The organism is Micrococcus sp. H39-S4 (genome assembly GCF_027158145.1).
GTDB lineage: Bacteria > Actinomycetota > Actinomycetes > Actinomycetales > Micrococcaceae > Micrococcus > Micrococcus luteus.
In genome coordinates this window covers 57,672-113,822 of record NZ_JAPVLT010000007.1, presented here as the reverse complement: position 1 = coordinate 113,822, position 56,151 = coordinate 57,672, and the positions used below count along the sequence as shown (strand labels likewise).

At 73.7% G+C, this 56,151-nt stretch carries 51 protein-coding genes and 1 tRNA gene (2 of these 52 running past the window's edge); 21 read left to right on the top strand and 31 right to left on the bottom strand.

Features of this window, described 5'->3' with window-relative positions; genetic code table 11:
• Positions 1-298, top strand: the final stretch of a protein-coding gene (locus O3T09_RS08595) for a proteasome assembly chaperone family protein (RefSeq protein ID WP_036315178.1). Its footprint begins 653 nt before the window's first position; only the last 298 of its 951 coding nucleotides appear in the window; the start codon falls outside the window, past its left edge; the stop codon is at positions 296-298.
• A gap of 22 nt (positions 299-320) precedes the next feature.
• On the opposite strand, the gene mshC is transcribed toward O3T09_RS08595, so the two are convergent.
• The 3 genes from mshC to O3T09_RS08580 all read right to left on the bottom strand — a co-directional run bounded on the left by mshC (position 321) and on the right by O3T09_RS08580 (position 2,775).
• A complete protein-coding gene (gene mshC, locus O3T09_RS08590; RefSeq protein ID WP_036315180.1) occupies positions 321-1,589 on the bottom strand; it encodes a cysteine--1-D-myo-inosityl 2-amino-2-deoxy-alpha-D-glucopyranoside ligase in 1,269 nt (422 codons plus the stop codon).
• A 64-nt stretch (positions 1,590-1,653) separates the two neighbouring features.
• Complete coding sequence (locus O3T09_RS08585; RefSeq protein WP_269295496.1) at positions 1,654-2,487, bottom strand: undecaprenyl-diphosphate phosphatase; 834 nt, start codon at positions 2,485-2,487, stop codon at positions 1,654-1,656.
• A 69-nt stretch (positions 2,488-2,556) separates the two neighbouring features.
• Positions 2,557-2,775, bottom strand: coding sequence for a hypothetical protein (locus O3T09_RS08580; protein ID WP_036315190.1), 219 nt, complete (start codon positions 2,773-2,775; stop codon positions 2,557-2,559).
• Between the two features lie 93 nt (positions 2,776-2,868).
• On the opposite strand from O3T09_RS08580, the gene O3T09_RS08575 reads away from it, so the two are divergent.
• On the top strand, positions 2,869-3,108 hold the full coding sequence (locus O3T09_RS08575) for a DUF5703 family protein (protein ID WP_010078677.1): 240 nt from the start codon (positions 2,869-2,871) through the stop codon (positions 3,106-3,108).
• 52 nt (positions 3,109-3,160) lie between these two features.
• On the opposite strand, the gene O3T09_RS08570 is transcribed toward O3T09_RS08575, so the two are convergent.
• Positions 3,161-4,486, bottom strand: a complete 1,326-nt coding sequence (locus tag O3T09_RS08570) for a M20/M25/M40 family metallo-hydrolase (RefSeq protein WP_095695723.1) — start codon at positions 4,484-4,486, stop codon at positions 3,161-3,163.
• 116 nt (positions 4,487-4,602) lie between these two features.
• On the opposite strand from O3T09_RS08570, the gene O3T09_RS08565 reads away from it, so the two are divergent.
• Positions 4,603-4,686: transfer RNA gene (locus O3T09_RS08565), tRNA-Leu, on the top strand.
• 85 nt (positions 4,687-4,771) lie between these two features.
• On the top strand, positions 4,772-8,281 hold the full coding sequence (gene malQ / locus O3T09_RS08560; protein ID WP_101965456.1) for a 4-alpha-glucanotransferase: 3,510 nt from the start codon (positions 4,772-4,774) through the stop codon (positions 8,279-8,281).
• A 67-nt stretch (positions 8,282-8,348) separates the two neighbouring features.
• On the opposite strand, the gene O3T09_RS08555 is transcribed toward malQ, so the two are convergent.
• From O3T09_RS08555 to O3T09_RS08545, 3 genes are read right to left on the bottom strand one after another with little or no spacing between them, the layout of a single operon-like run.
• Positions 8,349-9,242 carry a MaoC family dehydratase gene (locus tag O3T09_RS08555; RefSeq protein WP_269295495.1) on the bottom strand — a complete coding sequence of 298 codons (894 nt, stop codon included), beginning with the start codon at positions 9,240-9,242 and terminating at the stop codon, positions 8,349-8,351.
• A 2-nt stretch (positions 9,243-9,244) separates the two neighbouring features.
• A complete protein-coding gene (locus O3T09_RS08550) occupies positions 9,245-10,594 on the bottom strand; it encodes a 3-oxoacyl-ACP reductase (protein ID WP_036336858.1) in 1,350 nt (449 codons plus the stop codon).
• Positions 10,595-10,626: 32 nt separating this feature from the next.
• Positions 10,627-11,970, bottom strand: a complete 1,344-nt coding sequence (locus O3T09_RS08545; RefSeq protein ID WP_036336857.1) for an acetyl-CoA C-acetyltransferase — start codon at positions 11,968-11,970, stop codon at positions 10,627-10,629.
• 127 nt (positions 11,971-12,097) lie between these two features.
• On the opposite strand from O3T09_RS08545, the gene O3T09_RS08540 reads away from it, so the two are divergent.
• The gene (locus O3T09_RS08540; protein ID WP_041103822.1) at positions 12,098-12,811 is read left to right on the top strand and encodes a TetR/AcrR family transcriptional regulator; all 714 of its coding nucleotides are present in this window, start codon (positions 12,098-12,100) and stop codon (positions 12,809-12,811) included.
• Positions 12,808-14,931, top strand: coding sequence for an acyl-CoA dehydrogenase family protein (locus O3T09_RS08535; RefSeq protein ID WP_269295494.1), 2,124 nt, complete (start codon positions 12,808-12,810; stop codon positions 14,929-14,931). Before O3T09_RS08540 ends, O3T09_RS08535 begins: the two co-directional genes overlap by 4 nt.
• Positions 14,932-15,007: 76 nt before the next feature.
• Here O3T09_RS08535 and glgA read toward each other — a convergent pair whose 3' ends face one another.
• Positions 15,008-16,204 carry a glycogen synthase gene (gene glgA, locus O3T09_RS08530; RefSeq protein WP_060974150.1) on the bottom strand — a complete coding sequence of 399 codons (1,197 nt, stop codon included), beginning with the start codon at positions 16,202-16,204 and terminating at the stop codon, positions 15,008-15,010.
• A gap of 113 nt (positions 16,205-16,317) precedes the next feature.
• Here glgA and glgC point away from each other — a divergent pair, with 113 nt between their 5' ends.
• Both glgC and pepN read left to right on the top strand, forming a co-directional pair.
• Positions 16,318-17,562: a glucose-1-phosphate adenylyltransferase gene (gene glgC, locus O3T09_RS08525; protein ID WP_060974149.1), complete on the top strand. Its 1,245-nt coding sequence runs from the start codon at positions 16,318-16,320 to the stop codon at positions 17,560-17,562.
• A gap of 103 nt (positions 17,563-17,665) precedes the next feature.
• The gene (gene pepN / locus O3T09_RS08520; protein ID WP_269295493.1) at positions 17,666-20,314 is read left to right on the top strand and encodes an aminopeptidase N; all 2,649 of its coding nucleotides are present in this window, start codon (positions 17,666-17,668) and stop codon (positions 20,312-20,314) included.
• Positions 20,315-20,393: 79 nt separating this feature from the next.
• Here pepN and O3T09_RS08515 read toward each other — a convergent pair whose 3' ends face one another.
• From O3T09_RS08515 to O3T09_RS08490, 6 genes are all read right to left on the bottom strand, one after another.
• Complete coding sequence (locus tag O3T09_RS08515; protein ID WP_223247538.1) at positions 20,394-21,038, bottom strand: hypothetical protein; 645 nt, start codon at positions 21,036-21,038, stop codon at positions 20,394-20,396.
• 373 nt (positions 21,039-21,411) lie between these two features.
• Entirely contained in the window at positions 21,412-22,470 is a 1,059-nt protein-coding gene (locus tag O3T09_RS08510; RefSeq protein ID WP_269295492.1) for a lipoate--protein ligase family protein, read from the bottom strand.
• Between the two features lie 103 nt (positions 22,471-22,573).
• Entirely contained in the window at positions 22,574-22,831 is a 258-nt protein-coding gene (locus O3T09_RS08505; RefSeq protein ID WP_002855042.1) for a type B 50S ribosomal protein L31, read from the bottom strand.
• 109 nt (positions 22,832-22,940) lie between these two features.
• Positions 22,941-23,783, bottom strand: a complete 843-nt coding sequence (locus O3T09_RS08500; protein ID WP_269295491.1) for a TrmH family RNA methyltransferase — start codon at positions 23,781-23,783, stop codon at positions 22,941-22,943.
• Positions 23,776-24,621 carry a sulfite exporter TauE/SafE family protein gene (locus O3T09_RS08495; RefSeq protein ID WP_036315227.1) on the bottom strand — a complete coding sequence of 282 codons (846 nt, stop codon included), beginning with the start codon at positions 24,619-24,621 and terminating at the stop codon, positions 23,776-23,778. The genes O3T09_RS08500 and O3T09_RS08495 overlap by 8 nt, the downstream gene beginning before the upstream one ends.
• The gene (locus O3T09_RS08490) at positions 24,618-25,442 is read right to left on the bottom strand and encodes an ABC transporter ATP-binding protein (protein WP_051995263.1); all 825 of its coding nucleotides are present in this window, start codon (positions 25,440-25,442) and stop codon (positions 24,618-24,620) included. The genes O3T09_RS08495 and O3T09_RS08490 overlap by 4 nt, the downstream gene beginning before the upstream one ends.
• A gap of 86 nt (positions 25,443-25,528) precedes the next feature.
• Here O3T09_RS08490 and serB point away from each other — a divergent pair, with 86 nt between their 5' ends.
• A complete protein-coding gene (gene serB, locus O3T09_RS08485) occupies positions 25,529-26,365 on the top strand; it encodes a phosphoserine phosphatase SerB (protein ID WP_036315229.1) in 837 nt (278 codons plus the stop codon).
• Between the two features lie 73 nt (positions 26,366-26,438).
• Here the strand turns inward: serB and O3T09_RS08480 are convergent, their stop codons facing one another.
• Both O3T09_RS08480 and O3T09_RS08475 read right to left on the bottom strand, forming a co-directional pair.
• Positions 26,439-27,197 carry an SDR family oxidoreductase gene (locus O3T09_RS08480; RefSeq protein ID WP_036315231.1) on the bottom strand — a complete coding sequence of 253 codons (759 nt, stop codon included), beginning with the start codon at positions 27,195-27,197 and terminating at the stop codon, positions 26,439-26,441.
• Between the two features lie 37 nt (positions 27,198-27,234).
• Positions 27,235-27,981 carry a beta-ketoacyl-ACP reductase gene (locus O3T09_RS08475; protein WP_036315234.1) on the bottom strand — a complete coding sequence of 249 codons (747 nt, stop codon included), beginning with the start codon at positions 27,979-27,981 and terminating at the stop codon, positions 27,235-27,237.
• Positions 27,982-28,152: 171 nt separating this feature from the next.
• Here O3T09_RS08475 and O3T09_RS08470 point away from each other — a divergent pair, with 171 nt between their 5' ends.
• The 3 genes from O3T09_RS08470 to O3T09_RS08460 are packed head-to-tail and all read left to right on the top strand — an operon-like array spanning position 28,153 to position 29,902.
• The gene (locus tag O3T09_RS08470; protein WP_044658935.1) at positions 28,153-28,620 is read left to right on the top strand and encodes a DUF3099 domain-containing protein; all 468 of its coding nucleotides are present in this window, start codon (positions 28,153-28,155) and stop codon (positions 28,618-28,620) included.
• A 26-nt stretch (positions 28,621-28,646) separates the two neighbouring features.
• Complete coding sequence (locus O3T09_RS08465; RefSeq protein WP_152743496.1) at positions 28,647-28,988, top strand: hypothetical protein; 342 nt, start codon at positions 28,647-28,649, stop codon at positions 28,986-28,988.
• Complete coding sequence (locus O3T09_RS08460; RefSeq protein ID WP_036315243.1) at positions 28,985-29,902, top strand: SURF1 family cytochrome oxidase biogenesis protein; 918 nt, start codon at positions 28,985-28,987, stop codon at positions 29,900-29,902. The genes O3T09_RS08465 and O3T09_RS08460 overlap by 4 nt, the downstream gene beginning before the upstream one ends.
• Positions 29,903-29,932: 30 nt before the next feature.
• Here O3T09_RS08460 and abc-f read toward each other — a convergent pair whose 3' ends face one another.
• Positions 29,933-31,531 (bottom strand): ribosomal protection-like ABC-F family protein, encoded by a 1,599-nt coding sequence (gene abc-f, locus O3T09_RS08455; RefSeq protein WP_269295490.1) that lies wholly within the window; start codon positions 31,529-31,531, stop codon positions 29,933-29,935.
• Positions 31,532-31,652: 121 nt separating this feature from the next.
• Here abc-f and ypfJ point away from each other — a divergent pair, with 121 nt between their 5' ends.
• Positions 31,653-32,600, top strand: coding sequence for a KPN_02809 family neutral zinc metallopeptidase (gene ypfJ / locus O3T09_RS08450; RefSeq protein WP_069941298.1), 948 nt, complete (start codon positions 31,653-31,655; stop codon positions 32,598-32,600).
• Positions 32,601-32,708: 108 nt separating this feature from the next.
• Here ypfJ and O3T09_RS08445 read toward each other — a convergent pair whose 3' ends face one another.
• The 5 genes from O3T09_RS08445 to O3T09_RS08425 form a co-directional block, all read right to left on the bottom strand.
• Positions 32,709-33,035: a metal-sulfur cluster assembly factor gene (locus O3T09_RS08445; RefSeq protein ID WP_002855327.1), complete on the bottom strand. Its 327-nt coding sequence runs from the start codon at positions 33,033-33,035 to the stop codon at positions 32,709-32,711.
• Between the two features lies 1 nt (position 33,036).
• Positions 33,037-33,801, bottom strand: coding sequence for a Fe-S cluster assembly ATPase SufC (sufC, locus tag O3T09_RS08440; protein ID WP_036315253.1), 765 nt, complete (start codon positions 33,799-33,801; stop codon positions 33,037-33,039).
• A gap of 46 nt (positions 33,802-33,847) precedes the next feature.
• Positions 33,848-35,086: a Fe-S cluster assembly protein SufD gene (gene sufD / locus O3T09_RS08435; protein WP_036315255.1), complete on the bottom strand. Its 1,239-nt coding sequence runs from the start codon at positions 35,084-35,086 to the stop codon at positions 33,848-33,850.
• Position 35,087: 1 nt separating this feature from the next.
• Positions 35,088-36,560 (bottom strand): Fe-S cluster assembly protein SufB, encoded by a 1,473-nt coding sequence (gene sufB, locus O3T09_RS08430; protein ID WP_063189240.1) that lies wholly within the window; start codon positions 36,558-36,560, stop codon positions 35,088-35,090.
• Between the two features lie 76 nt (positions 36,561-36,636).
• The gene (locus O3T09_RS08425) at positions 36,637-37,329 is read right to left on the bottom strand and encodes a helix-turn-helix transcriptional regulator (protein WP_223247562.1); all 693 of its coding nucleotides are present in this window, start codon (positions 37,327-37,329) and stop codon (positions 36,637-36,639) included.
• A gap of 143 nt (positions 37,330-37,472) precedes the next feature.
• On the opposite strand from O3T09_RS08425, the gene O3T09_RS08420 reads away from it, so the two are divergent.
• From O3T09_RS08420 to O3T09_RS08410, 3 genes are read left to right on the top strand one after another with little or no spacing between them, the layout of a single operon-like run.
• Positions 37,473-38,438: an ABC transporter ATP-binding protein gene (locus O3T09_RS08420; RefSeq protein ID WP_223247537.1), complete on the top strand. Its 966-nt coding sequence runs from the start codon at positions 37,473-37,475 to the stop codon at positions 38,436-38,438.
• Positions 38,435-39,211 (top strand): ABC transporter permease, encoded by a 777-nt coding sequence (locus O3T09_RS08415; RefSeq protein ID WP_036315265.1) that lies wholly within the window; start codon positions 38,435-38,437, stop codon positions 39,209-39,211. The genes O3T09_RS08420 and O3T09_RS08415 overlap by 4 nt, the downstream gene beginning before the upstream one ends.
• Before the next feature lie 42 nt (positions 39,212-39,253).
• Positions 39,254-40,270, top strand: a complete 1,017-nt coding sequence (locus O3T09_RS08410; protein WP_069941296.1) for a COX15/CtaA family protein — start codon at positions 39,254-39,256, stop codon at positions 40,268-40,270.
• Positions 40,271-40,357: 87 nt separating this feature from the next.
• On the opposite strand, the gene O3T09_RS08405 is transcribed toward O3T09_RS08410, so the two are convergent.
• The gene (locus O3T09_RS08405; RefSeq protein ID WP_036315269.1) at positions 40,358-41,341 is read right to left on the bottom strand and encodes a heme o synthase; all 984 of its coding nucleotides are present in this window, start codon (positions 41,339-41,341) and stop codon (positions 40,358-40,360) included.
• Positions 41,342-41,603: 262 nt separating this feature from the next.
• Between O3T09_RS08405 and tkt the strand changes: the two genes are divergently transcribed.
• Genes tkt through O3T09_RS08380 form a run of 5 tightly spaced genes read left to right on the top strand, consistent with a single transcriptional unit; the run spans position 41,604 to position 49,104 of the window.
• Positions 41,604-43,778, top strand: a complete 2,175-nt coding sequence (tkt, locus tag O3T09_RS08400; RefSeq protein WP_036315272.1) for a transketolase — start codon at positions 41,604-41,606, stop codon at positions 43,776-43,778.
• Positions 43,779-43,837: 59 nt separating this feature from the next.
• Complete coding sequence (gene tal, locus O3T09_RS08395) at positions 43,838-44,956, top strand: transaldolase (RefSeq protein WP_063189246.1); 1,119 nt, start codon at positions 43,838-43,840, stop codon at positions 44,954-44,956.
• A 56-nt stretch (positions 44,957-45,012) separates the two neighbouring features.
• Complete coding sequence (locus O3T09_RS08390; RefSeq protein ID WP_069941295.1) at positions 45,013-46,614, top strand: glucose-6-phosphate isomerase; 1,602 nt, start codon at positions 45,013-45,015, stop codon at positions 46,612-46,614.
• Entirely contained in the window at positions 46,604-48,166 is a 1,563-nt protein-coding gene (zwf, locus tag O3T09_RS08385) for a glucose-6-phosphate dehydrogenase (RefSeq protein WP_036315281.1), read from the top strand. The genes O3T09_RS08390 and zwf overlap by 11 nt, the downstream gene beginning before the upstream one ends.
• Complete coding sequence (locus O3T09_RS08380) at positions 48,163-49,104, top strand: glucose-6-phosphate dehydrogenase assembly protein OpcA (protein WP_269295489.1); 942 nt, start codon at positions 48,163-48,165, stop codon at positions 49,102-49,104. The genes zwf and O3T09_RS08380 overlap by 4 nt, the downstream gene beginning before the upstream one ends.
• A gap of 93 nt (positions 49,105-49,197) precedes the next feature.
• Here O3T09_RS08380 and secG read toward each other — a convergent pair whose 3' ends face one another.
• The 8 genes from secG to rapZ all read right to left on the bottom strand — a co-directional run.
• Complete coding sequence (secG, locus tag O3T09_RS08375; protein WP_036315286.1) at positions 49,198-49,449, bottom strand: preprotein translocase subunit SecG; 252 nt, start codon at positions 49,447-49,449, stop codon at positions 49,198-49,200.
• 81 nt (positions 49,450-49,530) lie between these two features.
• The gene (tpiA, locus tag O3T09_RS08370; RefSeq protein ID WP_010078716.1) at positions 49,531-50,322 is read right to left on the bottom strand and encodes a triose-phosphate isomerase; all 792 of its coding nucleotides are present in this window, start codon (positions 50,320-50,322) and stop codon (positions 49,531-49,533) included.
• 2 nt (positions 50,323-50,324) lie between these two features.
• Positions 50,325-51,572: a phosphoglycerate kinase gene (locus O3T09_RS08365; RefSeq protein WP_225348479.1), complete on the bottom strand. Its 1,248-nt coding sequence runs from the start codon at positions 51,570-51,572 to the stop codon at positions 50,325-50,327.
• A 107-nt stretch (positions 51,573-51,679) separates the two neighbouring features.
• Positions 51,680-52,690: a type I glyceraldehyde-3-phosphate dehydrogenase gene (gene gap / locus O3T09_RS08360; protein WP_041105191.1), complete on the bottom strand. Its 1,011-nt coding sequence runs from the start codon at positions 52,688-52,690 to the stop codon at positions 51,680-51,682.
• Between the two features lie 147 nt (positions 52,691-52,837).
• Positions 52,838-53,464 (bottom strand): superoxide dismutase, encoded by a 627-nt coding sequence (locus O3T09_RS08355; RefSeq protein WP_036315296.1) that lies wholly within the window; start codon positions 53,462-53,464, stop codon positions 52,838-52,840.
• A 149-nt stretch (positions 53,465-53,613) separates the two neighbouring features.
• Positions 53,614-54,579, bottom strand: coding sequence for a DNA-binding protein WhiA (whiA, locus tag O3T09_RS08350; RefSeq protein WP_036315298.1), 966 nt, complete (start codon positions 54,577-54,579; stop codon positions 53,614-53,616).
• Between the two features lie 31 nt (positions 54,580-54,610).
• Entirely contained in the window at positions 54,611-55,657 is a 1,047-nt protein-coding gene (locus O3T09_RS08345; RefSeq protein WP_036315301.1) for a gluconeogenesis factor YvcK family protein, read from the bottom strand.
• On the bottom strand, positions 55,654-56,151 hold the 3' portion of the coding sequence (gene rapZ / locus O3T09_RS08340) for an RNase adapter RapZ (RefSeq protein ID WP_036315303.1). It continues 399 nt past the right edge of the window; the window shows 498 of its 897 coding nt (coding positions 400-897); the start codon falls outside the window, past its right edge; the stop codon is at positions 55,654-55,656. The genes O3T09_RS08345 and rapZ overlap by 4 nt, the downstream gene beginning before the upstream one ends.

Sequence of the window (56,151 nt, the reverse complement as noted above, 5' to 3'; positions counted from 1 at the left end):
CTCGCTGTGGGGGACGGTGCCCCACTACGTGGCCCAGGCGCCCTCCCCCAAGACGCTGCTCGGGCTGGTCGAGGCGGTCGAGGACCTGCTGCACGTGAGCGTGTCCACGCGCGGGCTCGAGGACGACGCGAGGGCCTGGCAGCGCGGCGTGGACGAGCTGGCCGCCGAGGACCCCGACGTCGCCGCCTACGTCCGGCAGCTCGAGGAGGCCCAGGACACCCAGCAGCTGCCGGAGGCCTCGGGCGAGTCGATCGCGCGGGAGTTCGAGCGCTATCTGCGCGGGCGCGGCGGACGCTGACGCCCGGCCGCGCCCGGCGGGGTCAGCGCAGGCGCAGACCCAGCAGCGCCGCCACGACGTCGACCACCGGCAGCGGGTCGGCGGCGGCCTCGGCCAGGCCCGGCAGGGTGCCGGCCGCCCATGCGTCGAGGGCCTCCAGCGCGCGGGGGGCGTCGAGGTCGTCCGAGAGCGCCGCGTGCACCGCGTCCAGCACGGCGACGCCGGCGGCGGCATGCGGTCCGTCCAGGGCGGCGCGCCAACGGGCCACCCGCGCCTGGGCGTCGGCCAGCACCTGCTCGGACCACTCCCAGTCCGACCGGTAGTGGTGCGCGAGGATCGCCGCGCGGACGGCCACCGGCTCGACGCCCCGCGCCCGCAGGCGGGAGACGAGTTCGAGGTTGCCGAGGGACTTGGACATCTTCTCGCCGTCCAGGGCCACCATGCCGGTGTGCGCGTAGGTGTGCGCGAGCGGCAGGCCGTCGACGGCGGTGGCGTGCGCGGCGGAGAACTCGTGGTGCGGGAACCGCAGGTCGGAGCCGCCGCCTTGCACCGTGAACGGCGCCGGCAGGTGGGCCCGGGAGATCACGGAGCACTCGATGTGCCAGCCGGGCCGGCCGGAGCCGAGCGACCGACCGTCCCAGGCCGGCTCGCCCTCGCGGTGCACGCGCCACAGCAGCGGGTCCAGCGGGTCGCGCTTGCCGGGGCGGTCGGGATCGCCTCCCCGCTCCGGGAACACCGCGGCCATCTCGTCCAGGCCCATCGCGGAGACCTGCCCGAGGCGCCAGTCGGTCGCGGACTGGGCCGCGCGGACGTCGAAGTAGACGTCCCCGTCGGGCTCGCCGTCGCCGCCCGGCACGCGGTAGGCCCGGCCCGCCGCCAGCATCGTCTCGACGGCGTCCACCACCAGGCCCACCGCCTCGGTCGCGCCGACGTAGTGGTCCGGGGCGAGCACCTCGAGGGCGGCCATGTCCGCACGGAACAGGTCGGTCTGCTCCTCGGCGAGCGCGCGCCAGTCGACGCCGGTCGCCTCGGCCCGCTCGAGCAGGGGGTCGTCCACGTCGGTCACGTTCTGGACGTAGGCGACCTCGAGACCGGCCGCGCGCCAGTAGCGGTGCAGCAGGTCGAAGGCCACATAGGTGCTCGCGTGGCCGAGATGCGTCGCGTCGTACGGGGTGATCCCGCAGACGTACAGCGAGGCGCGCTGCGCGTCGTTGCCCGGATGCCGAGTCCGTCCCGTGGCGGTGTCGTGCAGCCGCAGCCGGTCGGGGCGGCTCGGCACGGCGGGCGGGGCGGGGGTGCTCCAGGACTTCACGGGACTCCTCAGATCGGGGTGGTTCGGCGGTGCCGGGCCGCCATGCCCGGCGGCGGGAGCGGGCTCAGGCGCTGATGACGCCCGCGCCCAGCAGGGCGAACAGGACGCCGCCCAGGAGGATGCGGTACCAGACGAACGGCAGGTACGAGTTGGTGCTGATGAAGCGCATGAGCCAGGCGATGACCGCGTAGGCCACCACGAAGGCGATCGCGGTCGCGACTAGCGTCTCCCCCATGCCGTACGGGCCCTGCGTGCCGGGATCGGTGAGCGAGGTGTACAGCTTGTACAGGCCGGAGGCGAACACGGCGGGCACCGCCAGCAGGAACGCGTAGCGGGTGGCGGCGGGCCGGGTGTAGCCCATGGCCAGGCCGGCCGCGATGGTGCCGCCGGAGCGCGAGACGCCCGGGATCAGCGCGAGGGCCTGGGCCAGGCCGTAGAGGACGCCGTCCCGCACGGTGAGCTTCTCGAGCGGCGTGGTCTGACGGCCGAGCCGGTCCGCCAGGGCGAGCAGGACGCCGAACACGATGAGCATGGTCGCCGTGATCCACAGCGACCGGAACTCCGTGTCGATCCAGTCCTCCAGCAGCAGGCCCAGGACCGCGATCGGGATCGAGCCCACGATGATCAGCCAGCCCATGCGCGCATCGGGGTCCGAGTGCGGGATCCGCCCCGTGACCGCGGCGCACCACCGGCCGATGATGCGGGTGATGTCGCGCCAGAAGTAGATGAGGACCGCCAGCTCCGTGCCGAGCTGCGTGATGGCCGTGAAGGCCGCCCCCGGGTCGGTCGCGGAGGGCAGGAACTCGCCCACGATGCGGATGTGGGCGGAGGAGGAAATGGGCAGGAACTCCGTGAGGCCCTGCACCAGGCCCAGGATGATGGCTTCGATCCACGTCACGGAGGGTCACTGTACGCCACGGCCCCGGGTGGGAACCCGGGGCCGTGCGATCCGTCACGAGCAGGACGGTCAGTCGTCGTCGTCCTCGTCGTCGAAGAGGTCGAGCGGGGTGACCTCCTCGGTGTCCGCGTACAGGGCGTCCTCGTAGGCCTCGAAGGCGTCGGCCACGGCGAAGAAGGCGGCTTCGACGGCGGGGTCGTCCTCGCCCCGCTTGTTCTGCGCGGCCACGAGGTGTTCGTTCAGGGCGGTGGTGAGGGCCTCGAGGGCCATGCGGGCGTCAGAGCTCATGGGTGAACGGTAACCCGGTGGCCGGTGACGCGGCCAGGGGTGGGCCGTACGGGACCGGCCGCCGGACCCGACGCCGTCTGCCAGGATGGGCGGGTGCGTGAACAGCTGATGTCCTCGACCCTCGACGCGATCTCTCGCGGACAGAAGTGGGAGTACCTGGTGATGACGGTCGCCCCCCACGAGTCCCTCGCCGACGCCCGGCGGCGCCTCGTGGAGCACGCGGAGTACGGCCAATGGGAGCTGCAGCGCTCCGTGCACTACCGTGACGGGGCGCGCCGCTACTGGATGCGCCGCCGCGTGATGCGCGTGGCCTCGACCCTGCAGACCCTCTGAGGCGCGGGCGCGACGACGCCGCCCCGGCCGTCGTCGCCGCCCGCGGCCCGGATCAGCGCGGCTCCAGCATCCGCTCGAGCACCCGGCAGCCGAACTCGAGCGCGTCCACGGGCACCCGCTCGTCGATGCCGTGGAACAGGGACGTGAAGGCCAGGTCGGCGGGCAGGCGCATGGGCGCAAAGCCGTAGCCGGTGATGCCCAGCCGGGAGAGGGACTTGTTGTCCGTGCCCCCGCCGAGCATGAACGGCAGCACCTGGGCCTCGGGGTCCTCCGCCTGCAGCGCGGCGATCATCAGCTCCACCAGGTCCCCGGAGAAGGGGGTCTCCAGGGCGACGTCCCGGTGCTCGGGCGCGATGGTCACCTCGGGGCCGGCGAGCTCGGCGATCGTGGCGAGGGCGGACTCCTCCTCCCCGGGGATCAGGCGGACGTCCACGGTGCCGGTGGCCGAGGACGGGATGACGTTGTGCTTGTAGCCGGCGGTCAGCCCCGTCGGGTTGGACGAGGTGCGCAGGGTGCCGGCCACCCAGGAACGGGCCTGCCCGAGCGCGTCGAGCTGCGGCGTCGGGTCCGTCTCATCGAAGTCCACGCCCATGATCTCGGCCACCTGTTCGAGCAGCGCGCGCGTGGTCTTGGTGTACACGAGCGGCCACTCGTGCCCGCCGATGCGGGTCATGGCGCCGGCCAGCCGGGTGACCGCGTTGTCCGGGTGCGGGGCCGAGCCGTGCCCGGGGGCGCCCTCCGCGGTGAGGTTCAGCCAGGCGAGCCCCTTCTCCGCGGTCTGCACGAGGTAGGCGCGCGAGCCGTGCACCTCGGTGGAGAAGCCGCCCACCTCGGAGATCGCCTCGGTGCACCCGTCGAACACCTCGGGGTGGTGGTCCACGACCCAGCGTGCGCCGTAGACGCCGCCGGCCTCCTCGTCGGCGAAGAACGCGACCGTCAGGGGGCGCCGCGGCCGGCGGCCCGTGCGGGCCAGGTGCAGCAGCACCGCGAGCACCATGGCGTCCATGCCCTTCATGTCCACGGCGCCGCGCCCCCAGATCATGCCGTCCTTGAGCTCGGCGCCGAACGGGTCCACGCTCCACTCGTCCGCCTCGGCGGGGACCACGTCCGTGTGCCCGTGGATGACGAGCCCCGGCGCCTCCGGATCCCAGCCCGGCAGGTGTCCGACGACGGAGACCCGGCCCGGCGCCGACTCGAAGAAGCGGGGGGTCATCCCCGCCTCGGTCATGAGCCGGGCGCAGTACTCCGCGGCCTCAGGCTCACCGACGGAGACGTTGCCCCCGCGGTTGGTCGTGTCGATCCGGATGAGGTCGCGGCAGATCTCCACGACGCGGTCCTCGGGGCGCGAGCGGGCGGGGTTCACGATGTTCTCGACCATGGTTTTGAGCCTAGCCCGAACCCGTGCTATCTTTCTCGAGTTGCCCGGAGCGGGACGGACCGGACAGGACCGGAACGCGGCGGGCGACGGAGCCTCTCCCAGGGCTCCACCGATGAGCGCGAGTGGCGGAATTGGTAGACGCGCAGCGTTGAGGTCGCTGTGTCCGCAAGGACGTGGGGGTTCAAGTCCCCCCTCGCGCACCGCTCGTCGAGCAGCAGGGCCCCGGTCGTCACGACCGGGGCCCTGCGTGTTCCCCGGACCGGCGTCCCCTCTAGAGTGGTGTCTGTGCGACGGCAGGCGCCGTCGGTGGAACCGCACGACGGCATGGAGGACCTGATGGCCCTGGAAGCCCCCGCACTGCTGCACCGGCTCGCGCGAGCCCACGGGGTGCAGCCCGAGTACGTCGGGCAGGACGGCTCGGCCCAGACCGTGCCGGACGAGGCCCTCGTGAAGGTGCTCGCCGCCCTCGGGGTGTCGGTCCGTCCGGACGGGGTCGCCGCTCTGGCCGAGGCGCTGGAGGAGGCGGAGACGGCCCCCTGGCGGGACGTGCTCCCGCCCACCGTGGCCGCCCGGTCCGGCCACCGCCTGTCCGTGCCGTGCCACGTGGCCGCGGGCGAGCCGGTCGTGGCCCGCGTGCGCACGGAGGACGGGCGGACCCTCGAGGTGAGCGTGAGCGAGCCGGTGTCCGAGGTCCGCCTCGTGGACGGCGTCGAACGCGAGCGCGTCCACGTTCAGATCCCCGCCGACCTCGCCCCGGGCTGGCACCGGCTGGAGGTGACCAGCGGCTCCGGCTCCACCGCCTCCGCGGTCCTGGTCTGCGCCCCGACCCGGCTGAGCACGGCGCGTCCCTTCCTCGAGCGCCGCGGCTGGGGCGCGGCCGCGCAGGGCTACTCGGTGACCTCGGCGGACTCGTGGGGCATCGGCGACGCGGCGGACATGGCGTCCCTGGCCGAGATCGTCGCCCGGCACGGTGCCGACTTCCTGCTGCTGCACCCCCTGCACGCGATCGAGCCCGGCCCCCATCCGGCGGACTCCCCCTACTCCCCCGTCTCCCGTCGGTTCCTCTCGGCGCTGGTCGTGCACGTGCCCTCGATCCCCGAGTTCGCCGACCTGCCCGCCGCGGAGCAGGCGGAGCTGCGGTCGGCCGGCGCCCGCGTCCAGGCGGAGCTGGAGCGCACCGGCCGGATCGATCGGGCCGCCGTCGCCGCCGTCCTGTGGCCCGCGCTGCGCCGCGTGCACGAGGTGCCCCGCTCCCCCGAGCGCGAGGCCGCCTACGCACGGTTCCGCGCCGAGGCCGGCCCGGGCCTGGACGACTTCGCCCTCTGGTCCGTCCTGCGGCTGGACGGCGACGGCACCGGACCCGATCTCGCCGACCCGGCCTGGGCGCCGGGCGGGGTCGAGGCGGAGCGGGTCCGCGTCGAACGCGCGACCGACGTCGACCTGCACCGCTGGGTGCAGTGGATCGCCGCCGAGCAGCTCGCCGGCGTGCAGGAGCGGGCCCGGGCGGCCGGCATGCGCATGGGCGTCATGGTGGACCTGGCGGTCGGGGCGACCCGCGAGACCGCGGACGCGTGGATGCTCGGGGACGTGCTGGTGCCGACCATGTCCGTCGGCGCGCCGCCCGAGCTGTTCAACCAGCTGGGCCAGGACTGGTCGCAGCACCCCTGGCATCCGCGCCGCCTGGCCGAGACCGGCTACGCCGCGTTCCGGGACATGCTGCGCACCGTGCTGCGCGGCGCGGGCGGCATCCGGATGGACCACGTCCTGGGGCTGTTCCGCCTGTGGTGGATCCCGGAGGGCGCCGGTGCCACCCAGGGCGCGTACGTCGAATACGACCACGAGGCGATGCTCGCCGTGCTCACGCTCGAGGCCGAGCGGGCCGGCGTCGTCGTGGTGGGCGAGGACCTCGGCACGTTCGAGCCGTGGGTGCAGCGCCGCCTGGCCGAGGCCGGCGTGCTCGGCACGTCGATCCTGTGGTTCGAACAGGAGGACGGCGAGCCCACCCCGCCGGAGCGCTACCGGCGGCTGGCCATGGCGGCGGTGAACACGCACGACCTGCCGCCCACGGCCGGTTACCTCGAGGGCGTCCAGGTGGACCTGCGCGAACGGCTGGGCCTCTACACCGTGGACGTCGCCCAGGAACGCCGCCGGTCGGCGGAGGAGGTGCGCGCGTTCCTCGCCGCCGCGGCCCGGCGCGGGCTGCTCGCCGAGGCGGACGTGGACGTCCCCGACGCCGGCCCCGAGGTGCGCGAACGCCAGATCGTGGCCCTGCACCGCCTGCTCGCGCAGGCGCCCTCGGCCCTGCACAGCGTGGCGCTCGTGGACGCCGTGGGCGAGCGGCGCATCCAGAACCAGCCCGGCACCCTCCAGGACCAGTACCCGAACTGGACTGTGCCGCTCGGCGACGGCGCCGGACGGATGGTCTCCGTCGAGGACCTGGCGGACTCGGCGTCGGCGGCCCGGCTGTTCGACGCCGTGGACGCCGAACTGCGGGCGTCCGTGCCGGTGGGGATCGGGGTCAGCCTGCACACCTCCCCCCTGGCCCAGCCCGGCCGCGGCGACGCCGGCGGCATGAACGTCTACGTGCGGCAGGCCGCCGTGGCCCTGGCCCGCCGGGGCGTGCGGATGATCCTGCTGACCCGGGCGGAGGAGCCGGTGGGAGCGGATGGCGCACGGGTCCGGATGCTGGACGCCGGCGGGCAGGCCCCGCCGGTCACGGTCGTGGACCTCGCCGCCGGGCCGTCCGCTCCCGTGCCCAAGGAGGAGCTGGCGGGACTCGGCGCCGAGTTCACCCGCGCGGCCCTGGACTGGCTCGCCTCGGACGCCGTGCCGGGCGGTCCCGTCCTCGGTGGCGCGGACGCCCCGCCCGTCGCGTTCGTGCACGGCCACTACTGGCTCTCCGGGTCCACCGCCGCGGCGCTGGCGCGGGCGGCGCACGCCCCGTACCTGCAGACCATGCACACCACGGCGGCGGCGAAGATGCTCGAGGACCCCGAGCTGCGCGAGCCGGCCGCGCGGATCGAGGCCGAGCGCGAGGTCGCCGAGCGGGCCGACCTGCTCGTGGTCAACTCCGCCGCCGAGGTCGCCGACCTGCGCGAGCTGCTGGACGTGCCCCGCGCCCGCACCCGGGTGCTGCCCCCCGGGGCCGACCTCGAGACGTTCACGCCGGAGGGCGCCGCGCAGTGGCCGGGCGCCCCGGAGGACGACGGGGCCCTGCGCGTCCTGTTCGCCGGCCGCGTGCAGCGGCACAAGGGCCCGCACCTGCTCGTGGCCGCCCTCGGGGTGCTGCGCGAGCGGGCCGGTGGCGCGGGCGCCGACCCGGGGGTGCGCCTGCACGTGAACGGGGCCGCTTCGGGGGACGACGAGCTGGACCTGGCGGGCCTGGCCGCGCGGGAGGGGGTCGCCGACCTGGTGACGTTCTCCGGGCCGGTGCCCGCGCCCGCCCTGGCCGCCCAGTTCCGGGCGGCGGACGTCGTGGCGATGCCGAGCGCGTCCGAGACCTACGGCCTGGTCGCCCTCGAGGCACAGGCCTGCGGCACGCCCGTGCTGGCGCACCGGGTCGGCGGACTGGTCTACGCGGTCCTCGACGGCGTGTCCGGCCGCCACGTGACGGCGGGCACCCCCGAGGCGTGGGCCGATGCCCTGGCCGAGATCCTGGCGGATCGTGACGCCTGGGCGGCACTGGGGACCGGCGCCGTGCGCCACGCCGCCGGTCACTCGTGGGAGGCCTACGCGGACGGGCTGCTCGAGGCCGTCACCGCCGTGCCGCGGCGGTCGCCCGGGCTGGACGCCTGACCGCCCGAACGCACCGGCCCGCCGAGACAGCGAGTCTCGGCGGGCCGGTGCGCGGGCCCGGTGGCCGTCAGGACCCGAGCGGAGTGATCTCCCCGGAGAAGTGCGGGCGCCGGCGCCGCGCATCCCAGCCGCACACGCGCGTGCCGCCGTCGGGCCCGGGCTCGTAGCGGACGGCCACGGTGGTCGGCAGCACGACGGGCGCCTCGAAGTCGATGTGCCAGCGGAACCCGGCGCCGGCCGGCTCACGGCCCTCGAGCATCCGGGCGGCCAGGAACATCCCGTGGGCGATCGCGCCCTTCATGCCGAACAGTCGGGCCGAGACGCCCGTCAGGTGGATCGGGTTCCAGTCTCCGGAGACGCCCGCGTACCGGCGTCCGGCCCCCGTCCCGAAGCGCCACTGGGCGGTCGGCGTCGGGGGCACGAAGTCCTCGCGGGCGGGCCGCTCGGGACGCAGGCCGGAGAGGTGGACGCCCTTGGCGAGGTACCGGGAGACGCCCTCCCACAGCAGTGCCTCCTCGCCGTCGTCGCCGGGCCCCTCGACGGTCACGACGACGTCCACGGCGGTGCCTGCGTGGTGCGGGACGAGGCCCACGGCACGCGCGGTGACGCGCAGCGGGGTCTCCGCCGCGACGGGCCGGTGGTGCAGGACGGTGTTGCTCAGGTGCACCAGTCCGGGCAGGGGCAGTGGGAACTCGGGGTCGGCCATCAGCTCCATCGCCGCACCGAACACCTGGGTGTGCACCAGGACCGAGGGCAGGTCCGCCGGATCCGCGGACCCGACGGCCCCGCGCCACGCGGACACGGCCTCGGCCGGGATGCGGTGGCCGGTCACGACCACCTGACGGTCCGGGAGCTCGCGGGGACGGCGCCGACGGACGACGGCGTCCGTGGCGGCCTGCCTGGCGGCCCGGGCGTAGAGCCGGGCGAGGGAGGGCGGGGCGGACAGCTGCGTGGTCTGCATCCTCACGCCCCCAGCTTCGACTGGCCGCAGACCCGCAGCGTGGCCCCGTTGGTGCCGCCTGCGGCGTCCGAGGCGAGCCAGGCCACCGTCTCGGCCACGTCCTGCGGCAGGCCGCCCTGCTGGAGCGAGTTGAGCCTCCGGCCCACCTCGCGCGTGGCGAGCGGGATCTTCGCGGTCATCTCGGTCTCGATGAAGCCCGGGGCCACCGCGTTGATCGTGCCCCCACGGGCCGCGAGGACCGGTGCGGAGGCCGCGGTCAGGCCGATCACCCCGGCCTTGGATGCCGCGTAGTTCGTCTGGCCGCGGTTGCCCGCGATGCCGGAGATGGAGGCCAGGCCCACGATGCGCAGCCCGTGGCCCGCCACGTCCCGGGCGTCCTCGGCGAGGAACGCCTCGTTCATGGCCAGCTGGGCCGTGGTGTTCACAGCGAGGACGGAGTCCCAGCGCGCGGCGTCCATGTTGGCCAGCATCCGGTCCCGGGTGATCCCGGCGTTGTGCACCACCACGTCCATCCGGCCGTGCCGGGTGCGGCAGTGCTCGAGGATGCGCGCGCCGGCGTCCGGCGCCGTGATGTCCAGGGCGAGCGCGGTGCCGCCCACCTCGTTCACGACCTTGGCCAGCGTCTCGCCCGCCGCCGGGACGTCCACGCCGACGACGACGGCCCCGTCGCGGGCCAGCGTCCGGACGATGGCGGCGCCGATGCCGCGGGCGGCGCCCGTGACCACGGCGACCTTGCCGGCCAGGGGGCGCGCCGCGTCGGCGGGGACCGCGCCGTCGGCGGTGGAGACGGGCACGAACTGGCCGGAGACGTACGCCGCGCGACCGGAGAGCAGGAACGCGAGCGCGCCGGCCGCACCGGGGGCAGTGAGCGGCACGCCCTCGCCCAGGACGAGGCCGTTGGCGGTGCCGCCACGGCGCATCTCGTGCGCGATCGAGCGGGTCAGGCCCGTCACGCCCTGGCGGGCGGCGCGCAGGGCCGGGTCCGTGGCGGCCTCGGGGTCCTCGAACACGGTCACCACGCGCGAGGAGGAGCCCAGCGAGCGCAGCGCGCCGCCGATCTCCAGCGCCACCGCGCCGAGGTCCGCGGGCGTGGCGACCCCGTCGAAGCACGCGACGATCGCCGCGTGGCGGGCGCCCTCCCGGGGGGCGTCGGCGACCTCGAGGCCCCACGAGGCCAAGAGGGTGCGGGCGTCCGCGGCTGCGGGGGTCGCGCCCAGGACGAGCACGGAGCCGGGCAGCACGGGGTCGCCGGGGGTGTGCCGGCGCAGCTCGACGGGCTGAGGCAGGCCCAGGGCGCCGGTGAGGCGGCGGCCCAGGGGCGAGGCGACGAAGGTGCCGTAACGGTCGGTCATGGTCGGTCCTCTCGGGTCGGGTCGGTCGGGGCTCAGCGGCCGCGGAGCAGGGCGACGATGCCCTGGCCGCCGGCGGCACAGACGGAGATGAGGCCGAGGGAGCCCTCCCCCTTCTCATGCAGCATCTTGGCCAGCAGGGCGACGATGCGGCCGCCGGTGGCGGCGAAGGGGTGACCGGCCGCCAGCGACGAGCCGTGCACGTTGAGCCGGGCGCGGTCCACCGAGCCCAGCGCACCCGGCAGCCCGAGCCGCTCGCGGCAGTACTCCTCGTCCTCCCAGGCGGCGAGGGTGGACAGGACGGTGCCGGCGAACGCCTCGTGGATCTCCACGAAGTCGAGGTCGTCGAGCGTGAGCCCGTGCCGGGCGAGCAGGCGCGGGACGGCGTAGGCGGGGGCCATGAGCAGGCCCTCGTGTCCGTCGACGAAGTCCACGGCGGCGTTCTCCATGTCCACGAACTCGGCGAGAACGGGCAGTCCGCGCTCGGCGGCCCACTCCTCGGAGGAGAGCAGCACCGCGGAGGCGCCGTCGGTGAGCGGGGTGGAGTTGCCGGCCGTCATGGTCGCCTCGTCCCCCAGCTGGCGGCCGAACACGGGCTTCAGGCCGGCCAGCTTCTCCGGCGTGGAGTCGGGGCGGAGGTTGTTGTCGCGGGCCAGGCCGTGGAACGGGGTCACCAGATCGTCCATGTACCCGGCGGCGTAGGCAGCGCCGAGGTTCCGGTGGGAGGCCGCGGCGAGCTCGTCCTGCGCCTGACGGGTGATGCCCCACTTGTGGGTGGTCAGGGCCTGGTGCTCGCCCATGGACATGCCGGTGCGCGGCTCGCCCGCGCCGGCCGGCTCGGGCACGAGCTGACCGGGGCGCAGCTGGGCGAGGGCGCGCAGGCGGTCCTTCATGGTCTTGGCGGTGGTGAGCTGCAGCAGCACGCGGCGCGCGCCGTCCGAGAGCGAGACGGGTGCGTCCGAGATCGAGTCCACGCCGCCGCCGATGGCGGAGTCGAGCTGGCCGAGCCGGATCTTGTTGGCGAGGGTGCCCACGGCCTCCATGCCGGTGGCGCAGGCCACCTGGACGTCGGCGGCCGGGGTCGCGGCGGAGAGCGCGGAGCCCAGGACGGCCTCGCGGGTGAGGTTGAAGTTGCGCGGGTGCTTGAGGACGGCGCCGGCGGTGACCTGGCCGAGGCGCTCGCCCTGGAGCCCGAACCGCGCGACGAGTCCGTCGAGCGTGGCCGTGAGCATCTCCTGGTTCCCGACCTCGGCGTAGGCGGTGTTGGCGCGGGCGAAGGGGATGCGGTTGCCGCCCAGGATGACGGCGGGGCGCAGCGCTCCACCGGCGACGGCGGGGCGGGAGGCGGTCTCGGACGCGGGGGTCTCGTGGTGGGTCATGACGGTCCTCTCGACGGCGGGCCCACCGCCGACGCGGCGGGGGCGTTGTCACCCCGGACGATACGGACGATACGGACGTCGGCGGGGTGGGTGACTGTGATCCACAGTACCTGATACGCTCGGTTTCGTGAATCCCGTCACGTCCACCGCCCGGGACGGTCGCAGCGTCCGCTGGGACCGGCACCGCGCCGAGCGCCGTCTGGAACTGGTCCGGGCCGCCCGGTCGGCCGTGCACGCCCTGGGCGCACACGCCTCGATGGAGGAGATCGCGTCCCACGCGGGCACCTCCAAGACCGTCTACTACCGCTATTTCGGCGACCGCGAGGGCCTGCGCCTGGCGGTGTCCGAGCGGGTCACCGCCCACATGGAGCGCCGCCTGCTCGAGGTCGCGGACGAACCGGTCTCCGAACCCGAGGCGCTGCGTCGCATGGTCGAGGTGTACCTCACGGTCGCGGCGACGTCGCCCGAGGTGTACGCGTTCGCCGTCGCCCCGTCCCCCGCCGCGGCCGAGGCCCCTGTGCTGGGCCCGTTCCTCGAGCGCGTCTACGCCATGCTCGAGTCGGGCCTGGCGCGCGGGATGGCCGCGCGGGGCCACGCCCCGGCGCCGGCGGACCCGCTCGCCCTGTGGCCGCGCGCCGCCGTCGGCCTCGTCCGGGCCGCCGCCGAGACCTGGCTGCGGACCCCGGCCGCCGGTCGCATCCCGGTCGAGGCGATGGCCCGCGCCATCGCCGACTGGCTGCTCACCGGCCTCATCGGCGCCGCGCCCGGCGCCGCCCTCGAACCCGCGGCGGCGGACGCCGACCGCGCCCGCCCCCACTCACGAACAGGAGCATCGTCATGACCGTCCACGAGAAGCTCGCCCCCCAGTCCTCGACGCCCAGCACCGAGGTTCCCTCCGACGTCGCCGAGATCGCGCCCGAGCGGCCGACGCCCGGCTCCCTCGACGCCGCGGCCCTCGAGGAGGCCCTCCTCGGCCGCTGGGCCGCGGAGCGCCGCGAATCCCGCGAACTGGTCAAGGATCCCGCCCTGTGGCGCGACCCGCTGCTCGGCATGGACGAGCACCGCGCCCGCGTCCTGCGGCAGCTGGGCGTCCTCGTGGAGCGCAACGCGGTCCACCGCGCCTTCCCGCGCGAGTTCGGCGGCGAGGACAACCACGGCGGCAACCTCGCCGCCTTCGGTGACCTCGTGCTCGCCGACCCCTCCCTGCAGATCAAGGCCGGTGTGCAGTGGGGCCTGTTCAGCTCGGCGATCCTGCACCTGGGCACCGCGGAGCACCACCGCCGGTGGCTGCCGGGCGCGATGGACCTGAGCGTCCCGGGCGCCTTCGCCATGACCGAGATCGGGCACGGCTCGGACGTCGCCTCGATCGCGACGACCGCCACGTACGACGAGGCGACCCAGGAGTTCGTCATCCACACCCCGTTCAAGGGCGCCTGGAAGGACTACCTCGGCAACGCCGCGCTGCACGGCAGGGCGGCCACGGTCTTCGCGCAGCTGATCACCCGGGGCGTCAACCACGGCGTGCACTGCTTCTACGTCCCCATCCGGGACGAGAAGGGCGCCTTCCTGCCCGGCGTGGGCGGCGAGGACGACGGCCTCAAGGGCGGACTGAACGGCATCGACAACGGCCGTCTGCACTTCACTCAGGTCCGCATCCCGCGCACCAACCTCCTCAACCGCTACGGCGACGTGGCCGAGGACGGCACCTACTCCTCGCCCATCGCCTCCCCCGGGCGTCGCTTCTTCACGATGCTCGGCACGCTCGTCCAGGGCCGCGTCTCCCTGTCCCTCGCCGCCACCACGGCCTCCTTCCTCGGCCTGCACGGTGCGCTGGCCTACGCGGAGCAGCGCCGCCAGTTCAAGGCCTCCGACCCGCAGCGGGAGGAGGTGCTGCTGGACTACCAGAACCACCAGCGCCGCCTCATCGACCGCCTGGCCCGCGCCTACGCGGACGCCTTCTCCTCCAACGAGCTCGTGGAGAAGTTCGACGACGTCTTCTCCGGCCGCTCCGACACGGACGTGGACCGGCAGGAGCTCGAGACGCTCGCCGCGGCCGTGAAGCCGCTGACCACGTGGCACGCCCTGGACACCCTGCAGGAGGCCCGCGAGGCGTGCGGCGGCGCCGGGTTCCTCGCCGAGAACCGGGTGGCCCAGATGCGCGCCGACCTGGACGTGTACGTCACGTTCGAGGGCGACAACACGGTGCTCCTGCAGCTCGTGGGCAAGCGTCTGCTGACCGACTACTCGAAGGAGTTCGGACGTCTCAATGTGGGCGCCGTCTCCCGCTACGTGGTCCATCAGGCCTCGGACGCCCTCCACCGTGCGGGCCTGCACAAGGCCGTCCAGTCCGTGGCCGACGGCGGGTCCGAGCGCCGCTCGGCGAACTGGTTCAAGGACCCCGCCGTCCAGCATGAGCTGCTCACCGAGCGCGTCCGTGCCAAGACCGCCGACATCGCCGGCACCCTCTCGGGGGCCCGGGGCAAGGGCCAGGCGGCGCAGGCGGAGGCGTTCAACACGCGCCAGCACGAGCTCATCGAGGCCGCCCGCAACCACGGCGAGCTTCTGCAGTGGGAGGCCTTCACCCGCGCCCTGGAGGGCATCACGGATGAGACCACGAAGACCGTCCTGACGTGGCTGCGCGACCTGTTCGCGCTGCGCCTCATCGAGGACGACCTCGGCTGGTTCGTGGCCCACGGCCGCGTCTCGAGCCAGCGCGCCCGGGCCCTGCGCGGCTACGTCAACCGGCTGGCCGAGCGGCTGCGCCCCTTCGCCCTCGAGCTCGTCGAGTCGTTCGGCCTCGAGCCCGAGCACCTGCGCATGGCGGTGGCCACGGACGCCGAGACCCAGCGCCAGGAGGAGGCCCACGCCTGGTTCACGGCCCGCCGGGCCGCCGGTGAGGAGCCGGAGGATGAGAAGGCCGTGCGCGCCCGCGAGAAGGCGGCGCGGGGTCGCCGCGGCTGACCGTGGCCGTCCCCGGACGCACACGGGCCCCCGTCACCTCGCGGTGGCGGGGGCCCGTGTGCGTGGTCGGGCGGGCTCAGCGCAGCACGGCCTCGTAGACCTCGATCGTGCGCTCCGCGATGGTCTCCCACGAGAAGTGCTCGATCGCGCGGGCCCGGCCGGCCTCACCCATCGCGCGGGCGCGCTCCGGGTCCTCCACGACGCGGGTGAGCGCGGCCGCGAAGTCGGCGGCGAACCTCTCCTCGTCCACGGGCGCCCCCGTGCCGTCGTCGACCTGCTCGAAGGGGACGAGCAGGCCGGTCTCGCCGTCCTGCACGACCTCCGGGATGCCGCCCACGGCGGAGGCGACGACGGCGGTGCCGCACGCCATCGCCTCGAGGTTGACGATGCCCAGCGGCTCGTAGACCGAGGGGCAGGCGAACACGGTGGCGGCCGTGAGGATCTCCATCACCTCGTGGCGCGGGATCATCCCCTCGATCACGACGACGCCCTGGCGGGTGCGTCGCAGCTCGGCGATCAACTCGTTCACTTCGTGCGCCAGCTCCGCGGTGTCCGGGGCGCCGACGCACAGCACGAGCTGGACGTCCTCCGGCAACCGCAGCGCTGCACGGAGCAGGTGGGGCACGCCCTTCTGGCGCGTGATGCGGCCGACGAACGCGACGGAGGGCTTGTCCGGGTCGATTCCGTACTTCTCCAGTGCGGCGGTGCCGGTCTGCGGGGTCCAGACCTGCGTGTCGATGCCGTTGTGGACCGTGTGCACCTTCGCCGGGTCCACGTCCGGGTAGCAGGCCAGGATGTCCCGACGCATGCCGTCCGAGACCGCGATGACCGCGTCCGCCCCGAGGTAGGCCGTGCGCTCGGCCCAGCTGGACAGGGCGTAGCCGCCGCCGAGCTGCTCCGCCTTCCAGGGGCGCAGCGGCTCGAGGGAGTGCGCGGAGAGGACGTGGGGAACCTGGTGCAGGAGCTTGCCGAGATGGCCGGCCATGTTGGCGTACCAGGTGTGGGAGTGGATGACGTCGGCGCCCTCGAGGTCCCCGAGGATCGTGAGGTCGGTGGCCAGGGTCTGCACGGCCCCGTTGGCGGCGTCGAACCCGGGCGGGTTCGGGTACGTCAGGACGCGGGCCCCGTGGTAGTCCGGGTCGCGCGGCTCGCCGAAGGCATGGACGCGGACGTCGACGCGGGAGGCGAGGACGCGGGTCAGCTCGGCGACGTGGACGCCGGCACCGCCGTAGATGGACGGGGGGAACTCTTTGCTCACGATGTCGATGCGCACGCCCCCAACCTAGTTCAGCCCGGCGGGGGTCGATAGTCTGGCGGCACGGATGCCCCGCACGCCCCGAGCACGCGTGCGGGTCGCGACGACCCGGCTCATGAGGAGTGACGCAGATGGTGCAGAAGAAGGTCCTCTCGGTCGTGCTGGCGGGCGGTGAGGGCAAGCGTCTGATGCCGCTGACGGCCGACCGTGCCAAGCCGGCCGTCCCGTTCGGCGGCACGTACCGCCTCATCGACTTCGCGCTGTCCAACCTGGTCAACAGCCGGTACCGCGAGATCGTCGTGCTGACGCAGTACAAGTCGCACTCGCTGGACCGCCACATCTCCGAGACGTGGCGGATGTCCACGCTCCTGAACAACTACGTGGCCTCCGTGCCGGCGCAGCAGCGCCGGGGCAAGGACTGGTTCACGGGCAGCGCGAACGCCATCTACCAGTCCATGAACCTGATCCACGACGCACGGCCGGACATCGTCGTCGTCATCGGCGCGGACCACGTCTACCACATGGACTTCCAGCAGATGGTGGACCAGCACATCGCCTCGGGCGCCAAGGCGACCGTGGCCGCGGTGCGCCAGCCGCTCGAGCTGGCCTCCTCGTTCGGGGTGATCGAGACGGACCCGCAGGACAGGACGCGGATCTCGGCGTTCGTGGAGAAGCCGGAGACGACCCCCGGCCTGCCGGACGACCCCACGCAGTTCCTGGCCTCGATGGGCAACTACGTGTTCGACACGGACGCCCTCGTGGCGGCGCTGAACCAGGACGAGGAGAACCCCGAGTCGAACAACGACATGGGCGGGGACATCATCCCGCTGTTCGTGGAGCGCGGCGAGGCCGGGGTGTACGACTTCACCTCCAACGAGGTGCCCGGCGGCACGGCCGGCAAGCACTACTGGCGGGACGTCGGCACCCTGGACTCCTACTACGACGCGCACATGGACCTGGTGCAGCCGTGGCCGGAGTTCAACCTCTACAACCGCGAGTGGCCGCTCTACACCCGCCAGTCCGTCTCCCCGCCCGCCAAGCTCGTGCGCTCGTCCACCCGCCGCCCCGGCTCGGCGAACGACTCGATCCTCTCCCAGGGCGTGGTCATCTCCGGCGGCACCGTGGCCCAGTCCGTGCTCTCCACGGACGTGCGCGTGCAGAACGAGGCGTGGGTGGAGCAGTCGGTGCTGCTGGACTCCGTGGTGATCGGCGAGGGGGCCCACGTGCGCAACGCGATCCTGGACAAGAACGTGGTCGTGCCCCCGGGCGCGCGCATCGGCTTCGACCGGGCGGAGGACGAGGCGAACGGCTACACCGTGACAGAATCCGGCCTGACGGTGCTCTCCAAGGGCCAGCCCGTCCCGACGCCGCACTGACGCGGCCACGGGCCGCCGGTCCCGGACCACCGTCGACGCGCGGGCACGCCCCGGTGTGTCCGCGCGTCGCCGTCCCCGCTGGATCCCCGACCGGAGGCTCGCCTTGACCGACACCACCCCCGACCTCGACGCCACCAACGTCACCCGCGCTGAGGCCGCGGAACGCTCCCGCCTGCTCACGGTGCAGGACTACGCCGTGGACGTGGACCTCTCCGACGCCCGGGACGCCGCGACCGACACCTATCCGGTCCGCACCGTGATCCGCTTCGCGTGCGCCGAGCCGGGCGCGCAGACCCACCTGGACTGGATCCACGGGGGCGTGGAGTCGGTGACCCTCAACGGCACGGCGCTGGACGTGGCCGAGGTCGTGGGCGGGGCCCGGGTGCTGCTGCCCGATCTGGCGGCGCAGAACGTGGTCGAGCTGGTCGGCCGGTCCGTGTACTCCCGGTCGGGCGAGGGCCTGCACCGCTTCACGGACCCCGCCGACGGCGAGGTCTACCTCTACACCCAGTACGAGCCCGCCGACGCGCGCCGCGTGTTCCCGGACTTCGAGCAGCCGGACCTCAAGGCCGCCTTCACCTTCTCCCTCACCGGACCCGAGGACTGGGTGCTGGCCTCGAACCGGCCCGAGGTGTCCCGGACGCGGGCCGGGGACGGCGTCGTCCGGGCGGAGTTCGCCCCGACGCTCCCCCAGTCCACCTACATCACGACGCTGCTCGCCGGCCCCTATGCGCAGTGGGAGGACGCCTGGGACGGTCACCCGGCCAGCGGTGCGCAGGCCGTGCCGCTGCGGCTGTTCACCCGGCGCACGATGGCCGACGCGTTCGACCCCGAGGCCGTGTTCGACGTGACGAAGCGGGGGCTGACGTTCTTCCACGACCTCTTCGGCGTCGCGTACCCGTGGGGCAAGTACGACCAGGCGTTCGTGCCCGAGTACAACCTCGGCGCCATGGAGAACCCGGGCCTCGTGACCTTCACCGAGGACTTCGTGTTCACCTCGCGGGCCACCGCGGTCCAGTACGAGGGCCGGGCCAACGTGATCCTGCACGAGATGGCGCACATGTGGTTCGGCGACCTCGTGACGATGCACTGGTGGGACGACCTGTGGCTCAAGGAGTCGTTCGCGGACTACATGGGCGCCCTCGGCGTGGACGAGGCCACCGACTTCCGGACCGCGTGGGTGACCTTCGCGTCCCGCCGCAAGGCCTGGGCGTACGTGCAGGACCAGATGCCGACGACGCACCCCATCGTCGCGGACATCGTCGACCTCGAGGCCGCCCGTCAGAACTTCGACGGCATCACCTATGCCAAGGGCGCCTCCGTGCTCAAGCAGCTGGCCGCCTACGTGGGCCGGGACGCGTTCTTCGACGCCGCGCACCGCTACTTCGCCGCCCATGCGTGGGGCAACGCCTCCCTCGCCGACTTCATGGCCGCGCTCGAGGCCGCCTCGGGGCGGGACATGCGCGCGTGGGCGGACGCGTGGCTGCACACCTCCGGCGTGCCCCGGCTACGGGTCGACGTCGACGGCGACGCCCCGGCGCTGCGCCAGGAGGGCACGGACCCGGTCACGGGCGAGTCGATCCTCCGCCCACACGTGCTGAAGGTCGGCGTCTTCACGCCCGGGCAGGACGGCGTCCTGCGCCGCACCGCCCAGGTCACCGCCGACGTGCCGGGCGGGGCGGAGGGCGCGGCCGTGCCCCTGCCGGACCTCGCGGTCCCCGGGGGCGTCCGCCTCGTGCTGCCCAACGACGAGGACCTCACCTACGCCGCCGTCGCGCTCGATGCGGGGTCGCTGCGCGCGGCCCTGACCCACCCCATCGCGGACCCGCTCGCGGAGGCCACCGTGTGGGCCGCCCTGTGGTCGATGACCCGCGACGGCGAGCTGCCGGTCGCCCGGTTCCTCGACGCGGTGGCGACGCTGTCCGCGCGGATCGCGACCGTGGGCGTGCACGCGCAGGTGCTGGCGCAGGCCGCCGCGGCCGTGGGCCAGTACGCCCGCGCCGAGGACCGGGACGCGCTGCGCGCCCTGGTGGGCGAGGTGCTGGCCGAACAGACCCGGACGCTCGAGGCCGGCTCCGACCGCCAGCGCACCGCGGCCCGCACGTGGGCGACGCTGGCGCGGGCCGACGTCGGGATGGCCGCGGCCCTCGAGGCCGCCCTGCTCGGCGAGGACGCGGCGACGTCGGCGCCGGGCCTGGCGATCGACGCGGAGCTGCGCTGGCTCGTGCTCCAGGCCCTCGCCGCGACCGGCCGGGCCGACCAGGACCGCCTGGACGCGGAGCTCGAGGCCGGCCGCACCGCCCAGACGGTCACGTGGCATCGCCTCGCCACGGCCGCCCGCCCCGATGCCGAGGTCAAGGCCGCGGCGTGGGAGGCGGTCATGTCCGGTCGCACGGCCACTGGCACGGAGCTGTCCAACGACCTGCTCTCGGCCACGGCGGCCGGCTTCGCCGCGGGCGAGGTCGAGCTCCTCGCCCCCTACGAGTCCGGCTTCTGGCCGCGCCTGACCTCGGTGTGGGCCTCACGATCCAACGGGCTGGCCTCGCGCGCGATCGGCGGGCTGTTCCCGGGCCGCCGGGACGCGGTGGCCGGCGACGCGGACGCGCAGGAGTCGCACCCGACGCTGGCCGCGGCCCAGCGCTGGCTGGACGAGCACCCCGACGCCCCGGGGGCCCTGCGGCGCCTGGTCGTGGAGCACACGGACGCCCTGCGGCGGTCCCTGCGCGTGCAGGCGGTGCAGCCGGCGGGCTGAGCGGTAAGTCCTCCCGCGCAGAGTGGTCACGACACGCCGCCTCCCCTCGGGCGAGACGGCGTGTCGTGACCATTCCAGCTCAGGGCGCGGCGACGCGGAGCACGCGTTCCCGGCCCACCCGGCGCAGGCCCACGGCGTCGGCGGCGCGCTGGGCGTCCCGGTCGCGCATCCCCACCCGCTCGACGACGACGGGCCGCGTCTCCAGCACGGCCGTCAGTTCGGCGTGGCGCGCCACGTGCGCGGCCCCGCCGTCCGGGTCGAGAGACAGCGCCTGCCGGTCGGCCGCGTGGAGCCAGGCCGCCGACACGTCCTCCACCGGGCCGCGCAGGTGCGCGCCGAGGGAGGCGTCGTCGAGCAGGTCGGAGACGTCGGCGTCCGCGAGGCGGGCCACGAGTGCGGGTGGCCCGGCGACCACCGCGGTCGTGTGGAGCAGGACCACGTGCAGCAGCTCCGGGTCGGCGTCCGCGGCGGGCGCGAGCACGACGCCCGGGTCCTCCCACGCCGTCGGCGCGACGCCGAGTCCCGCGGCCAGCCCGGTCCGCAGCGCGGCGGTCGCGTCGGCGCCCAGCACGTCGGCCGGCGCGACCGTGCCGAGGGCCAGCGGGTGGACGCCGAGCAGCCGGTTCAGGGCGCGGGCCTCGCGGTGCGCCCGGTCCACGAGGGCGGCCAGCTCGGGCGAGGTCTCCCCCACCAGCGGCAGCTCGCGCAACGTTGCGGCACCCACCGGCACCCCGGCCTCGGCCGCGACCGCTGCCAGCGCGTCCCAGTGTCGCGTCTCCTCCTGGGCAGGCGTGCGGCCGCCGCCCGGCTCGTCCAGCCGCGGTCCGTGAGCAGAGGCACGCGGCGGCCGGAGGCCAGCTCCAGCTCGAGGGCGCAGTGGACGTCCACGGTCGACCGTGGGCGCCCCGGGGCGTCGGAGCGGGCGATCAGGCGGACGGGGGCGTCGTCGTCGGGGGTCATGGTCCGATCCTGACAGAGCCGCCCCGCCACACCTCGACGCGTCGGGGGCGGTTTCGGGCGGTATTCACGTCGAATACCACCGCAAACCGCCCCCGGACGGAAGCGTGCCGGACGGTGCCGGGACGCCGTCAGGCGGCTCAGGGCACCCGCGCGGTCCACTCGGGGGTCGTGAACTTGGTGCGGGCCAGCTGCTCGGCCTCCTCACGGGTGGCCTCGTCCAGCTCGACGCGGCGGGCGCCGTAGCGCTCCTCGAAGGTGGTCATCATGGTCTCCCAGATCTCGGCGCGGGAGACGCCGGTCTGGCGGCGGAGCGGGTCCACGCGCTTCTTCGCCGAGGCCACGCCCTTGCCGCGCAGCTTCTCGCGGCCGATGCGCAGCACCTCGAGCATCTTGTCCGCGTCGATGTCGTAGCTCATCGTCACGTGGTGCAGCAGCCCGGCCGCGCCCACCCGCTTCTGCGCGGCGCCGCCGATCTTCCCCTGGTCCGTGGCGATGTCGTTGAGCGGCTGGTAGAACGCGTGCACGCCGAGTCGGGAGAGCGCGTCCATGGTCCACTCGTCCAGGAACGGGTAGGTCTCCGCCGTCTCCAGCCCGTCGACCAGCGACGACGGCACGTGCATCGAGTACGTGACGCAGTTGTCCGCCTCCATGAACATCGCGCCGCCGCCGGAGATCCGCCGCACCACGTTGATGCCGTGCCGCCGAGCCCCCTCGGGGTCCACCTCGTTGGCGAGCGACTGGAAGGCGCCGATCACCACGGCCGGCTCGTTCCACTGCCACAGGCGCATGGTCGGCTTGCGTCGACCTTCGGCCACCTGCCGGGTGAGCACCTCGTCCAGGGCCACGGTCAGCGCGATCGGCATCGGCTCCGGCCCGATGACCTCCCACTCGTGGTCCTCCCACGTGGTCGCCTTGCCGAGGGCCCGACGCACGGCCGAGGCGATCGCGAAGGCGTCCACGCCGAACAGCTCGGCCTCGGGTCGCAGGCCCTGCTCGACGGCCTCCCGGATGACGCGGTGCTCGGCGTCCGCGGACAGCCCGGCCACCGCCGCGTTGAGGTCTTCGAGCGCCTCGTCCGGCTCGAGGAAGAAGTCGCCGTTGATGCTCGCGGTCGCGATCCGGCCGTCCGCGAGGCTCAGGTCCGCCGCGACCAGCTTGCCGCCGATCACCTTGTATTCACCGTGGAGAGTCGTCATGCCCGTCAGCCTACGGGCGACGCGACGGGCCCCGCACCGCCCGGATCGCTCCGGGGGCGCGGGGCCCGTCGTCGTGCTGTGCGTGCGGCTCAGGCCGCCGCGGTCACTTCTTGCCGCCGAAGCCCTTGAAGCGGGCGTTGAAGCGCTCGACGCGGCCGGCGGTGTCCATGATGCGCTGCTTGCCCGTGTAGAACGGGTGCGAGGCGGCCGAGATCTCGACGTCGATCACCGGGTAGGTGTTGCCATCGGTCCACTCCGCGGTCTTGTCGGAGTTCGCGGTGGTGCGGGTGAGGATCTTCTCACCGGAGGCGAGGTCGTTGAAGATGACGTAGCGGTAATCCGGGTGGATCTCAGACTTCATGGTGCATCCTTCGTTTCAGCCGCCTGATTGGGACCAGGGGCGCGAGAGGTGTGGTCAGGGGGTCCGCCGGAGGGCGGGCCAGCCGCCCACTCTACCGCACCCGGGCCGGTCAGCGCGCGCGCAGCTCCCACAGCGCGACCGCCGCGGCCGCGGCCACGTTCAGCGAGTCGACGCCGGCGGGCATGGGGATGACGACGTCGGCGTCGGTCTGGGCGAGGGTCTCGGGCCGGACCCCCGGCCCCTCCTGGCCGAGGACGAGGGCCAGACGCTCGGCGGTCCGCAGCGGCTCGATCCGAGCGGAGTCCAGGCCCACGGCCCGCTCCGTCACCTCGAGGGCGGCCACCGCGAACCCGGCCGCCCGCAGCGCGGGCAGCGACTCGGCGACCGGGCCGGGCAGGCGCGCCCACGGCAGGCGGAACACCGTGCCCATCGAGACGCGGATGGCGCGCCGGTAGAGCGGGTCGGCGGCCTGCGGGGTGAGCAGCAGGGCGTCCCAGCCGAGGGCGACGGCGGAGCGCACCACGGCGCCCAGGTTCGTGTGGTCCACGAGGTCCTCGGCGATGAGCACGCGCCGCGCGCCCGCGAGGACGTCGGCGAGCGGCCGGGGCGCGGGGCGGTCCATCGCGGCCAGGGCGCCGCGGTGCAGGTGGAAGCCGGTGAGTGCCTCGAGCACGTCGTCGGGTCCGGTGAAGACCGGGACGTCCGGGTGGGCGGCGAGCACGTCCGCGAAGGAACCGCGGTAGCGGTCCCCCAGCAGGAAGGAGCGCGGGGTGTGTCCGGCGTCCAGTGCGCGGCGGACCACCTGGGAGGACTCGGCGAGGAAGACGCCGTGCTCCGCGTCGACGCGACGGCGCAGGGCCGCGTCTGTCATGGTCGTGTAGGGGGCCAGGCGGGGGTCGGCGAGGTCCTCGATCCGCTCCAGGCGCACCTCGCGGGCCCCGCCCTCACCCACCCGAGACCTGCCGCATCACCATGACCACCAGCCCGGCCAGGCCCACGATCACGATGGTGACGCGCAGCGCCGTCGGCGAGATGCGCCGCCCGATCCGCGCGCCCACGAGCCCGCCCACGAGCGAGGAGAGCGCGATCAACAGGACGGCCCGCCAGTCGATGCGGTCGAAGGCGAACACCAGGTAGAACGCCGCGGCGGTGAGGTTGACCACCAGCGACAGCCACGTCTTCACCGCGTTGGCGTGCACGAGGGTGCCGCCCACCAGCAGCACGCCGAAGATCGCCATGAGCATGACGCCCTGGGCGGCCACGAAGTAGCCGCCGTAGATGCCGGTCAGGAACACGAGCGTCCACAGTGTCGGGGTCACGGGGCCCACCGGCACGGGAGAGTCCGCGCCGGGGGTCGGTCCCTGGTCCTCCGCCCGACGCCGGACCCACCGCTGGATGCGCGGCTGCAGCACGACGACCGTCAGGGCCACCACGAGCAGCACCGGCGCGACGTAGCCGAACACGGCCGGGGGCAGCGTGGTGAGCAGGGCGGCGCCGATGACCCCGCCGAGCAGGGACGCGACGGTCAGCTTCGGCAGGAGCGCCCGGGACTGGGCCAGCTCTCGGCGGTACCCGTACGTGCCGGAGAAGCCCGAGGCCACCAGGCCCATCGCGTTGGAGACCTGGGCCGTCACGGGCGGGAACCCGACCGCCACGAGCGTCGGGAAGGTGACGAGCGTGCCCGAGCCGATCACCGAGTTGATCGTGCCGGCCCAGAACCCCGCGAGCAGCACGAGCAGGACCTGCCACAGGTCCATGCCCAGCAGCTGCGCGGTCAGCAGCCCCGTCACCGGGCGACGGCGGTGTACCGACCGCCGGTGCGGGTCACCTTCAGGTCCGTGCCGAACGCCGAGGAGAGGTGCTCCTCGGTGAGCGTCGACTCGATGGGCCCGGCCGCCACGACGCCGCCGGCCCGCAGCAGCAGTGCATGCGTGAAGCCCGGGGGCACGTCCTCGAGGTGGTGCGTGACGAGGACCAGCGCGGGCGCGTCCTCGTCCGTGGCGAGCGCCGTCAGCTGGCGCACGAGGTCCTCCCGCCCGGCGAGGTCCAGGCCCGCGGCGGGCTCGTCCAGCAGGAGCAGCTCGGGGTCGGTCATCAGGGCACGGGCGATGAGCACGCGCTTGCGCTCACCGTCGGAGAGGGTGCCGAACGCGCGGTGCGCGAGGCGGGAGAGCCCCCAGGTCGCCACGAGGCCGAGCGCGCGGGCGCGATCCTCCGTCTCGTACCGCTCGCGCCACGTGCCGGTGATCCCGTAGGCGGCGGTGACGACGGCGTCCTGCACGGTCTCGTTCGCGGGCACCTGGGCGGCGAGCTGGGCGGAGGACAGGCCGATGCGCGGGCGCAGCTCGAACACGTCGACGGCGCCGAGCACCTCGTCCAGCACGCCGACGTCGCCGGCGGTCGGGTGCAGGCGGGCCGCGGCCAGCTGGAGCAGCGTCGACTTGCCGGCGCCGTTCGGGCCCATCACGATCCACCGCTGCCCCGCGCGGACCGTCCAGTCCAGGGGGCCGAGGATGTCGGTGGTGCCGCGGCGCACGCGCACGCGGCGCATCTGCAGCACGGCGTCCTCGTCCGGGAGGAACCAGTCGTCGGGAGGCGCGGGGGTGGTCATGGGGGCCAGCCTAGTCCGGCCGGCCGGCGCGTCGCCGATGCGACGCACGCCCGGCCGCGCCCGCACCCCCGCCTAGGATGCCGCGCATGAGCACCCTGCGCCGCCTCGTCGTCACCGCCGACCCCGCCCTCCTCGTCACGGACGCGCCCCCGGCCGGCGTGCCCGACGACGCCGAACGGCTCACCGACGACGGCCTGCTGGGCTGGCGCTTCGCCGCGGACGAGTGGGCGGCGGCCCCGGAGCCGGGCTCCGGGTGGGACGTGCTCACGGTGCCGGCGACGGTCGCCGCCGCGCCGGCGCCCCTCGTGGTGACGGACGTGGACTCCACGCTGATCCGGCAGGAGGTCGTCGAGCTGCTCGCCGCCCACGCCGGCCGCGAGGCCGAGGTCGCCGAGGTGACGGAGCGGGCGATGCGCGGTGAGCTCGACTTCGCCGCCTCGCTGCACGCGCGCGTCGAGGCGCTCGCGGGGCTGCCCGTGGGCGTCGTGGCGGACGTGGTGCGGGCCATCCGGCCCACCGACGGAGCCCTCGCGCTGATCGAGGCCGTCACCGCGGCCGGCGGCCGGGTGTGCGCGGTCTCCGGCGGCTTCACCCAGGTGCTCGCCCCGCTGGCCGAGGCGTGGGGCGTGCACGCCTACTGCGCCAACGAGCTCGAGGTGCGGGACGGGCACCTGACGGGGAAGGTGCTCGGCGACGTCGTGGACCGCGCGGCGAAGGCCGCCATGCTGCGCGCCTGGGCCGAGGACGCGGGGCTCACCCCCGAGCAGGCCGTCGGCGTGGGCGACGGCGCCAACGACATCGATCTGCTCGAGGCGGCCGGCTGCGGCGTGGCGCTGTGCGCGAAGCCGATCCTCCGGGAGCACGCGGACGTCGTCGTCGACGTGCCCTCCTTCACCCCCCTGCGGTGGCTCCTCGGTCTCTGAGGCGTCCGCTCCCGGAGGTCACGAGGGCCGGATCCCACGGATCCGGCCCTCGTCGTCAGGGGTGTGGTGCGGTTCAGTTCTGCTGGAGGAAGTCCTCGGCGCCGCCCACGAGCTCGGTGTGGCCGACCTCGAGGTCCTCGCGGCCCACGAGGGAGGCGATCTCGGCGGCGAACTCCTCCACGGAGTAGAGCTTGCCGGCGGCCTCGCGGCGGGCCTCGATGGCACCGGGCTCGGCGCGGTCGAGCAGGGTGGCGGTGATGGTGCCCTCGATCATGTCGCCGGAGACCACCACGAAGCCCACGCCCTTCTCTGCGAACGCGGGGATGCGCTCGCGCAGGGCGTCCTCGCCGGCGCGCTTGGAGCGGGCCACGGGCTCGTAGGAGTCCATCGTGGCGACCTCGTCGATGAAGTGCGCCTGGTGGGAGGTCACGAACACGATCTGCCCGCCGGCACCCATGCGCTCGAGCGCGGCGTCGGCCAGCGCGGCCTGGGCGTCACGGTTGAGCTTCAGGGCGTAGTCCTCGCCGAACTGGGACTCCATGCCGCCCGAGGCGTTGAGCACGAGCACGTCGAGCGAGCCGAAGTGCTCCACGGCGGCGTCCAGCAGCGCGGCCCGATCCTCGGCGACGGTCACGTCGCCGCCCACGGCCACGGCGCGGCCGCCGGCGTCCTCGATCCTCTGCACCACCTTGTTCGCGCGCGGCGCCTTCTGGCGGTAGTTCACCACGACGCCCGCGCCGCGGGCGGCCAGCAGCTCGGCGGTGGCGGCTCCGATGCCGCGGGAGGAGCCGGTGACGACGACGCCGCGTCCGGCCAGGTCCTGCTCGGTCATGTTCTGTGCTTCCTGTCTGCTCAGCGGTCGGTGGTCGTCAGTGGCCCATGCCCAGGCCGCCGTCCACGGGGATCACGGCCCCGGAGATGTACGCGGCCTCGTCCGAGGCCAGCCAGCGCACGACGCCGGCCACCTCCTCCGGGGCGGCGAAGCGGCCGGCCGGGATGGACGTCTTGTACTGGGCCTTGAGCTCGTCGTCGAGGGACTGCGTCATCTCGGTGTCGATGTAGCCGGGGGCCACGACGTTCGCGGTCACGCCGCGCGCGCCGAGCTCGCGCGTGATCGAGCGGGCCATCCCGACGAGGCCGGACTTGGAGGCGGCGTAGTTGACCTGGCCGGGCGAGCCGAGCAGGCCCACCACGGAGGAGACCAGGACGATGCGTCCGCGCTTCAGGCGCATCATGCCCTTGGTGGCGCGCTGCACCACGCGGAAGGCGCCGGTGAGGTTCGTGTCGATCACCGAGGTGAAGTCGTCCTCGGACATGCGCAGCAGCAGCTGGTCGTGGGTAATGCCGGCGTTGGCCACGAGCACCTCGACCGGGCCGTGGACCTCCTCGACCTCGCGGAAGGCCGCGTCCACGGAGGCCGCGTCCGTCACGTCGGCCCGGACCGCGAGGACCCCCTCCGGCCCCTCCCCCGAGCGGGAGGTGATGGCCACCCGGTCGCCGTGCGCGGCGAACGCCCGGGCGATGGCCAGGCCGATGCCGCGATTGCCCCCCGTGACGAGGACGCTGCGGCCGGCGGCCTGCGCGTCCGCTGCGGGCGTGGTGGTCTGATCGGCCATGGGAACACCTTCCGGACGGGACGGGACTAGACTGAAGCACCGGCGCGGCGCCGTCGACGCCGTCCTGCGGGACGCCGCCGAGGGCGGGCGCGCCGGCATGTGAACCACCACTCTACGTCCGCGGCCACGCGGGGGCCCTCCGCAGGGCGCGACGTGCCAGGAGGATGCGCCATGACCAGCTCCGCCGCCGGCTCCCGAGCCGGCCGTCCCGCCCGCGCCGGGCGCGGGACGACACCGGAGGTCCAGGGGGTCACCACCGCCGCCGCCGGCCGCAGCGCGGACCGGGAGGCGCGCATGAAGGTCTACCTGGTCCAGATGCTGCTCCGCACCGCCTGCTTCGTCGCCGCGCTCTTCACCCACGGCTGGTGGCAGCTCGGGTTCATCCTCGGCGCGGTCGTGCTGCCCTACGTCGCCGTCGTGCGCGTGAACAACACCGGCCCGCAGCAGGCCGGCACCCTGCACGCCGTGCCCGCCCAGGGACCCGCCCTGGCCCCCCGCCCCGACGACACGGCGGCGCCCAAGCCGGTCGTGCTCACCGGCGACCTCGTGGACGACCCGCGCGACCGTGCGCCCCGGGCGCTGGGCCGAGGGTCCTCGTCCGCCGGCGGTCCCGGCCTGCCCGGACGGGGCGCCGCGTGATCGGGGCGGGCCCGGGTGAGCCGGGCATGGACCTGCTGGGCGCCCTCGCGTCCGGCCGCCTCGACCCCGCCGCCGGTGCCTCCGCCGCCCGATCCCCGCACGCCGCAGCGGACGGGCCCGAGCGGCCGGTCTGCTCGCGCCGCGGGTGCACCGCGGAGGCGACCTGGGCCCTGGAGTGGAACAACCCGCGCGTCCACGCCCCGGACCGCGTGAAGACCTGGCTGGCCTGCGCGGACCATCGACCCTTCCTGGACGACTTCCTGAGCGCCCGCGGCTTCCTGCGGCGCTCCCGCCCACTCGACCCGCCCGCCACGGAGGCGCCCGAGGTCGAGACGCCCGAGACCCCGCAGGAGCCCCCGCGCCCATGAGCACCCCCGCACCCATGTCGGCCCCGACCGCCCGCGACGCCGAACGCCTGCCTCCCCTGCGCTTCGGCTTCCTCGCCACCGGCCCGTGGATCCTCGGCTTCGTGCTGTGCATCCTCTTCGCGTTCCTGTGCCATGCGCTCGCCCAGTGGCAGTGGGACCGCCGCGTGGAGGTCCAGCACCGCGTCAACCGCGTCCTGGAGAACTACGACGACGACCCGGTCCCGTTCGCCGAGGCCTCCCGGCTGTTCACCGCGTTCCAGACCGAGGACGAGTGGACGCCTGTGACACTGACCGGCGAGTACCTCGTCGACGAGACGCTCATCGTCCGCAACCGTCCCCGCGCCGGCCAGCCCGGCTACGAGGTGCTCGTGCCGTTCCGGACGGACGAGGGCCCCGTCGTCGTGGTGGACCGCGGCTGGCTCCCGGTGGGCAACAGCCCGGGTCAGCCGGACGCCGTGCCGGCCCCGCCCGCCGGCCACGCCGAGGTCGTGGTGCGGGTCAAGCCCGGGGAGCCGGCCCTGGACCGCGACGCCCCGGACGGCCAGGTGCCCTCGATCGACCTCGCCGAGATCGCCGACACCGTGGGCGGGCCCGTGGCCGGGACGGCCTACGGGATCATGGTCACGGAGGACCCGGCGGTGGAGTCGATGCCGCAGAAGCTCGTCGAGCCCACCCTGGACGAGGGCCCGCACCTGTCCTACGCGATCCAGTGGTACCTGTTCGCGGCCATGGGCTTCGGGGTGTGGGGGTACTCCGCGTGGATGCGCGCCCGCAACGACCGGGCCGACGCCCTCGACGACGCCGCGGACGACGGGCTGCTCTCCGCGCACCGGGTCCCCCGCGCCAAGCCGGCCCGGCGGCGGCGCGACGGGCGGCTTACGGACGAGGAGGCCGAGGACGCGCTCTTCGACTGAGCCCGCCCTCCGCCTCGGCGGCCCGCGCACTCAGGCGAGGGTGATGAGGTCCCTGTAGTCGTCGTTCCAGAGGTCCTCGACCCCGTCCGGCAGCAGCACCACGCGCTCGGGGTCGAGCGCCTCGACGGCGCCCTCGTCGTGGGTCACGAGCACCACGGCGCCCTCGTACTGCTGCAGCGCGTTCAGGATCTCCTCGCGGCTGGCGGGGTCGAGGTTGTTCGTGGGCTCGTCCAGCAGCAGCACGTTCGCGCTCGAGGCCACGAGCGTGGCCAGCGCCAGGCGGGTCTTCTCGCCACCGGAGAGGACGCGGGCGGGCTTGTCGACGTCGTCGCCCTGGAAGAGGAACGATCCGAGCAGCGTGCGCGCCTGGGTGTCGCCGAGCTGCGGGGCGGCGTGGCGCATGTTGTCCAGGACCGACGCGTCCTGGTCCAGGGTGTCGTGCTCCTGGGCGAAGTAGCCCAGCTTGAGCCCGTGGCCCGCCTGGACCTCGCCGGTGTCCGGGGTCTCCTCCCCGGCGAGCATGCGCAGCAGCGTCGTCTTGCCGGCGCCGTTGTAGCCCAGGATCACCACGCGCGAGCCGCGGTCGATCGCCAGGTCCACTCCCGTGAAGATCTCGAGCGAGCCGTAGGACTTGGAGAGGTTCTCGGCGCGCAGCGGCGTCTTGCCGGAGGCCTGCGGGGTGGGGAAGCGGATCGCGGCCACGCGGTCGACCGCGCGCTCGCCCTCGACGCCGCGCATGAGCCGCTCGGCGCGCTTGATCATGTTCTGCGCGGCGGTGGCCTTGGTCGCCTTGGCACGCATCTTCTCGGCCTGGGCCATGAGGGCCGAGGCCTTCTTCTCCGCGTTGGCGAACTCCCGGCGGCGGCGCGCCTCGTCCTGCTGGCGCTGGGCGAGGTAGTTCTTCCACGTCATGTTGTAGACGTCCATGGTCTGCCGGTTCGCGTCCAGGTAGAGGACCTTGTTCACGGTCATCTCCATGAGCTCCACGTCGTGCGAGATCATCAGGAGGCCGCCGGAGTAGGTCTTCAGGTAGTCGCGCAGCCACACGATCGAGTCGTGGTCGAGGTGGTTGGTGGGCTCGTCCAGCAGCATGATGTCCGCGTCGGAGAAGAGGATGCGGACGAGCTCCACGCGGCGGCGCTGGCCGCCGGAGAGGGTGTGCAGCGGCTGGTCCAGGACGCGGTCCGGCAGGCCGAGGTTGGACGTGATCCGGGCGGCCTCGGACTCGGCCGCGTAGCCGCCGCGGGCCTCGAACTCCGCCTCCAGACGGGAGTAGCGGTTCATCGCCCGCTCCCGCTCGGCGTCGTCGACGGCGGCCATCCCGGCCTCGGCCTCACGCATGCGGCGGATCGTCTGGTCCAGGTCGCGGGCGGAGAGGATGCGGTCGCGGCCGGACTGGTCCATGTCCTCGACCTTGGGGTCCTGGGGCAGGTAGCCGATGCGCCCGGTCCGGGTCACCGTGCCCGCCGTGGGCTGCCCGCCGCCGGCCAGGACCTTGGTCAGCGTCGTCTTGCCGGCGCCGTTGCGCCCCACGAGGCCGACCTTGTCCCCCTTGTCCACGCGGAAGTTCACCTCGTCCATGAGGAGACGGGCGCCCACGCGCAGTTCGACATCGGTGACGGTCAGCATGGGGGTGTCAGACTCCAGGGGTCGAGGGAAGGACAGGGGTGCACCGGCGGGGCCGGCCGATCTCGACGGGCGGGGGCCAGTGCGGTGCCGGGCCAGTCTAGTCCGTCTACACTCTGGCCCCATGAGCTTCAACGAGAACGTGCAGATCGACGCCGGCCGGGCCCGATCGGGCGGTGGCGGCGGGCTGGGGGGCCGGGGCATCGCCATCGGCGGTGGCGGCGGCCTGCTCGCGTTGCTGCTCGCGATCTTCGCCCCCGGGCTGGCCGAGCAGCTCGGGATCGACACGGGCGGCGGGTCCGTCGGCCAGAGCCAGTACCAGCAGCAGACGGGCTCGGGCGGCCAGAGCCAGCCCCTCTCGGACGAGGAGTGCGCCAGCGGTGCGGACGCCAACCAGAACACGGACTGCCGCGTCATCGCGACCACCGAGGCCGCGGACGAGTTCTGGGGCGAGTACCTCGCGCAGTTCTCGGACATCCAGTGGCGCCAGCCGCAGCTGACCCTGTTCCAGGGCGGCGTGAGCACCGGCTGCGGCAGCGCCTCCTCGGCCACGGGCCCGTTCTACTGCCCGGCGGACGAGTCCATGTACTTCGACACCGCGTTCTTCGAGACGCTGCAGACCGATTTCGGCGCCGAGGGCGGACCGCTGGCGGAGGAGTACATCGTGGCGCACGAGTACGGCCACCACGTTCAGCAGGTGACCGGCTACCTGCAGCACTCCAAGGACGGGACCACCGGCCCCACCTCCGGCGCCGTGCGCGCAGAGCTGCAGGCCGACTGCTTCGCCGGCATGTGGGCCGGGCACGCCGCCTCCACCGTGGACCCCGAGTCCGGCGCGCCGTTCCTGAAGCCGATCTCGCAGGACCAGCTGCGCCAGGCCATCGACGCGGCCTCCGCCGTGGGCGATGACCGCATCCAGTCCACCCACACCGGCCGGGTGGACCCCGAGGCGTTCACGCACGGCACCTCGGAGCAGCGCATGGCCTGGTTCATGCGCGGCTACCAGAGCTCCCAGCAGGAGCCCGACATCCGCCAGTGCGACACGTTCCGGGCCTCCTCCCTGGACATCTGAGCCGGGAGCGCCGGGGCGCCTGCCGGCCCGTCCGCACTCCCCCACCACGACGGCGGCCCGTCACCTTCTGCGCGAAGGTGACGGGCCGCCGTCGTCGTCCGGACCGGATCAGATGTTGAAGCCGAGGGCGCGCATCTGGTCGCGGCCGTCCTCGGTGATCCGCTCGGGGCCCCACGGGGGCATCCAGACCCAGTTCAGCCGCCACTCGTCCACCATGGTGCCGATCGCGCGGGAGACCTGGTCCTCGATTTCGTCCGTGAGCGGGCAGGCCGCGGTGGTCAGGGTCATGTCCACGAGCAGCGCGCCGTCGTCGGCGTAGTGCAGCCCGTAGAGCAGGCCCAGGTCCACGACGTTGACGCCCAGCTCCGGGTCGATCACGTCCTTGAGGGCCTCACGGATGTCCTCCGTGGGCGCCTGGTTCGTGGTCTCCGTCATCTCAGGCCCCCGCCGCGGCCTTCTCGAAGCGGGCGTAGCCCTCGGCCTCGAGCTGCTCGGCGAGCTCCGGGCCGCCGGACTCGGCGACGCGGCCGTCCACCAGCACGTGCACGTGGTCCGGCTTGATGTAGTTGAGGATCCGCGTGTAGTGGGTGATCAGCAGGGTGCCCATCTCGTTCTGCGCCTGGGCGCGGTTGACGCCCTCGGAGACGATGCGCAGCGCGTCGACGTCGAGGCCGGAGTCGGTCTCGTCGAGGATCGCGAACGTGGGCTTGAACAGCTCGAGCTGGAGGATCTCGGCGCGCTTCTTCTCGCCGCCGGAGAAGCCCTCGTTGACGTTGCGGTTCATGAACGCCGGGTCGATCTGCAGGGCCTCGAAGGCGCCCTTGACGTCCTTGGTCCAGGTGCGCAGCGAGGGGGCCTGGCCGTCGAGCGCGGTCTTGGCGGTGCGCAGGAAGTTGGTCATGGTGACGCCCGGGATCTCCACGGGGTACTGCATGGCCAGGAAGAGGCCGGCCTGGGCGCGCTCGTCGACGCTCATCTCCAGCACGTCCTCGCCGTCGAGGGTGATGGAGCCGGAGGTGACCTCGTAGCGCGGGTGGCCGGCGATGGTCGAGGCCAGGGTGGACTTGCCGGAGCCGTTCGGGCCCATGATCGCGTGGGTCTCGCCCGTCTCGATGGTCAGGGAGAGGCCCTTCAGGATCTCCTTGGGGCCGTTCTCGGTCGCGATCTGCACGTGCAGGTCGGTGATCTGCAGGGTTGCCATGGTGGTTCTCCTCGGGTGGAAGGCGGTGGGGTCTGCGGGGCGTCGGTCAGAGCTGCGCGATGCGGAGCTCGTCCTCCATGACGGCGGTCAGCTCGTCCTCGACGTCGCCGATGCCGATCTTCTGGATGATCTCGTTGAGGAAGCCGCGCACGATCAGGCGGCGGGCCTCGGTCTCGGAGATGCCGCGGGCCATCAGGTAGAACAGCTGGGTCTCGTCGAAGCGGCCGGTCGCGGACGCGTGGCCTGCACCCTCGATCACGCCGGTCTCGATCTCCAGGTTCGGCACCGAGTCCGCGCGCGCCCCGTCGGAGAGCAGCAGGTTCTGGTTCTTCTCGTACGTGTCCGTGCCCTCGGCCTCCTTGCGGATCAGCACGTCGCCCACCCACACGGTGCGCGCGTCCGTGCCCTGCAGGGCGCCCTTGTAGAGCACGTTCGAGACGCAGTCCGGCTGGTTGTGGTCCACGAACAGGCGGTTCTCGAGGTGCTGACCGGCGTCGGCGAAGTACAGGCCGTACATCTCGGCCTCGCCGCGCTCCGCGGCGAACCGCGCGGTCGGGGTCAGACGCACCACGCCGCCGCCGTAGGACACGGCCACGTGCTTGAAGTGCGCGTTCGTCGCGACCGAGGCCTGCTGGGCCGAGACGTGCACGGCATCGCCCTCCCAGGCCTGCAGTGCGACCACGTTCAGGCGGGCGTCGCGGCGCACGTCGAACTCGACGTTCTGGGCCAGCACGGCGGTGCCGCGGTGGGCGATCACGACGTCGGCCTGCGCGTTCTCCTCCACGAGCACGGTCAGGTGCATCGCGGCCGGGTCGGCGGAGGAGCCGACGACGTCGATGCGCACCGGCTCGGCGACCTCGCCGGAGATCGTCACGACGGTGGCCTCGGAGACCGAGTTCCAGGCCGCGGCGGACACGCGGTCGTCCGGGGTCAGGACGGAGCCGACGCGGGCGTCGTCGCGGGCCACGGTCTCCACCGTGACGCCGGCCTGCTCGGCCACGGTCACGGCGGGCGCGGCACCGGTCAGGCGCGCGTCGTCGCCCTCGGGCAGGTGCAGCCCGCCCAGGCGCTTGAGCGGGGTGAAGCGCCAGTCCTCCTCGCGCCCCGTGAGCACGGGGAAGTCGGACAGCTCGAAGGAGCTGAGGCGATCGGCGCGCGAGCCCGCGGCGTTGCGCTCCCGGCCCCCGGCCCGGGCGGCCGGGTTCTGCGCGGCGGTGAGCTTCTCGCCCTCCTCGCCCATGCCCGGGATCATGGTCCGCTGGGTGTTCTCCACGGTGTCGGTCATGTCAGCCCACCGATCCTTCCATCTGCAGTTCGATCAGCTTGTTGAGCTCGAGCGCGTACTCCATGGGCAGCTCGCGGGCGATCGGCTCGATGAAGCCGCGCACGATCATGGCCATGGCCTCATCCTCGGACATGCCGCGGCTCATGAGGTAGAAGAGCTGCTCCTCGGACACCTTCGAGACGGTCGCCTCGTGGCCGAGGGTCACGTCGTCCTCGCGGATGTCGATGTACGGGTACGTGTCGGAGCGGGAGACCGTGTCCACGAGCAGGGCGTCGCACACCACCGAGTTGGCGGATCCGTTCGCGCCCTCGGCGATCTGCACCAGGCCGCGGTAGGCGGCGCGGCCGCCGCTGCGGGCCACGGACTTGGACACGATCGAGGAGTTCGTGTGCGGGGCCATGTGCACCATCTTGGAGCCGGTGTCCTGGTGCTGGTCCTTGCCCGCGAACGCGACGGAGAGGGTCTCGCCGGTGGCGTGCTCGCCGGTCAGGTACACGGCCGGGTACTTCATGGTCACCTTGGAGCCGATGTTGCCGTCGATCCACTCCATGGTGCCGCCGGCCTCGACCACGGCGCGCTTGGTCACGAGGTTGTACACGTTCGTGGACCAGTTCTGGATGGTGGTGTAGCGCACGCGGGCGTTCTTCTTCACCACGATCTCGACGACGGCAGAGTGCAGCGAGTCGGACTGGTAGATCGGGGCGGTGCAGCCCTCGATGTAGTGCACGTACGAGTCCTCGTCCGCGATGATCAGCGTCCGCTCGAACTGGCCCATGTTCTCCGTGTTGATGCGGAAGTAGGCCTGCAGCGGGATCTCCACGTGCACGCCCTTGGGCACGTACACGAAGGAGCCGCCGGACCACACGGCCGTGTTCAGGGAGGCGAACTTGTTGTCGCCGACCGGGATCACGCTGCCGAAGTACTCCTCGAAGATCTCCGGGTGCTCCTTGAGCGCGGTGTCGGTGTCGAGGAACACGACGCCCTGCTCCTCCAGGTCCTCGCGGATCTGGTGGTAGACGACCTCGGACTCGTACTGGGCGGCGACGCCGGCCACGAGACGCTCGCGCTCGGCCTCGGGGATGCCCAGGCGCTCGTAGGTGTTGCGGATGTCCTCGGGCAGGTCCTCCCAGGTCTTGGCCTGGCCCTCGGTGGAGCGCACGAAGTACTTGATGTTGTCGAAGTCGATGCCGGACAGGTCCGGGCCCCACGCCGGCATCGGCTTGCGCTCGAAGTACTTGAGGGCCTTGAGGCGCAGGTCACGCATCCACTCCGGCTCGTCCTTCTTGCCGGAGATGTCGCGCACGACGTCCTCGTTCAGACCGCGGACGGCCTTCTCGCCGGCCGCGTCGGAGTCGGCCCAGCCGTACTGGTAGGCGCCGATGGCGTTGAGCTCGGGGTTCTTGTCGAGGATCTCCTGGATCACGCCGGGGTCGGCGGTCTCCGCGGAGTCCCGCTGGACGATCTGGTCGGTCATCTCAGCCTCTCTCACTAGTCACTGCGGTCGGGGTCGGTCGGGTGGTCGGCGGGAGCCGGGGCGAGGCCCGCGCGGCTCAGTCGCGGCCCAGCGGCACATGTGTGGTGCACACGTGGGCGCCGGCGGCGAGGGTCGAGAGCCGGCGCACGTCCACCTCGAGCAGGCGGGCGAACAGCGCGGTCTCCTCTTCACAGAACTCCGGATGGCGCGCGGGAATTCCCTGGAACGGGCAGTGCCCCTGGCAGACCTGGTCCGCGCGGAGGGTGGGCGCCAGGCCCGCGCCGAAGTGGCGCAGCGTGCCGGCGTAGCCGGCCTCGTCGAGGACCCGCGCGAGGATCCGGGTGCGGTCCTGCAGCGCGGTCTCCCGGCCGTCGACGGCGGCCGTGAAGCGCTCCTCGATCTCGCGGAAGGCGTGGCGCGCGGTGCGGCGCACCTCCTCCTCCCCGCCGAGCTCCTCGAGGCGGGCCAGGGTGTCCAGGGCGACGGCGAGGTGGTCCTTGGGCAGGTGCTCCTGCGCGTGCGAGGTGACCACGTAGCGGCGGGAGGGCCGTCCCGCGCCGCGGGCCGCGGTGACCCGCTTGACCTCGACGAGCGAGTCCTCCTCGAGCGCGTCCAGATGGCGGCGCACGGCGGCCGCGGTCAGCTCCAGCTCGCGGCCGATCTCGGCCGCGCTCACGGGTCCACGCGTCAGGACCAGCTGCAGCACACGCTCGCGCGTGCCCTCGGCCGGGGCCGGAGCGGGGGGCGACGCAGACTGATCCGAATACACCACGCCATCATGACCTATTGATCTGGAACGGTTCAAGTGAGGCTCACCTGGCTTGATGACGCCCACGGCGGAACCCGCCGCAGGCCCGGGCACCCCCGGCCCCACGAGCCGGGGTCGCAGGGCCCGAGGACTAGACTGGCACAGTGCCCCGACCTCCCCTGACCCCGGATCCCGTGCCGCGCGACGAGCCCGTCCTGCGCCTGAGCGACGTCCACCGGAGCCTCGGCCGCGGCCGGTCCCGCACCCCCGTCCTGCGGGGCGTCGACCTCACTGCCCGTGCCGGCGCCGTCACGGTGCTGCTCGGCCCCAACGGGGCCGGCAAGTCCACCACCCTCGGCCTCTGCCACGGCATGGACCGGCCCGACGCCGGCACCGTGCGCGTGTTCGGCGCAGACCCGTGGCGGGCCTCCGCCGACCTGCGCGCCCGCATCGGCGTGATGTGGCAGGAGGGCGGCCTGCCGCCCGCGATCCCCGCCCGCCGCTTCGTCGGCCACGTGGCGTCCCTGTACCGCGACCCGCTGCCCGTCGAGCCGCTGCTGGAGCGCCTGCTGATCGCCGAGGTCGCCGGCCGCCCCCTGCGCCGCCTCTCCGGTGGCCAGCGCCAGCGCGTCGCGCTCGCGGCCGCCCTCGTCGGCCGGCCGGACATGCTGTTCCTCGACGAGCCCACCGCGGGCCTCGACCCGGAGACCCGGCCCGTCGTGCACGACGTCGTGCGTGAACAGACCGACCGCGGCGCCGCCGTGCTGCTGACCACGCACCTGCTCGACGACGCCGAGCGGCTCGCGGACGACGTCGCCATCCTGCGCGCCGGCCGCGTGGTGCGCTCCGGCTCGCTGGCCGAGCTCACGCGCGTGGCCGAGGGCGACGTCGTCGACGTGGACTTCGGCGACGCCTCCCCCGACGCCGTCCGCGCCTGGGCCGACACCCTGCCCGCGCCGCTGCGCGCGGCCGGCCTCGACGAGTCCGCCCGCCTGCGCGTGGCCGGCGTCCGCGGCCCGGACGACCTGGCCGTCCTCGCCGCGAGCTGGCGGGAGCACGCCCTGATGCCCACCCGATTCGAGCGCGCCGGACTGCGCCTCGAGCAGATCCTCCGGGAGACCGCCGCATGAGCACGCCCGTCGTCGACCACCGCGCCCCGGCCGGCACCGGAGCCCACGCCGGCGCCGCCCCGCTGGCCGCCCGCGTCCTGCGTCAGGCCGGCTACGAGACCGGCACCGCGCTGCGCAACGGCGAGCAGCTGCTCGTCACCGTGGTGCTGCCCCTGCTCGCGCTCGTGGGCGTGCACGTCACCGGCCTGCTGGACGCCCCCGGCCGCTCGGGCCTGGACGTGGCCGTGCCCGGCGTGCTCGCCCTGGCCGTGATCAGCTCCGCGTTCACGGCCACCGCGATCGCCACGGGCTTCGAGCGTCGCTACGACGTGCTCGCCGCCCTGGCCACCACCCCGCTGGGCACGCTCGGCCTCGTCGCCGGCAAGGCCCTGGCGGTGGTGGCCCTCCTGCTGGTGCAGGTGAGCGTGATCGGCGGCGTCGGCCTGGCGCTCGGCTGGCGTCCGGACCCCGAGGGGATCCTGCCGGCCCTCGTCGCCCTCGCGCTGGGGGCCGCCGCCTTCACGGCCCTCGGGCTGCTGCTCGCCGGCACGGCCCGGCCGGAGGCGACCCTCGCCGTCGCCAACCTGCTGTGGGTGCTGTTCGGCGCCGTCGGCGGCACGGTGTTCCCCGCGCGGGTGCCCGGCGTGGACCTGCTCCCCTCCGGCGCGCTGGGCACGGCCCTGCGGGCCGCCCTCCTGGACGGGGCCTGGTCGCCCGTCCCCCTGCTCGTGCTCACCCTGTGGGGCGCCGTGGCCGTCGCGGCCGCGCTCCGCTGGTTCCGCTGGCGGCCCTGAGCCGTTCCCCGTCCCCCTGCATCGAACGATCGGAAGGACACCGTGTCCACCACCACCCCCGCGGCCGGGACCGCCCCGGCCGGGCTCGCCGCCCGCCTGCCGCAGCGCCTCACGAAGGCCACCATGGCCCTCGCCGTGGCGTCCCTGGCGTCCGAGATCGGCATCATCGTCACCGGCGGCGCCGTGCGCCTCACCGGCTCCGGCCTGGGCTGCCCCACGTGGCCCAAGTGCTCACCCGAGTCCCTCACCAACACCCCAGAGATGGGCATCCACGGCTACATCGAATTCGGCAACCGGACGCTGACGTTCGTCCTGGTGGTCATCGCCGCCGCCATGTTCCTGTCCCTGTGGAACCTGCGCGGCACCCACCGGAGCCCCTTCTGGCTCTCCGTGGGCCTGCTGGCCGGCATCCCCGCGCAGGCCCTCGTGGGCGGCGTCGTGGTCCTGACGAATCTGAACCCGTGGTGGGTGGCCGGTCACTTCATCGTGTCCTCGATCATGGTCGCCGTGGCGACCCTGCTCGTGGTGCGCATCGCCGCCGAGCGCCGCGCCGGCCGGGCGGGCGTGCCCCTCGTGGACGGCGCCACCACCGTCCGGTCCCGTGCCGCCGCCTGGGCGGCGTTCGCGCTGACGTGGGCCGCCGTGTACCTGGGCACCGTGGTGACCGGCACGGGCCCGCACTCCGGCGACCCCGGCTCGCCGCGCCACGAGTTCGACCCGCTGCTGGTCACCCGGATCCACGTGATCCCGGTGTACCTGCTCCTGGCGGCCGCCCTGGTCCTGTTCTTCACGGTGCGCCGCGCGGCCGGCGCCTCCCGCCTGCAGCGCGCCGCCGTGCTGCGGCTCCTGCTCGCCCTCGTGTTCCAGGCCGCCGTGGGCTACACCCAGCACTTCACGGGCCTGCCGATCGGTGTGGTCCTGCTGCACATGCTCGGCTCGGCACTGCTCGTGGCGTCGGCGACGGAGGCCTGGGACCGGCAGGTCGCCCGCTACGTCACGGCCGGACCCGGTGCCGCGGTCGAGACCGCCACGCCCGCGCGCACCGTCGCCGCGGGCTGACGCCCCGCGCACGCGAACGGCCCCGCACCGGCTGGTGCGGGGCCGTCGTCGTCGGCGTCCCGGGGAGCGCTGGGGGCGGACCGGCGCTCAGGCGCCGAAGTGCATCAGCGGCGCACCCACGAACGGGTCCACGGCCAGGGCGATGAACAGCAGCGTCAGGTAGGTGATGGAGAGGTGGAAGACCTTCATGGCCTTGCGGTCCTCGAAGTCCTCGCGCTGGGCCTGCACCTGCAGCACGTGGGACTCCCAGATGAACCAGCCGCCGACGACGAGCGCGACCGCGGTGTAGACGATGCCGGCCCAGCCCATCGGCACGAGCAGGAGGGAGCAGGCCACGGTGGCCCACGCGTAGAGCACGACCTGGTTGGAGACGTGGCGCGCGGAGGCGATGGCGCCGAGCATCGGCACGTCGGCCTGCTGGTAGTCGCGCTTGTACTTCATGGACAGCGGCCAGTAGTGCGGGGGCGTCCACAGGAAGACCACGAGGAACAGCACGATGGCCGGCCACTCGACGGTCCCGCGCACGGCCGCCCAGCCGATCAGCACGGGGAAGCAGCCGGCGATGCCGCCCCACACGATGTTCTGCTCCGTGCGGCGCTTGAGCACGAGCGAGTACACGACCACGTAGAAGAAGATGGCGGCCACACCCAGGCCGGCCGCCAGCCAGTTGGCGCCGAACCCGAGGATCAGGATGGACACGACCGTCTGCACCCACGCGAACACGAGGGCCTCGCGGGGGGTGACCTCGCCGGTGACGAGCGGCCGGTTCTCGGTGCGCTTCATGACCCGGTCGATGTCGCGGTCGATGTAGCAGTTGAAGGTGCCGGAGGCGCCGGCGGCGAGCGCACCGCCGACGAGCGTGGCGATCATGGTGAGCACGTCCGGGAAGCCGCGCTGCGCGAAGATCATGGTCGGCAGCGTGGTCACCAGCAGCAGCTCGATCACCCGGGGCTTCGTCAGCTCGACGTACGCCCGGACCTTGCGGCGCAGGGGCAGCGGGGACCGGTCGACGACGCCGGGCTCGGCGGCGGCGACGCGGGCGGCGGACGGCGACTCCAGGGAGGATGACATCTGCTTCTCACGGTGAGGGGACGGTGGGCGTGCCCGTCCCGGGGTTCGGATCGGCCACTCGGGCGGTCCGCCTGCGGTCAGGCCTTGACCCAGTCTACTCGTGTCAACGGCTGTTCGCCCGGGGGCGAAGCATGTCATGAGGCGCCCGGTCGGGCCCGCCCCGCCGTCGCGCGGCTAGGCTGGGACGACGGCCCCGCGCCGCGACGCCCCGGCGTCGGCCGGGGCCGCACCCCGACGCTCCCGATCCGCCAGGAGAGAACCCGTGACCGACGCCGCGCAGCCGTCCACCCCCCCGACCCTGGACCGGGTGGCCCCGGCCCGCGGGTTCGTCTACTCGGAGCAGGACCGCCGGATGGTGGACACGCTCAAGGCGCTCTCGGCGGACGCCGTGGAGAAGGCCGGGCACGGCCACCCCGGCACCGCGATCTCGCTGGCCCCCGTGGCGTGGCAGCTGTACCAGAACGTCATGCACCTGGACCCCACGGACGACCGCTGGGAGGGCCGGGATCGCTTCATCCTCTCCGCGGGCCACGCCTCGCTCATCCAGTACCTGCAGTTGTTCGCCGCGGGCGCCGGGCTCGAGATCGAGGACATCCAGGGGCTGCGCACCGAGGGATCCAGGACCCCGGGCCACCCGGAGTACGGCCACACCCACGGCGTCGAGGTGACCACGGGTCCGCTGGGCCAGGGCCTGGCGATGGGCGTCGGCTTCGCGTACGAGCAGCGCCGCGTGCGCGGGCTGATGGACCCCGACGCCGCCCCCGGCACCTCCCCGTTCGACCACCACGTGTTCGTGCTCGCCTCCGACGGGGACATCCAGGAGGGCGTCGCCGCCGAGGCCTCCTCGCTGGCCGGGCACCAGGAGCTCGGGAACCTGGTCGTCGTCTACGACGCGAACCGCATCTCGATCGAGGACGACACGGACATCGCGTTCACCGAGGACGTGGTCCGCCGCTACGAGGCCTACGGCTGGCACGTGCAGGAGGTCGACTGGACCAACGGCGCCCAGGGCCACGCCGTGACCGAGTACACGGAGGACGTGGAGGCCCTGTACGACGCCCTCGTCGCGGCCAAGGCCGAGACCGGCCGGCCCTCGCTGATCAAGCTGCGCACCGTGATCGGCTGGCCCTCCCCCACGAAGCAGAACACCGGCGGCATCCACGGCTCCAAGCTCGGCACGGACGAGGTCGCCGGCCTCAAGGAGAGCCTCGGGCTGGACCCGACCAAGACCTTCGACGTCGACCCCGAGCTCCTGGCCCGCGCCCGGTCCATCGCCGAGCGCTCGGCAGAGTACCGCCGCGGCTGGGAGGTGGCGTTCCAGGCCTGGCGCGAGGCGAACCCGGAGAACGCGCGGCTGTACGACCGACTGGCCGGACGAGAGCTGCCCGCTGGCTTCGCGGACGCGTTCCCGTCCTGGGACGCGGACGAGAAGGGCCTGGCCACGCGCGCGGCCTCCGGAGAGGTGCTCACGGCCCTCGCGCCGGTCATGCCCGAGCTCTGGGGCGGCTCGGCCGACCTCGCCGGGTCGAACAACACCACCATGAAGGGCGAGCCCTCCTTCATCCCGGCCCGCCGCTCCACCGCCACGTGGCAGGGCCACGAGTACGGCCGCACCCTGCACTTCGGCGTCCGCGAGTTCGCGGCCGGGGCGATCGTCAACGGCATCACGATCGGCGGCCTGACCCGCGCGTACGTGGGCACGTTCCTGACGTTCTCCGACTACATGCGCCCCGCCGTCCGCCTGGCCGCCCTCATGGGCACCCCGAGCACGTACGTGTGGACGCACGACTCCATCGGCCTCGGCGAGGACGGCCCCACGCACCAGCCGGTGGAGCACCTGGCCGCCCTGCGGGCCATCCCCGGGCTCGACGTCGTCCGCCCGGCCGACGCCAACGAGACCGCGTGGGCGTGGCGGACGGTGCTCGAGCACCGGGACCGCCCGGCCGGGCTCGTCCTGTCCCGGCAGAGCCTGCCCGTGCTCCCCCGGGACACGGACGGCTTCGCCCCCGCCTCGGGCGTGGCCCGCGGCGCCTACGTCCTCATCGACGCCACGGATGCCGACGGCGCGCCGACGCCGGCCCGCGCGCTGCTGATCGCGACCGGCTCCGAGGTCTCCGTGGCCGTGCGGGCCCGCGCGCTGCTGCAGGCCGACGGCGTCCCGACCCGCGTCGTCTCCGCCCCCTGCCTCGAGTGGTTCGCCGAGCAGGACGAGGCCTACCGGGCCGAGGTCCTGCCCGACGGCCCCGACGCCCCGGTCCGCGTCTCCGTCGAGGCCGGCATCGCGATGCCGTGGTTCGAGCACACGGTGACGGCCTCCTCCCCGGGCGCCCGCGTGAGCCTCGAGCACTACGGCGAGTCGGCCGACGGCGCCCGCCTGATGGAGAAGTACGGATTCACTGGCGAGCACGTCGCCGAGGTGACCCGCGGCCTCCTCTGAGGCCCGGCGCCCACGGCGCCCCGAGCACGTCCACCCCGAAGGGAAGGCACCCGCAGACCATGAGCACCCCGCAGAACCCGAACACCGCCGCGCTGGCCCAGGCCGGTGTGTCGATCTGGCTCGACGACCTCTCCCGCACGCGGCTGGACGAGGGCACGCTCGAAGAGCTGATCGCCACCCGCTCGGTCACCGGCGTCACCACGAACCCGTCCATCTTCGCGGTCGCCCTCGCGGACGCGGGCGCCTACCAGGGACAGCTGCGCGACCTCGCCGCGGCCGGCGCCTCGGTGGACGAGGCCGTCGTCGCCCTGACGACCGAGGACGTGCGCCGCGCCGCCGACGTGCTCGCGCCCGTCCACGAGCGCACCGGCGGGGCGGACGGCTTCGTCTCCCTTGAGGTCGATCCGCGCCTGGCCCGCGACGCCGCCGGCACCGTGGCGCAGGCCCGCGAGCTGGCGGCGGCCGTCGACCGTCCCAACCTCATGGTGAAGATCCCCGCGACCGTGGAGGGCCTGTCCGCCATCGCGGACGTGCTCGGCGCGGGCATCAGCGTGAACGTGACCCTGATCTTCTCCCTGCCCCGCTACCGCCGGGTGCTCAACGCCTGGCTCACCGGCCTGGAGAAGGCCCGGGCGAACGGGCACGACGTCCGCCGCCTCCACTCGGTGGCCTCCTTCTTCGTCTCCCGTGTGGACACGGAGGTCGACGCGCGGCTGCGCGCGATCGGCACCCCCGAGGCCGAGGCGCTGACCGGCCGGGCCGCCGTCGCCAACGCGCGCCTGGCCTACCGAGCCTTCGAGCAGGCCCTGGACTCGGAGCGCTGGCGCCTGCTCGAGGCGGCCGGCGCCCCCGTGCAGCGGCCCCTGTGGGCCTCCACCGGCGTCAAGGACCCCGCCCTGCCGGACACGCTGTACGTCACCGAACTCGTGGCACCGCACACCGTGACCACCCTGCCGGAGAAGACCCTCGAGGCGGTCGCCGACCACGGGGTGATTGCGGCGGACACCGTCACGGGCGCCTACGCCGAGGCCGATGCCCTGCTCGACGCGGTCGGCGCGGCAGGCGTGTCCTACCAGGACGTCGTGGACGTGCTGGAGACTGAGGGCCTGGAGAAGTTCGAGGCCGCGTGGGACGAGCTGCTCGGCTCGGTCCGCTCCGGGCTCGACGCCCATCGCTGACCGCACCCGCCCCCCGACCCCGCCGCCCGCTCGCCACGCGCACGGAAGGACCCCCCATGAGCACCCTCGGCCTCACCGCCACCGGAGCCGCCCTCGAGGCGATCGACCGCCATCTGCCCGCCCTCCTCCAGGACCGCGTCGCCTCCCGCCTCGGGGCGCAGGACGCCGACCTGTGGGGGGCGCCGGCCCGCGACGAGGCCGCCAAGCGGCTCGGCTGGATCGACCTGTTCGAGGACTCCCGCGCCCTCGTCCCAGACATCGCCCAGCTGACCCGGGAGCTGCGCGCCGAGGGCGTGGACCGCGTGGTCCTGGCGGGCATGGGCGGCTCGTCCCTGGCCCCCGAGGTGATCGCGGCGACGGCCGGCGTCGAGCTCGAGGTCCTGGACTCCACGGACCCGCTCCAGGTCTCCCGCGCCCTCGAGCGCGACCTCGAGCGAACCGTGCTGGTGGTCTCCTCCAAGTCCGGCTCCACCGTGGAGACCGACTCGCAGCGCCGCGTCGTCGAGGCCGCGTTCCGCGACGCCGGGATCGACCCCCGCACCCGCCTGGTCGCCGTCACGGACCCGGGCTCACCGCTGCACGCCGCGTGCGAGTCCGCCGGCTGGCGCGCCGTCTTCACCGCGGACCCGACCGTGGGCGGGCGTTTCTCGGCCCTCACCGCGTTCGGCCTGGTCCCCACCGGCCTGGCCGGCGTGGACGTCGCGGCCCTGCTGGACGACGCGGAGGCCGTGCTCGACCTGCTGATCGCCGACGACGAGGACAACCCGGGCCTGCAGCTCGGCGCGGCCCTGGGCGGCACCCGCCCGCTGCGCGACAAGCTCGTCTTCGCCGACCACGGGTCCGGCATCGCCGGACTGCCGGCCTGGATCGAGCAGCTGATCGCCGAGTCCACGGGCAAGGACGGCACCGGGCTGCTGCCCGTCGTCGTCGCCCCCGGCGACCCCGAGACCGTGTGGGACGCCCCCGACCTGCTGCAGGTGCAGCTCGTCGGCGAGGACGACGTCGCGGCCCCGGGCCACGGCGTGCAGGTCGCCGGCTCGCTCGGCGCCCAGCTGCTGCTGTGGGAGGTGGCCACCGCGGTGGCCGGCCGCCTGCTCGGGATCAACCCCTTCGACCAGCCGGACGTGGAGGCCGCCAAGGCCGCCGCCCGCACCCTGCTGGACGGCCCCGCCGCCGAGCGGCCGGCCGACGGCGAGGTGGAGGGTGTCGAGGTCTCCGGCCCGGCGTCCGTGACCTCTGCCCCGGACCTGGCCGGCGTGCTGCGCGCCACGGCGGCACTGGTGCCCGAGGGCGGCTACCTGGCGGTCCACGCCTACCTCTCCCGTCATGACGACGCCGAGCTCGAGGAGCTGCGCGCGGACCTGGCGGACCTGGTCGGCCGCCCGGTCACGTTCGGCTGGGGTCCGCGGTTCCTGCACTCCACCGGACAGTTCCACAAGGGCGGCCCGGCCGTCGGCGTGTTCCTGCAGATCACCGGCGACGCCGGCCTGGACCTCGAGGTGCCCGGCCGCCCGTTCTCCCTGGGCAGGCTCATCGCCGCGCAGGCAGCGGGCGACGCCCGGGTGCTGGGCGATCTCGGCCGCCCCGTGGTCACCCTGCACCTGCGCCGCCGCGACGCGGGCATCGAGGCCCTGAGGAGCGCCGTCCGTGGCCGGTGAGTCCCGGACCGCCCCCCGCAACCCGCTGCGCGACCCCCGTGACCGGCGCCTGACCCGCATCGCGGGCCCGTCGGCGCTCGTGCTGTTCGGCGTGACGGGCGACCTGGCGAAGAAGAAGCTCCTGCCGGCCATGTACGACCTGGCCCAACGCGGCCTGCTGCCGCCGGCGTTCTCCCTCGTCGGCTTCGGTCGCCGCAGCTGGTCCGACGAGGAGTTCGCCGACTACGTGCGCGCCGCCGTCGAGGCCTCCTCCCGGACCACGTTCGACGAGACCGTGTGGGACCAGTTCCAGGGCGGTCTGCGCTTCGTCTCCGGCGCGTTCGACGACGAGGCTGCCTACGTCCGTCTCGACGAGGTGCTCGCCGAGCTCGAGACCTCACGCGGCACGCGGGGGAACACCGCGTTCTACCTCTCCATCCCGCCGGACTGGTTCGAGGCCGTCTCCCGCCACCTGGCCGACCAGGGCCTGGCCGACCGGTCGCAGCCGGCCGAGGGCCCGTGGCGCCGCGTGGTCATCGAGAAGCCCTTCGGCCACGACCTGGCCAGCGCGCAGGAGCTCAATGCTGTGATCGAGCGCGTCTTCCCCTCGGACGCGGTGTTCCGCATCGACCACTACCTCGGCAAGGAGACGGTGCAGAACATCCTCGCGTTCCGGTTCGCCAACCGGATGTTCGAGCCGCTCTGGAACGCGGAGCACGTGGACCACGTCCAGATCACGATGGCCGAGGACATCGGCATCGGTGGACGGGCGAGCTACTACGACGGCGTGGGCGCGGCGCGCGACGTCATCCAGAACCACCTCCTGCAGCTGCTCGCGTTCACCGCGATGGAGGAGCCGATCTCGTTCGACGCGGACCATCTGCGCGCGGAGAAGGAGAAGGTCCTCGAGGCCGTGACCGTCCCGGACACGCCCGAGGGACTCGCGGCGGCCTCCGCCCGCGGCCAGTACACCTCCGGCTGGCAGGGCGGCGAGCGGGTCACGGGATTCCTCGACGAGGAGGGCTTCAACCCGGCGTCCGTCACGGAGACGTACGCCGCGCTCAAGGTGGGCATCCGCACGCGGCGCTGGCAGGGCGTGCCGTTCTACCTGCGGGCCGGCAAACGCCTCGGCCGGCGGGTGACGGAGATCGCCGTCGTCTTCAAGAAGCCCCCGCACCTGCTGTTCCCCGTCCACGACGGGGACGAGTTCGGGCAGAACATCATCGTCATCCGGGTGCAGCCGGACGAGGGCGTCACCATCCGCTTCGCGTCCAAGGTGCCCGGCACGCAGACCGAGATCCGCGACGTCACGATGGACTTCGGCTACGGCCACGCCTTCACCGAGGACTCCCCCGAGGCGTACGAGCGTCTCATCCTCGACGTGCTCCTCGGGGAGCCGCCGCTGTTCCCGCGCCAGGCCGAGGTGGAGCTGTCCTGGCGGATCGTGGACCCGTTCGAGGAGCACTGGGCGAGCCTGGGCACCCAGCCCGAGCCCTACGCCCCGGGCACGTGGGGACCGCCCTCGGCCGACGCCCTCATGGCCCGCGACGGACGAAGCTGGAGGCGCCCGTGAAGATCCGCATGCACGACACCACCACCTCCCAGGTGGCCAAGCGCATCACGCAGCTGCGCGAGAAGAGCGGGGTCGTGGCCCTCGGCCGCGTCCTCACGCTCGTGATCAGCACGGACGACGCCGGCATCGAGTCCGCCGTCCAGGCCGCCAACGCGGCCTCGCTCGAACACCCGTGCCGCATCGTCGTCCTGGCCCTGGGCGACCCCGCGGCCCCCACCCGCCTGGACGCCGAGATCCGGGTCGGGGGCGACGCCGGCGCCTCCGACGTCGTGGTGCTGTGGTGCGCCGGGGAGAACGCCCACGCCGACGAGTCGCTCGTCTCCGGGCTGCTCCTGCCCGATGCGCCCATCGTCGTGTGGTGGCCCGGGGTGCCACCCGGGGTCCCCTCGGCGACGGCGCTCGGTCGCCTGGCCCACCGCCGGATCACGGACACGGCCTCGGCGTCCGCGGCCGAGCCCGCCCTGTGGGCTCTGCGCGCGGGCCACCATGAGGGGGACACCGACCTGGCCTGGACGCGCCTGACGCTGTGGCGGATCCAGGTGGCCGGGATCTTCGACACGCTCGACGTGGCCACCCTGCGCTCGGTGACGGTGGACGGGGCGCCGGACTCCCCCAGCACCATGCTGCTCGCGGCGTGGCTCACCCTGACCCTGAAGGTGCCCGTGACGATCACGCACTCGAAGGTCGGCCACGGGATCCGTGCGGTGCGCCTGCGGTGCACGGACGGGGACGTGGTGCTCTCCCGCTCGCAGTCGCAGGTGGCCCGGCTCTATCAGCAGGGCCGGCCGGTGCAGCGCATCTCCCTGCCACGCCGGACGATCCAGGACTGCCTGGCCGAGGAGCTGCGCCGCCTGGACCCGGACGAGGTCTTCGGCGCCGTGCTCCACCAGGGCCTGCCGCGCACGGACCTCTCCCCCGTGCAGGCCTCCGAACGCTGAGGGGCCCCCGGCGCCCCACCGGTCCGGGACGCGCGAACGCCCCGCACGGATCTTCCGTGCGGGGCGTTCGCGTCGGGGCCCGGCGGGGCGGCCTCAGGACTCCATGGTCAGACGCGGCAGGACGCCGAGCAGGGCGATCACGACACCCCAGGCGACCACGGAGCCGACGGTCAGGCGGGTGAGCAGACGCTGGGCGGAGCCCGAGGAGCTCATCGAGCTGGTCACGCCGCCGCCGAACATGTCCGAGACGCCGCCGCCGCGGCCCTTGTGCAGCAGGATGAGCAGCACGATGACCACGCTGAGCACGACCACGAGGATCTGCAGGGCCAGGGTCAGGACGTCCACGGGAGGGCTCCTCGGGTCGAGGTGCGGCCCCGGCGCGCGCCGGGGCCGTCACGGAGAATGCGGTCGGTCGGGCCGGACGGATCAGGCCTGGTCGAACCGGACGATCTTAGCAAACTCGTCCGCGTCGAGGCTGGCGCCGCCCACGAGGGCGCCGTCCACGTCTGGCTGCGCCAGCAGCGCCGGCGCGCTGGAGGACTTCACGGAGCCGCCGTAGAGGATCCGCAGTCCGGCGGCGACGTCGTCGCCGTGCAGTGCGGCCACGCGGGCGCGCAGGGCCGCGCACATCTGCTGCGCGTCCTCGGGGCCGGCGACCTCGCCCGTGCCGATCGCCCACACGGGCTCGTAGGCGACGACGACGCCGGCCACGTCCTGCGCCGACAGGCCCGCGATCGAGCCCTCCAGCTGGGCGAGCGTGTGCTCGACGTGCCGGCCGGCCTGGCGCACCTCCAGGCCCTCGCCCACGCAGATCACCGGGGTGAGGCCGTGGCGCAGGGCCGCGGCGGCCTTGCGCGCGACGAGCGCGTCGTCCTCCCCGTGGAGGGTGCGACGCTCGGAGTGGCCCACGATCGCGTAGCGGCACCCCAGCGCGGCCAGGAACGCGCCGGAGACGTCGCCCGTGTAGGCGCCGGCGTCCTCGGGCGAGAGGTCCTGCGCGCCGTAGACGAGGTCCAGGCGGTCGCCGGTGACGAGCGTCTGCACGGACCGCAGGCCCGTGAAGGGCGGGAACACCGCGACCTCCACGGCCTCCTGGTCATGGTCCGCGTCCGAGAGGAGCCACGTGAGGCGCTGCACCAGGGTGACGGCCTCGAGGTGGTCCAGGTTCATCTTCCAGTTGCCCGCGATCAGCGGCACGCGCGTGGTCTGCTCCGCCATGCTCACGCCCGCCCCTCGCCGGCCAGGGCGGTGACGCCCGGCAGCTCCTTGCCCTCGAGGTATTCGAGGGAGGCGCCGCCACCGGTGGAGATGTGGCCGAACGCGTCGTCGGCGAAGCCGAGCGTGCGCACGGCCGCCGCGGAGTCGCCGCCGCCGACCACCGACAGGCCGCCGGCCCCGGAGGCCTCGGTGAGGGCCTGCGCCACCGCCCGGGTGCCCTCCGCGAAGGCCGGGAACTCAAACACGCCCATGGGGCCGTTCCAGAACACGGTCTGGGCGCCGCGGATCTGCTCGGCGAACGCCCGGGCCGTCTCGGGGCCGATGTCCAAGCCCATGGCGGACGCGCCGTGCGCGCCCGAGGTGAGGGCGTCCGCGGCCAGGACCTCGTGCTCGGCGTCGGCCGCGAAGCCGGAGGCCATCACGATGTCCGTGGGGAGCACGATGCGGGCGGCCCCGGCCTCGGAGCGGCGCAGGTATTCGCGAACGGTGTCGAGCTGGTCCTCCTCGAGCAGGGAGGCGCCCACCTCGTGGCCCTGCGCCTTGAGGAAGGTGAAGAGCATGCCGCCGCCGATCAGCAGCATGTCGGCCTTGTCCAGCAGGTTGTCGATCACGGCCAGCTTGTCCGAGACCTTCGACCCGCCCAGCACGACGACGTAGGGCCGCTCCGGGGACTCGGTCAGGCGGGTGAGCACCTCGAGCTCGGCGGCGACCAGCGGGCCCTGGTAGGCCGGCAGCTGCGCCGCGACGTCGAACACGGAGGCGTGCTTGCGGTGGACCGCGCCGAACGCGTCGCCCACGTAGGCACCGTCCGCGCCGGCCAGGGCAGCCATCTCCCCGGCGAGTGCGGCGCGCTCGGCATCGTCCTTGGAGGTCTCGCGGGCGTCGAAGCGCACGTTCTCCAGCAGCAGCACCTGGCCGTCCTGCAGGGCGGCGGCGTGGGCGCGCGCGTCGTCCCCGGTCACGTCTGCGGCCAGGGCGACGTCGGCGCCCAGCAGCTCGGCCATGCGCGCGGCGACCGGACGGAGGGAGTACGCGGGGTCGGGCTCACCCTTGGGGCGGCCCAGATGGGCCATGACGATCACGCGGGCCCCGGCCTCCGCCAGGTCCCGGATCGCGGGCAGCGAGGCACGGATGCGGCCGTCGTCGGTGACGGTGTCCCCGTCCAGCGGGACGTTCAGGTCGGACCGGATGAGCACGGTGCGGCCGGCGACGCCGGCCTCGAGCAGATCGTTGAGGGTCGATGCGGGCATGATGCCTCCTGGGGTGCCGGAGCGGGGTCGGTTCACGGTGCAGTCTAGGGGGACGGCCCGGGCCGACGGAGGAACCGTCGGCCCGGGCCGTCGGGCGCCGTGCGGGCTCAGAGCTTCGAGCCGATGAGGTCTGCGAAGTCCATGAGCTGGGAGGTGTAGCCGTACTCGTTGTCGTACCAGCCGATGATCTTCACGGTCTGGCCGATGGACTTGGTCAGCGGGGCGTCGAAGGTGCACGCCGCCGGGGAGGTGATGATGTCCGAGGACACGATCGGGTCCTCCGAGTAGACCAGGCGGCCCTGCAGCGGACCGGACTCCGCGGCCTTCTTGAACGCCGCGTTGATCTCCTCGACCTCCACGTGGCGCGTCAGCTCCACGGTCAGGTCGGTGGCCGAGCCGGTGATGGTGGGCACCCGCATGGCGAAGCCGTCGAGCTTGCCCTTCAGCTCCGGGATGACCTCGCCGATGGCCTTGGCCGCGCCCGTGGAGGTGGGCACCATGTTCTGGGCGGCGGCGCGCGCCCGACGGCGATCCTTCTTGTGCACGTTGTCGTGCAGGTTCTGGTCGCCGGTGTACGCGTGGATCGTGGTCATGATGCCGTCCACGATGCCGAACTCGTCGTTGAGGACCTTCGCCATCGGGGCCAGGCAGTTCGTGGTGCACGAGGCGTTCGAGACGATGTGCATCGTCTCCGCGTCGTAGGTGTGCTCGTTCACACCCATCACGAAGGTGCCGTCGACCTCCTTGGCGGGAGCGGAGATGAGGACCTTCTTGGCCCCGGCGTCGAGGTGGGCCTGCGCCTTGGGGCCGGTCGTGAAGATGCCGGTGCACTCGATGACCAGGTCCACGCCGAGCTCACCCCACGGCAGCTTCGTCGGGTCGGCCTCCTGGAAGAACGCGACGTCGCGGCCGTCGATGCGGAACCCCTTCTCGGTCCGCTCCAGCTCGCCCGGGTAGCGGCCCAGGATGGTGTCGTACTGGGTCAGCCAGAACAGGTCCTCGGGGTCGGCGAGGTCGTTCACCGCGACCAGCTCGAGGTTCTCGTGGCCGCGGTCCCTGAGCACGCGCACGATGTTGCGTCCGATGCGGCCGTAGCCGTTGATGGCGATCTTGGTCATGGTGGTCTCTCTCGTTAGTTCGCGTTGCGTGGTCCCCGTGGCGGTGGGTCCGGGGCGGTACGGTCGAGCGGTCGCGCCCGGTCCGGGCGCGCGGTGGGGACAGGGCCGGAGCGCCGAGCCCCTCCCCGCATCGGGGCGCGGTGTGGATCAGGCCGGGAGGATCAGGCCGGAGGCGCCGGCGCGGGCGGCCTCGAAGCGGGCCTGCACGTCGGCCCAGTTCACGATGTTCCAGATCGCCTTGACGTAGTCCGCCTTGACGTTCTGGTAGTCGAGGTAGAAGGCGTGCTCCCACATGTCCAGCTGGAACAGCGGGATGGTGGCGACCGGCACGCCGTTCTGCTGGTCGTAGAACTGCTCGATCACCAGGTTGCCGCCGATGGGCTCGTAGGCCAGCACGGCCCAGCCGGAGCCCTGGATGCCGAGGGCGGCGGCGGTGAAGTGGGCCTGGAACTGGTCGAACGAGCCGAAGTACTCGTCGATGGCGGCGGCCAGCTCGCCGGTCGGCTTGTCGCCGCCCTCCGGCGAGAGGTTCTTCCAGAAGATCGAGTGGTTCGTGTGCCCGCCCAGGTTGAAGGCGAGGTCCTTCGACAGCTGGTTCACGGAGCCGAAGTCGCCGGCCTCACGCGCGGCGGCCAGCTTCTCCAGGGCGGTGTTCGCGCCCTTGACGTACGTGGCGTGGTGCTTGGAGTGGTGCAGCTCCATGATGCGGGCCGAGATGTGCGGCTCCAGCGCGGCGTAGTCGTAGTCCAGCTCCGGAAGGGTGTATTCGGTCATGCTTCCTCCTTGGTCAGGCGAGGCTGCGGGCAGGACGCCCTCGGCCTCCACCTCGGGCAACCTCGCGTCTCGGCGGCGTATTCCGTCCGTCTCCATTGTGATCGGGGGCGGAGCGCCGGGGCCAGATCCCGTCGACGGTGATCCCGCGCTCAGCCTTCGGAGGCCGCGTCCGTCCCGGGGATGCCCCGCTCGGCGGCCCGCTTGTCCGCCATGGCCAGTAGCCGGCGGATGCGCCCGGCGACGGCGTCCTTGGTCATCGGCGGGTCCGCGAGGCGGCCGAGCTCGTCGAGGGAGGCCTGCTTGTGCTCGAGGCGCAGCCGTCCCGCGTAGCGAAGGTGGTCGGGCACCTCGTCCCCGAGGATCTCGAGGGCCCGCTCCACCTTCGCCCCGGCCGTGACAGCGGCCTGGGCGGAACGGCGCAGGTTGGCGTCGTCGAAGTTCGCCAGGCGGTTGGCGGTGGCCCGGACCTCTTTGCGCTCGCGCCGCTCGCGCCAGAGGGTCGCGGTCTGCTCCGCGCCGACGGCGGCGAGCAGCGTGGCGATCGCCTCGCCGTCGCGGACCACGACGCGGTCCGACTGACGCACCTCGCGCGCCTTCGCCGCCACGCGGAGCCGACGCGCGGCCCCCACCAGCGCGAGCGCGGCCTCCGGGCCCGGCGTGGTCACCTCGAGGGCCGCCGAGCGGCCGGGCTCGGTGAGGGAGCCGTGGGCCAGCAGGGCCCCGCGCCACACGGCGGCGGTGGCCGCCGTCGTCCCGCTGACGAGGACCGGCGCGAGGCCACGCACGGGCCGTCCCCGCTGGTCGATGAGCCCGGTCTGCCGGGCGAGGTCTTCTCCCCCGCGCACGACCCGGAGCACGTACCGCTGACCACGGCGCAGGTTGCCGCCGGAGACCACCACGATCTCCGGGGCCAGGCCGTACAGCTCGGTGATGGCGGCGCGCAGGCGGCGCGCACTGGCGCCGTGGTCCAGTTCAACCTCCACGACGACGCGGCCGGCCACGAGGTGCAACCCCCCGGCGAACCGCAGCATCGCCGCGGTCTCCGCCCGCCGCTCCGGGGTCGCGGCGACCGGCACACGGGCCAGCTCCTCCTTGAGGGTCATGGTCAGCGCCATGCTCGTGCTCCTTCTCGGCGAGGTGCGCGCGTCAGTGGGTCATCGCCTCGTCGATCGCGACGGCCAGGCGCAGCGGGTCGTGGACCTGGGGATCCTGGGCACTGCTCACTCTACTGAACGCCACGCGCGCGCCCATCCGGGCCGCCTCGGCCTCCACCGCCGCCCGGTCGGTGACCGCGTCCACGTCGGCGATCACCACGTCCAGCCGGAGGTCCGGCGCATAGGAGCGCAGCACCTTGAGGTGGTCGGCGTGGGTGAGGCCGGTGGTCTCCTGGTCTCCCGTGCGCAGGTTCAGCACCATGAGGCGCCGGGCGGTGGTGGCGGCGAGGGCCGCGCGCACGTCCGGCATCAGCAGGTGCGGCAGCACCGACGTGTACAGCGAGCCGGGTCCGAGCACCACCCAGTCGGCCAGCTCGATCGCCGAGAGCGCCTCCGGGGTGGCGGGGGCGTCGGACGGGCTCAGGCGGACGTCGGTGACGCGCCCCTCGAACGCGGCGACCGCGAGGGCCACCTGGCCCTCCACGCATCGGGTGCGCAGGCGGCCGTCCGGGCCGGCGCTGAGCACGTCCCCGCCGATGGTCAGCGGCACCCGCGAGACCGGCAGGACCTCACCGTGCGCCCGCAGCAGGGCGCCGGCCCAGCGCAGCCCGTCCACCGGGTCGCCCAGCAGCTCCCAGAGGGCGACGATCAGGAGGTTCCCGAGCGCGTGGTTGTCCAGGGTGGCCTGGTCGGCGGGCACCTCGGTGGAGCGGAAGCGGTGCTGCATGACGTGGGCCCAGGTCCGACCCCAGTCGGTGTCGTCGCACAGGGCGGCCAGCGCCATGCGGAGGTCGCCGGGCGGCAGCACCGCCATCTCCCGGCGGATGGTGCCGGAGGAGCCACCGTCGTCCGCCACCGTGACGATGGCCGTGAGGTGCCCGGCCACGTGCCGCAGGGCCGCGAGGGACGCGGAGAGGCCGTGGCCGCCGCCGAGGGCGGTGACGCGGGCCGTGGGGCGGGACATGCCCGCACCCACCCCGCGCCCTTCCGAACCCATCCCGGGCGGCAGGGGCAGTTGGCCGGTGAGCGGGGACGTCATTCGCGCCCCATGTCCCGGTGCTGGACGTGCACCGTGACGTGGGGCACCTGGGCCAGGCGCCGGGCCAGCTCCTCGGCGACGGCCACGGAGCGGTGCTTGCCGCCCGTGCAGCCGATGGCGAGCGTAGCGTAGTGCTTGTTCTCCCGCCGGTAGCCCTCGAACACCGGCCCCAGCATGGCGACGTACGTGCGCAGGAAGTCCTCGACACCGGGGCGGGAGAGCACGTAGTCCGCGACCGCGGCCTCCGTGCCCGTGTGCGGACGCAGCGCCGGCACCCAGTGGGGGTTGGGGATGAAGCGCATGTCCGCCACGAAGTTCGCGTCCGCCGGGACGCCGTACTTGAACCCGAAGCTCATGATGGTCAGGCGCAGCGTGACGGGGCCGGACTCCGAGAACAGCTCGGTGATCTCCGTGGCCAGGCCGTGCACGTTCAGCTCGGTGGTGTCCACCACGACGTCGGCACGCGCCTTGAGCGGCTCGACGACGTCCCGCTC

Coding starts and splice junctions, on each gene's coding strand:
- whiA (WP_036315298.1), bottom strand. CDS start 54,579: ATGGCGCTGACCATGACCCTCAAGGAGGAGCTGGCCCGTGTGCCGGTC.
- O3T09_RS08445 (WP_002855327.1), bottom strand. CDS start 33,035: ATGACGGAGACCACGAACCAGGCGCCCACGGAGGACATCCGTGAGGCC.
- O3T09_RS08545 (WP_036336857.1), bottom strand. CDS start 11,970: ATGACCCACCACGAGACCCCCGCGTCCGAGACCGCCTCCCGCCCCGCC.
- O3T09_RS08405 (WP_036315269.1), bottom strand. CDS start 41,341: ATGTCATCCTCCCTGGAGTCGCCGTCCGCCGCCCGCGTCGCCGCCGCC.
- serB (WP_036315229.1), top strand. CDS start 25,529: ATGAGCACCCTGCGCCGCCTCGTCGTCACCGCCGACCCCGCCCTCCTC.
- O3T09_RS08345 (WP_036315301.1), bottom strand. CDS start 55,657: ATGACGTCCCCGCTCACCGGCCAACTGCCCCTGCCGCCCGGGATGGGT.
- O3T09_RS08555 (WP_269295495.1), bottom strand. CDS start 9,242: ATGCAGACCACGCAGCTGTCCGCCCCGCCCTCCCTCGCCCGGCTCTAC.
- sufC (WP_036315253.1), bottom strand. CDS start 33,801: ATGGCAACCCTGCAGATCACCGACCTGCACGTGCAGATCGCGACCGAG.
- tal (WP_063189246.1), top strand. CDS start 43,838: ATGAGCACCCCGCAGAACCCGAACACCGCCGCGCTGGCCCAGGCCGGT.
- abc-f (WP_269295490.1), bottom strand. CDS start 31,531: ATGCTGACCGTCACCGATGTCGAACTGCGCGTGGGCGCCCGTCTCCTC.
- O3T09_RS08580 (WP_036315190.1), bottom strand. CDS start 2,775: ATGAGCTCTGACGCCCGCATGGCCCTCGAGGCCCTCACCACCGCCCTG.
- tpiA (WP_010078716.1), bottom strand. CDS start 50,322: ATGGCGGAGCAGACCACGCGCGTGCCGCTGATCGCGGGCAACTGGAAG.
- O3T09_RS08460 (WP_036315243.1), top strand. CDS start 28,985: ATGAGCACCCCCGCACCCATGTCGGCCCCGACCGCCCGCGACGCCGAA.
- sufB (WP_063189240.1), bottom strand. CDS start 36,560: ATGACCGACCAGATCGTCCAGCGGGACTCCGCGGAGACCGCCGACCCC.
- sufD (WP_036315255.1), bottom strand. CDS start 35,086: ATGACCGACACCGTGGAGAACACCCAGCGGACCATGATCCCGGGCATG.
- O3T09_RS08505 (WP_002855042.1), bottom strand. CDS start 22,831: ATGAAGTCTGAGATCCACCCGGATTACCGCTACGTCATCTTCAACGAC.
- O3T09_RS08415 (WP_036315265.1), top strand. CDS start 38,435: ATGAGCACGCCCGTCGTCGACCACCGCGCCCCGGCCGGCACCGGAGCC.
- O3T09_RS08365 (WP_225348479.1), bottom strand. CDS start 51,572: ATGCCCGCATCGACCCTCAACGATCTGCTCGAGGCCGGCGTCGCCGGC.
- O3T09_RS08570 (WP_095695723.1), bottom strand. CDS start 4,486: ATGGTCGAGAACATCGTGAACCCCGCCCGCTCGCGCCCCGAGGACCGC.
- O3T09_RS08510 (WP_269295492.1), bottom strand. CDS start 22,470: ATGACGACTCTCCACGGTGAATACAAGGTGATCGGCGGCAAGCTGGTC.
- O3T09_RS08355 (WP_036315296.1), bottom strand. CDS start 53,464: ATGACCGAATACACCCTTCCGGAGCTGGACTACGACTACGCCGCGCTG.
- O3T09_RS08465 (WP_152743496.1), top strand. CDS start 28,647: ATGGACCTGCTGGGCGCCCTCGCGTCCGGCCGCCTCGACCCCGCCGCC.
- glgC (WP_060974149.1), top strand. CDS start 16,318: ATGGTGCAGAAGAAGGTCCTCTCGGTCGTGCTGGCGGGCGGTGAGGGC.
- O3T09_RS08475 (WP_036315234.1), bottom strand. CDS start 27,981: ATGGCCGATCAGACCACCACGCCCGCAGCGGACGCGCAGGCCGCCGGC.
- O3T09_RS08550 (WP_036336858.1), bottom strand. CDS start 10,594: ATGACCGACCGTTACGGCACCTTCGTCGCCTCGCCCCTGGGCCGCCGC.
- O3T09_RS08470 (WP_044658935.1), top strand. CDS start 28,153: ATGACCAGCTCCGCCGCCGGCTCCCGAGCCGGCCGTCCCGCCCGCGCC.
- O3T09_RS08535 (WP_269295494.1), top strand. CDS start 12,808: ATGACCGTCCACGAGAAGCTCGCCCCCCAGTCCTCGACGCCCAGCACC.
- O3T09_RS08490 (WP_051995263.1), bottom strand. CDS start 25,442: ATGACCACCCCCGCGCCTCCCGACGACTGGTTCCTCCCGGACGAGGAC.
- ypfJ (WP_069941298.1), top strand. CDS start 31,653: ATGAGCTTCAACGAGAACGTGCAGATCGACGCCGGCCGGGCCCGATCG.
- O3T09_RS08390 (WP_069941295.1), top strand. CDS start 45,013: ATGAGCACCCTCGGCCTCACCGCCACCGGAGCCGCCCTCGAGGCGATC.
- gap (WP_041105191.1), bottom strand. CDS start 52,690: ATGACCAAGATCGCCATCAACGGCTACGGCCGCATCGGACGCAACATC.
- O3T09_RS08480 (WP_036315231.1), bottom strand. CDS start 27,197: ATGACCGAGCAGGACCTGGCCGGACGCGGCGTCGTCGTCACCGGCTCC.